Origin of the sequence: Gordonia sp. PP30, assembly GCF_023100845.1 — a bacterium.
GTDB lineage: Bacteria > Actinomycetota > Actinomycetes > Mycobacteriales > Mycobacteriaceae > Gordonia.
In genome coordinates this window covers 4,400,022-4,456,490 of sequence record NZ_CP095864.1, presented here as the reverse complement: position 1 = coordinate 4,456,490, position 56,469 = coordinate 4,400,022, and the positions used below count along the sequence as shown (strand labels likewise).

The window sequence follows — 56,469 nt, the reverse complement described above, 5'->3', positions numbered from 1 at the left end:
CGCTGACCGCGCGCAGCGCATCCTCGCCGAGCGGTGCGAGGTAGGCCTGGGGGGTCGTCACCGTGTCGCGCGAGCCGACCAGAGACGCCTGAAGCTGCGAGGAGAGTTCCAGATTCGCGCGGACCTGGCCGGCGTCGGCGGCCGAGATCGGGAAGCCCTGCGCGACGACGGGGTCCACATCACCCGGGGTGACGAGCGGGGCGCGCCCTGTGGCGTCCGGGAGCTGTCCGACCACATCGCGCAACGACTCCTCGTGGGCGGTGCCGGAGGCGAGGAGCAGCTCGACGGCGTCGACCAGGGCCGTCGCGTCATCCGCGGTCGGCGACCAGTAGGTCGGCGGCATGATGAACGCGCTGCGCCCGGTGACCGGCGCCGACTCGCCCGCTTCGGTGTGCGGGACGGTCAGCATCGGGAAGGCCAGCGCGGCGACGGCGGTCTGCCGGCGGCTGACCGGCGATTCGTGACTCAGATCCGGCTGCTGCCAGCCCGGCATGATCGACGGCACCACCGTGGTGTCTCCGGCGGCGCCCAGCGCCGCGGTGATCGGCGCGTCGTAGGTCTGCAGGGCGACCGCCCCCGAGCGGTAGCGGCCCGACGGCGCCGGGACCTGCGGTTCCACCGACGACGACGCGATCGCCGCGGTGTGGATGCCGTTGTCGTCGAGCAGTGCCCGGCCGGAATCGGTCAGGGTGCCCGTCGCGGGCAGGGTCACTCCGCGCAGCGACGTGACCCCGAGGATGCTGTCGACGACGTCCGACGCGCTGGTGAGCGCGGTCGAGGTGAGTCCGGCGTCGTCGATGGTGTGCAGCGAATCCAGTCCGGCCTGCGCGAACGGCAGCGCGGTGACGCACAGATGCTGGGCGACAGCACTCAGCCGGGACAGCCAGGCGCGGGCGGCGGCCCGGCCGGTGCCACGGGTGACGGCACCGCGCGGATCGTCCGGATCCTTGGTGACGTCGTACCCGAGGGTCATGGCGTGCACGGTGACCAGCAGATCGGGATCGACCGCCACGCACAGGCTGGTGCGGACCCGGTCGTCGCCGTCGCCGTCGGAGGCGAGTCGTTCCAGGGCAGCGAGCTGGACGTCGAGCCGCCCGTTCGGCGCGAGCGAGCCGGCGAGCCGGTCGCTGAGCAGCCGGACGGGTTCGGTCTTGCCGCCCAGGATGCCGGGGGCGAGCTGCGGGGTGTCGGCGAGAGGCCAGATCATGGTCAGCGCGGCCGGCGACGAGTCGTCCGGGGCGAGGGAGCCGTCCTGGCCGAGGCGGGTATCGGTGCCGGTGTAGCCCGGATCGAGGTAGCCGGCCGCGCGTTCGGCATCGGCGGGCAGGGACAGCACCGGCAGCAGGGTGCGGGAGACGGCGACCTGGACCGCACCGCCGGACTCGGGGACGCCGACGGCGTCGATCTGCAGCGGGAACACACCGGTGGTGTCGATGTGCAGGCCGTTCTCGCCGCTGAGCGGGACCTCGAGGTCGAAGTCGGCGGTGCGGCCGGGATCGAGCCGCTCGCTGACCCGGTGCGGCGGCGTCGTGACGGGGAACGGCGTGTCGCCCATCAGGGAGGTGCGCAGCGCGACCGCGGTCTTCACCTGTCCGCCGACCCGCAACCGGATGCGCAGGTCGCTGAGCGGCCGGTCGAAGGTGTTGGTGAGGTGGCCGCGCACGTGCACCACCGAGCCGCTGGAACTGGTCACGGTCGACGGGGTCAGTTCGGTGAGCGCCAGCTCCGCGTATTCGGGCTCGACGGCGCGGGCCGGCCCGGTGGCCGACGGCACCGCTGTCACCAGGGCGATCAGCAGCACGGTCCCGACGAGCGCGGCGAGCACGAGGAGTGGCCGCCGCATCAGGTCAGCTCGCACCGTCGGTACGACTGCCCGCTCCCGATCGCCGCGGTCGGCGACGTCGCCGTCGCGGCTTCGCCTGCGGCGGCTCGTTGCGGCGCTGGTTGCGGGCGGCGGCGGCCTTCTCATAGTCGTTCGGTTCGGTCCGGTTGGCCTCGGCCTCGGACTGGGCGAGTCGGGCGGGATCGCTGCACAGTTCGGCGATCACACCTTCGGCGGCCCGGGCGAGTCGTCGCTCGTCAGAGTACGTGAGACGACGTGGCAATTCGGTCAACGGCACCCACGCCACGGCACTGACTTCGTAGTCCGCATCGGAGAGCTCTCCCCCGGTGTACCGCAGCAGGAAGTGGTGCACCGTCTTGTGGATGCGACGGCCCTCGCTGACGAACCAGTAGTCGATCTTCCCGAGCGGGGCCACCACGGCGCCGGTCACGCCGGTCTCCTCGGCGATCTCGCGGATCGCGGTCTGCTCGGCGGTCTCCCCGGTCTCGATATGCCCCTTGGGCAGCGACCACATCATCCGGCCGCGCCGGTCGATGCGCCCGATGAGCACGGCTTTGAGCTGCTCGAAGGGCTCGTCGAGGTTGGTCAGGACCAGACCGCCCGCGGACGTCTCCCGCACGGTGCGCAGGCGCGCGCCCGCCGCGTCGTTCTTGCCGCCGTCCTGGTTCTTCCCGTGCGGACGACGCTGGGTGCGCGGCATGGCGGCCGGCGTGCCGGCCTCGTCGCGGGCGTGTCGCCGGGGGGCGAGGTCGGACGGTTTGGGGCAGGTGTCGGCTGTGGCCGCCGCGCCGCTGCGGTGCGCACCGGGCGGGCCGGGTTTTGGCCGCGGAGCCGCCTGCTCCGCCGGGGCGGCCGCGGCGGAAGCGCCGGCGGCCGTGTTCTGCTGCTGGCCGCCCTTGCCGCGACGACGTCCGCGGCGGCGGCCACGACGATTGCGGCGTGGCCGGGGGGTTTGCGGGTCACCAGCGGCCGGACCGTCGTTCACGACGTCCGGTCGGCTCACCGGGGACTCAGCTGACACACCACGACTCTATCCGTTCGTTACCCGCCGTTAGCTCAGGCGCATGGCCTGACGCGGCGACCGGTCATCGAGCGTCGGTAGGCTGGCATGTCATGACACAGAGTGAATCCACTTCGCGCGCCGTGCCCGGCGCGCCGGTGGATGCGGCCCGCGAGGAACGACGAGCCCGTCTGCTCGCGGCGGCGGCGATCACGCTTCGCGACCTGGGCGACGTCCTCACCCCGCTCGCGCGGCGATTCGCCGACCGCGGCCATCAGCTGTACCTGGTGGGCGGCAGCGTGCGCGACGCGGTGCTCGGCCGGCTGGCCGGCGACCTCGACTTCACCACCGACGCCCGGCCGGAGGTGATCGCCGAGATCCTCGCCGACTGGGCGGACACGGTATGGGACACCGGGATCGCCTTCGGCACGGTCAGCGGTGCCCGGCACGGGCACACCGTGGAGATCACCACCTTCCGCGCCGACGTGTACGACCGGATCGGCCGCAATCCGACGGTCACCTTCGGCGACACCCTGGAAGGTGACCTGATCCGCCGCGACTTCCGGGTCAACGCGATGGCGGTGAAGCTGGCGGCCGACGGCGGACAGGAGTTCGTCGACCCGCTCGGCGGCATGGACGACCTGCTGGCCGGCGTCATCGACACCCCGGCGGCGCCGGAGGACTCGTTCAACGACGACCCGCTGCGCATGCTGCGCGGGATCCGATTCGTCTCTCAACTGGGCTTCTCGCTGTCGGAGCGGACACTCGCGGCGACGACGGCGATGGCCGGCGAGATCGAGCGCATCACCGCCGAGCGCATCCAGGTGGAGCTGGACAAGCTGATCTGCGGCGAGTACCCGATCGAGGCCATCGACCTGCTCGTGGAGACCGGCCTCGCCGACCGGATCCTCCCCGAGGTGCCCGGCATGAAGCTCACCATCGATGAGCACCACCAGCACAAGGACGTCTACCAGCATTCGCTCACCGTGCTGAAGCAGGCGATCGACCTGGAGACCGGCGACCCGGACCCGGTGCTGCGCTGGGCGGCGCTGCTGCACGACATCGGCAAGCCGGCCACCCGGCGGCACGAGGACAACGGCGGCGTCAGCTTCCACCACCACGAGGTGGTCGGCGCCAAGATGGTCCGCAAACGGATGCGGGCGCTCAAGTACTCCAAGGCCATGGTCGACGACGTCTCCCAGCTGGTGTTCCTCCACCTGCGGTTCCACGGCTACGGTGAGGGCAAATGGACCGATTCGGCGGTCCGGCGCTACGTGACCGACGCCGGTCCGCTGCTCGACCGCCTGCACAAACTGGTCCGGGCGGACTGCACCACCCGCAACCGCCGTCGTGCGCAGCGGTTGCAGGAGACCTACGACCACCTCGAGCAGCGGATCGCCGAGCTGCAGGCGGCCGAGGACCTGAACCGGGTGCGCCCCGACCTCGACGGCAACGCGATCATGCAGTTGCTCGGTCTGGAACCCGGACCGCTGGTCGGCGAGGCGTGGAAGTACCTGAAGGAGCTGCGGCTCGATTCCGGTCCGCTGTCCCGCGAGGAGGCCGAGGCGGCCCTACTGCAGTGGTGGGCTCAGCGGTAGATTGAGCAGTATGTACTGCAGCGACCTGGGGGAACAGTGGCATGCGGCGCGGATCGAGCCCACGATCACGCACCTGGACTCCGCGTCGGCGGGTCGTGCCTCGCGCGCGGCGATCGAGACCATCACCGCACATCTGTGGCGGGAGGCGGAGCGCGGGTCGTATGTCGCGGCCGAGGAGCAGGCGTCGGCGCGGGCCCGTGGCCGCCGGGCGCTGGCCTCGCTGGTCGGGCACACGCCGGACGAGCTGAGCTACCGGGACAGTGCGCGCGCCTGCCTGCGCGCGCTGCTGAACAGCTGGAACCTGCCGATCGCGTCGACCGTCTGGGTGGCCACCAACGAATTCGGGCCGAATCTCGATGAGTTCGAGCGCCGCGGCATCGCGGTGCGGACCATGCCGTCGGCCGACGTCTACGGCCGGGTCGACGTCGATGCGCTGGAGAACATGCTGCAGTTCGAGCAGCCCGACTTCATCCACGTCTGCATGATCGGTTCGGCGAGCGGCGTGGTGCAGCCGGTGCTGGAGATCGTGGAGGTGGCTCACCACGCCGGGGTCCCGGTGGTGGTCGACATGGCGCAGGCCGTCGGTCATGTGCCGACCGTGACCGGCGCCGACATCGTCTACGGGACCGCCCGCAAGTGGCTGACCGGACCGCGCGGCGTCGGTTTCCTCGCGGTGCGTGCCGACGCGTTGCGCGCGGTGGAGGTGGATTCCTCCGAGGCCTACGTCGCCGGCGCTCTCGGGCTGGGGCAGGCCGTCGCCGAACTGCAGGAGATCGGGCAGCAGCGGGTCTTCCGCGAACTCGCCGAGATCGGCCAGATCACCCGGGAGCGGCTCAACGGGATCGGGTCGTGGGAGGTCCTCGAACCGGTCGACGAGCCGTCCGCCCTGGTCACCCTGGCTCCCCCGCCCGGCTGGCAGCCGAGTGACGTGCTCACCGCCAAGCGTGCCCTGCAGGAGACCGGAATCCTGGTGACCTGCGCCGATTCCTGGCGTGCACCCCTGGCGAACGACCAGTCGGTGCTGCGCGTCTCCCCGCACCTGGACGTGCGGCGGTCCCAGCTCGACGCCCTCGCCGCCGCCATCCGCACCATGGGTTACTGACGCCCGGCGTGTCGGGGAACCCGGCGGGCCGGGTGTGCGTCCAATACTCATGGACTCCCTCGAGTACTTCTTCGGCACCGGTGACGGCGAGCTGTCCACCTGGCATTCCCCGGCCGACCTCGACCTGAACCACGACGGCGTGCTGGACGCGGTGGCGCTCGACTTCGACGGTGACGGTCTCGCCGACGACGCGATGTGGGACGCCGACGGCGATGGGATCGCCGACCACGTGGTGCTCGACCTGGATGACGACGGCACCGGAGAGACGGCGTTCACCGACGGCGGCCGCGGGTTGTGGGAACGCCCCGCGGACGCACCCGCGCCGGGCTCCGGCCCCAAGCCGCCTCCCCCGCCGGCGCCGGGCCCGCGTCGGCTGGAGATCGACCTGGACGGCGACGGCGTCGCGGATCAGATTCTGGAGGACACCGACGGCGACGGCTACGCGGATCGTCTCGCGAGATAGTGGTCCGCAGAACACCGGCCGTTTCAGAGGCTGCGAGGGCGCATTGCCGCCGGCGGCGCTGAGACGGCCGATGTTCTGCGGTCACGCGGGTGGCGCAGCCAGACACCGACCGCGGCGAAGAAGTACAGCCCGCCGCACAGCAGCACCAGCGTGGGCGCGATGCCGTCGAGCGGCAGGATCGACGCGCCGAGGAACATGGCGACCACGAACGCGGTGTTGAAGAGCGCGTCCTGCACCGCGAACACCTGTCCGCGGTAGGTGTCGGAGATGTCGGCCTGCATGGCGAGGTCGCCGCACAGCTTGATGGTCTGACCGGCCAGCCCGAGGGCGACCGCGCTCACGCAGATCGTGGTCCAGCTGATGTGCACCAGGCTGAGCTCGGCGGCGGTCGCGACGGCCAGACCGGTGACGATGGTCCAGCGCCGGCCGATCCGGTGCACCAGAAGCGGAGTGGTGAACGCGGCGACCAGAGCCCCGATCGCCACCCCGCCGCCGATCACCGCGAGGGCACCGACGTCGTGCCCGCGGATCGGACCCAGGTTCACCGAGCGCACGATGAGCAGCAGCATCAGGGTGTTGATGCCGAAGACGAAGCGGTGCACGCCGATCGCCGACAGGACCACGGCGACGGTCCGGGTGGAGGCGGCCGCGCGTAATCCGTGCCGCAGCCCGTGGGCGACGGCGTAGAGCGCGCTGTGCCCGCGGTCGTCCGGGGTGTCCGGTCCCAGGAATCGTCGGTCGAAACCGGCGGCGATGCCCGCCGAGATCAGGGCGATGGCCGCGCCCGCCAGCAGGGTGGCCGCCGAGCCGTTGTCGCCCGAACCGAACACGGCCCGCAGCCCGGCCGAGATACCGGCGCCGAGACCCAGCACCGCCGCGCCGAGCGTCGTGAAGAAGGCGTTCATCTCGATCAGGACCTCGCGCGACGCGACATGCGGCAGGGAGGCGGACAGACCCGAGGCCACGAACCGGCTGCAGCCGGTCACCACCAGCGCGGCCACCAGCACCACCCCGGCCGGGGCGCTCGACGCCATCGCGAGGGCGACGAGAGCGACGGCGGCGGCCCGTAAGACGTTGACCCACACCAGTACCCGTCGCCGGTCCCAGTGGTCGAGCAGCGCCCCGGCGAACGGTCCGATCAGCGAATACGGCAGCAGCAGGACCGCGAATCCGGCGGCGACCGCCATCGGATCGGTGTGCCGATCCGGGTTGAACAGGATGGAGAAAGCGAGCGCGGCCTGGAAGGCGCCGTCGCTCAGTTGGCTGGTCAGCCGGACCAGGAGCAGGCGCCAGAGACCGGGCGAATGCCCGAGCGACCGGATGAACCCCACTGATCGAGAATACCGGGCGGATACTGAGAGGTTCTTCGAGTGAAACGAAGGATGCGGTGTGTGCCATGATTGATTGGTGGCTGGCGATGACCTTCGCGGACCGGTGCAGGTGAAACCCGGTTCCCTGCTGATCGCGTCGACCCTGCTGACCGCTCCGACCTTCGCTCGCACCGTCATCTACGTCATCGAGCACGACGAGAACGGCACCCTCGGCGTGGTGCTGAACCGGATGAGTCAGGCGGCGGTGTTCAACATCCTTCCCCAGTGGTCGGAGCTGGCGGCGTCCCCGCGCGCGGTCTTCATCGGCGGGCCGGTCCAGGCCGAGTCGGCGGTGTGCCTGGGAGTGGCCAAATCGGGGGTCGACCTGGACACGCAGCCGCGTCTGCATCGGGTGCGGGGACCGGTGTGCATGGTCGACCTCGACGCCGACCCCGACGAACTCGAGCCGATCCTCACCGGGGTGCGGATCTTCGCCGGTTACGCGGGCTGGAGTGCCGGCCAGCTCGGTGAGGAACTGGACGAGGGCAGCTGGATCGTCGCGACCGGGCTGCCGGCCGATCTGCTCGCCCCGGCGACCGTCGATGTCTGGCACGCGGTGCTGCGGCGCCAGGAATGGCCGCTCCCCCTGCTCGCGACCTACCCGGCGGACCCGCTGACCAACTGACATGCACGAGATCACCGAATGGTTGACCAATGTCGTCGACATGGCGCCCGCATGGGCCGTGTACCTGGTGGTCGTCGGTGTGCTCTACTCCGAGACGGCGGTGCTGATCTGCGGGCTCATCATGCCGAGCGAAGCCGTCCTGATCGCGGCGGGCGTCGCGGCAGCGGTCGGCCAGCCGAACATCTACATCCTGATCCTCTGCGCGGTCGCCGCGGCACTGTGCGGCGACCTGACCGGCTACGCCCTCGGCCGGCATTCCGGTCCGCGCATCATGGATTCGTGGGCCGGCCGCAAGTTCGGTGAACAGCAGTGGGAGCGCGCCCAGCAACGGGTGCGCTACAACAGCTATGTCACGGTGCCGATCGGGCGCTGGATCGGCTACGTCCGCACCCTGGTGCCGATCGCCGCGGGGATGTCGCGTGTGCCGGTGAGCAGGTATGCGCTGGCCACCTTCCTCGGCGGCTCCACCTGGGCGTCGACCGTGCTGCTGCTGGCCTACCTGCTCGGCGCGGCCGCGGGCGTCCGGCTGATGGGCATGATGGTGATCTGCCTGGTCAGCGCGGCGGTGCTGATGGTGCTGATCCGGTGGCTGTTCCATCGGGTCAAGGTGCGCCGCGAGGCGGAAGCCGGCCGCGAGTCGGCGTCGGTTTAGGCTATGTCTCCCGAGTCTCTTTCCGGTCCTCGGCGGTCGGCTGAACGCCTGGCGGCGTTGTCGTCGGTCGCCCAGCGGATCCACCGATGCCCCGGAGAAGACTCAGGAGACACGGCCTAACGCCGTTCCGCGAGGTCCTTCAGGGCGGCGAGGCCGCGATCGAAGTCCTTGGCGATGGCGCGATCGAAGAAGAGCGGGCCCATCACCGCGAACAGCAGGTTGCGTTCCCCGCGCATGGTCCACGAGACGCGGGTCCCCGAGCCCGCGGATTCGAGCGCGAAGGTGGCCTTGTTGGACGCCTTGAACGGTGCGACGAACTCCAGATCGAGGTCGATCCGATCCGGGGTCGACGCCGTGATCTCCATCGATCCGCTGCCCGCCTTCCGGTTCCCGGACCACTCGTAGCGCGCTCCGACCCCGGCGTCCGGGCCGGAATACGACCGCTTCAACTCGGGATCGAGCCCCTCCCACGGCGACCATTCGACCCACCGGTGGAAATCGTCGATGAGCGGGCGGATCGCCGAAGGGTCGGCATCGACGACGATGCTGCGTGTCTGCGAGAACGAGGGCATGCCCGCGACCCTAGCCCAGAGCATCCTTCTCGTAGCCGCTTCGATCGGCCTTCGCCGCGGCGGCGACCTGATCGGGCACCGCGCGGCGCAGCAGAACGTCCCGAATCCCCTGCGGGAGCAGGCCGGACACCGCGACCAGCGGGCCGACGTACGACGGGATGGTGGTGATGAAACGCGGTGCGGAGATCACCCGGAGCACGGCGGCGGCGACGTCGTCCGGGGACAGCAGCTTCGCCGCACCGGTGTCGGTGCCCGCCGCGAGGGCGGTGTCGACCACGCCGGGCAGGATCGCCGAGATATGGACTCCGCTCCCCCGCAACTCCTCGCGGACGCCGGTGAGATAGCCGAGGACCGCGTGCTTGCTGGCGGCGTAGCTGGCCTCGCCGGGCGGTGCGAGCTTGGAGGCCGCGGACGCGATGGTGACGACGTGGCCGCCGCCACGCTCGCGCATGCGGGGCGCGGCGAGCCGGATGCCGCGGATCACGCCGAGCACGTTCACCGCGAACATGGCCTCGGTGGCGGTCTCCGGTTCGGCGTCGAACGGGCCCACCCACATGACCCCGGCGTTGTTGACCAGGACGTCGAGCGGGCCGAGATCCCGTTCGACGTCATCCAGGAAGGTCGTGAACGACGCTTCGTCGGTGACGTCGAGCGGGTAGCTGCGCATCCCGGCGCCGAGTTCGCTCGCCGTCGCGGCCGCGGCCTCGGCATTGCGGTCGCCGATAGCGACGCGGGCGCCCGCCCATGCCGCCTGTTCGGCGATCTGCCGTCCGATGCCCGCGGCGCCGCCGGTCACCGCGATCACGAGCCCGTCGAGCTGTCTCTTCCCCATGGGTCCAGCGTGGCACAGTGCCGAAGGAGCCGAAAGGGCCGAAAGTGCTCTACGCGGCGACCGTCTCCTCGGCGGCGCGTCCGTACCGGGTCGCCAGCCAGGAGCACAGGATCAGCTGCACCTGATGGAAGATCATCAGCGGTAGCACGATCAGGCCGACCGACGAGCCGGCGAACAGCACCGTCGCCATCGGCAGACCGGTGGCGAGAGACTTCTTGGTGCCGCAGAACTGGATGGCGATGGTGTCCTCGCGGTCGAACCCCATCCGTTTCGGCAACCAGCCGGAGGCGATCAGCATCACGACCACCAGGGCGGTCGCGATGAGCACCATCAGGATCACCTGCCAGGCGCTGACCAGCGACCACAGTCCTTCGCGCACACCCTCGCTGAACGCGACGTAGACCACCAGCACGATGGATCCGCGGTCGACGTACTTGGTCGGCTCGGCGTAGCGCCGCAGCCGCGGAGCCACCCACGGCCGCAGCACCTGGCCGACGACGAAGGGCAGCAGGATCTCCAGCAGCAGCTTGGTGATCGATGCGCCGGAGAACTGCACGCCCGAGTCGGTGCTCATCAGCCAGACCACCAGGATCGGGGTGAGGAACACCCCGAGCAGGTTGGAGACGGACGCGCTCACGATGGCGCCCGGCACGTTGCCGCGGGCGATCGAGGTGAACGCGATCGACGACTGCACCGTCGACGGCACCAGGGTCAGGTAGAGCATGCCGGACGAGAGATCGGTGCCGATCACGTGGACGAGCAGCGGATGCAGCAGGTATCCGATGATCGGGAAGAGCACGAAGGTGAAGCCGAGGATGGTCAGGTGCAGGCGCCAGTGGGTCAGACCCTCGAGCGCCTCACGCGGATGCAGCCGGGTGCCGTACAGGAAGAAGAGCAGGGCGATCGCGGCCACGACGACGTCGTCGAGCACGGAGGCGAAGGTTCCGCGCGCCGGGAGGACGGCGGCGACGACGACCGCGAGCAGGATCGACAGCACGAAGCCGTCGACCGGCGAGCGCGCCAGCAGTCTGCCGAGCATCAGCGGGCCTGGCCGCTCTCGGCCTGGGTCTCCGGCAGGCACATGCCGCTGAGCGCGCACGACCCGCAACTCGACTCGCCGCATTCCGCCGCCGGATCGCCGGCCTCGGCGGCGCAGCTCTGTTCCGATGGCGTGCCGGCCGTGTCACTGGAACAGCAGTCGCTGGAGCAGCCGCCGGTGGCGTCGTCCGGCGCCGGAACGGTCTGGGCGGCGCGGATCGCGACGCCGCTGACCACCGACACCGCCAGCAGACCGAGGACCAGCCCGCCCAGCGCGTAGAACACGCCGCCGGCCGCGAACAGCGACAGCAGCCCGCCGAGGATCAGGGCCAGCGCTCCGCCCAGGAAGCCGGGCGCGGCCACCCGGTGGGCCAGCGTCCAGGCGTCTTTCGACGCGATCGTCTCCTTGGTCCGCACACCCACCCAGCGGTTGCCGGGGAGGGTGCCGGTCAGGCCTGCCACGCCCACGAACAGCCAGACGGCGGCGAGGACGAAGACCAGAACTGCGGCGATCACGGACACGGCGTACACGGCCCTCATGGTATCGCCGAGCCGGTCTCACCCCGGCATCGGTGACGATTTACCCTGGTCGGGTGAGCAATGCCGAAGCCGCCCCGGGGCACCGTTACACCGCACAGACCGCCGGTGACATCGAAAGCCGCTGGCAGGAGTACTGGACCGCCCAGCAGACCTTCGCCGCGCCGAACCCCGTCGGACCACTCGCCGGGGACTTCTCCGCGTTCTCCGGCTCCGGCCCGGATGCGCCGGACAAGCTCTTCGTGCAGGACATGTTCCCCTACCCCTCCGGCGCCGGCCTGCATGTCGGGCACCCGCTGGGCTTCATCGCGTCCGACGTCTACGCGCGCTTCCAGCGCATGGCCGGCCGCAACGTGCTGCACACCATGGGCTTCGACTCGTTCGGCCTGCCCGCCGAGCAGTACGCGGTGCAGACCGGCACGCACCCGCGGACCACCACCGAGGCGAACATCGAGCGCTACCTGCAGCAGATCCGTCGTCTCGGCCTCGGCCACGACGAACGACGCCGCGTGGCCACCACCGACGTCGACTTCTACCGCTGGACGCAGTGGATCTTCCTGCAGATCTACAACGCCTGGTTCGATGCCGAGGCGAACAAGGCTCGTCCGATCTCCGAGCTGATCGCCGAATTCGATTCCGGCGCAAGGACTCTCGGCGACGGCCGGGTGTGGTCCGAGCTGGACGACGCCGCGCGCAGCGAGGTACTCGACTCGTACCGGCTCGTCTACCTGAGCGATTCGCTGGTCAACTGGTGCCCCGGCCTGGGCACCGTGCTGGCCAACGAGGAGGTGACCGCCGACGGCAAGAGCGAGCGCGGCAACTTCCCGGTCTTCCGGAAGAACCTGCGCCAGTGGATGATGCGGATCACCGCGTACTCCGACCGCCTGCTCGACGACCTCGATCTGCTGGACTGGCCGGAGAAGGTCAAGACCATGCAGCGCAACTGGATCGGCCGTTCGCGCGGTGCGCGGGTCAAATTCCCCCTTCGACCGCGTGTCGTCGCAGGCTCCGCCACGCATGCTCAGGGCCAGGCCGTTCCCGCGATCCCTCCGCTCGTTGAGCCGGGACGCGACGAAGGAGCGGCCCGTGTCGAAACGTCCATCGAGGTGTTCACGACCCGCCCGGACACGCTGTTCGGCGCGTCGTACATGGTGCTGGCGCCCGAGCACGAGCTGGTCGATCAGATCGTCGCCGACGCGTGGCCCGACGACCCTTCGACGGGTTCGGGGATCGATGCGCGCTGGACCGGCGGGGCGGCCGATCCGAAGGCCGCGATCGCGTCGTACCGGGCGTCGATCGCCGCCAAGAGCGACCTGGAGCGGCAGGAGAACAAGGAGAAGACCGGCGTCTTCACCGGTGCCTATGCCACCAATCCGGTCAACGGTGAGCCGCTGCCCGTCTTCATCGCAGACTACGTGCTGCTCGGCTACGGCACCGGCGCCATCATGGCGGTGCCCGCGCACGACGAGCGCGACTACGAGTTCGCGACCGCCTTCGGGCTGCCGATCCGCGAGGTGATCGGTAGTGACGAGGGCGTCGCCGACAAGGCCTTCACTGGTGACGGCCCGCTGGTCAACAGTGGTTTCCTCGATGGATTGCGGGTCGACGAGGCCAAGGCCGCGATCGTCGAGCACCTGGAATCGGAGGGCACGGGAGTGGGCACCGTGCAGTTCAAACTGCGCGACTGGCTCTTTGCGCGGCAGCGCTACTGGGGCGAGCCCTTCCCCATCGTGTACGACGAGCACGGTGCGCCGGTCGCGTTGCCGGAGACCATGCTCCCCATCGAGTTGCCGGAGGTGGCCGACTACGCGCCGGTCGCCTTCGATCCGGACGACGCCGACAGCCGTCCGTCTCCCCCGCTGGCCAAGGCCACCGAGTGGGTCACCGTCGATCTGGACCTGGGCGACGGCCTGCAGCGCTACACCCGCGACACCAACGTGATGCCGCAGTGGGCCGGCAGCTCCTGGTACCAGCTGCGCTACATCGACCCGACCAACGAAGAAACGTTGTGCGCCAAGGAGAACGAGGCGTACTGGATGGGTCCGCGGCCGGCGCTGCACGGCGCGAACGATCCGGGTGGCCTGGACCTGTACATCGGCGGCGTGGAGCACGCGGTGCTGCACCTGCTGTACTCGCGCTTCTGGCACAAGGTGCTCTTCGACCTGGGGTATGTGACCAGCCGTGAGCCGTACCGCCGGCTGTTCAATCAGGGCATGATCCAGGCGTACGCCTACACCGACGCGCGCGGCGTGTACGTGCCGGCCGAGGAGGTCGTCGAGCGCGGCGGCAAGTACTTCTACGGCGATGAGGAGGTGTCGCAGGAGTACGGGAAGATGGGCAAGTCGCTGAAGAATTCCGTTGCGCCAGATGACATCTGCCGCGACTACGGCGCCGATACCCTCCGCGTCTACGAGATGTCGATGGGTCCGCTGGACCAGTCACGGCCGTGGGCTACGAAGGATGTCGTCGGCGCCCAGCGGTTCCTGCAGCGCGTGTGGCGCCTGGTGGTCGACGAGGAGACCGGCGACGTGCGGGTGTCCGACTCGGAGCCGACCGGCGACGACCTCAAGGCGCTGCATCGGACGATCGCCGGGGTCCGCGACGACTACGACGGCCTCCGGATGAACACCGCGGGCGCCAAGCTGATCGAGCTGACCAACCATCTGACCAAGAGCTACCCGGGTGGTGCCCCGCGCGCGGTGGTGGAACCGCTGGTCCTGATGCTCGCTCCGCTGGCCCCGCATCTCGCCGAGGAACTCTGGAATCGACTGGGTCACAAGGGTTCTCTCGCGCACGGCCCGTTCCCGGAGGTCGATGAGAGCTACCTGGTGGAGGACACCGTCGAGGTGCCGGTCCAGGTGAAGGGCAAGGTGCGCAGCCGGATCCAGGTGGCCGCCGACGCCGCCGAGGCCACCGTGGTCGCCGCTGCGCTGGCCGACGAGAAGATCGCCGCCCTCCTCGACGGCGAGCCTCGCAAGGTGATCTACGTCCCCGGTCGGATGGTCAACATCGTGCCGTAGCGGCGCGCGGTTCTCTGGGGTCACAGGTGTAAGGGCGGTCGCAAGGGAGACCGGGGATGGGAACTGCAATATGACGGCGAGCGCACCATGACGGAGAACGGTTCGGGCGGGTCGGCGACGGCGCTCGCCCCAGCGAAGACGGCCGCTAAGCATAAGAGCAAGCCTCCGGTCGGTAAAGCGGTTCGGGCGGCGATCGTCGTGACCGCGGCCGCGGTGGTGATGAATCTGCTCCTCGACGTCGGTACCAGCGGTTTCTAAGCCACCTTCGGCGTCTTCATCCCGCTGGTGCTCTCGGATTCTCAGGGCCCGCTGCGCACCCGGTTCTGGGCGTACATCCTCACCGGCGCCGCCGGTCTGGCACTGATTTCGATCGGTGCGCCGGTGCAGCCCTATCTGATCGCGAAGCTCGTGGTGACCCTGCTGGTGGTGTTCATCCTGGCCTATCTGACGTTGCTCCGCGGCTACGTTCGGTCCGCCTATCTCTCGCTGCTGCTGCCGTTCATCGTGGCCGTCACCACCGAGGCGCCACTCAAGGATCTCCCGACCGGTCTGGCCTGCTACGCCGCGGGCGCCGTCGTGGCCGCGATCACCGCGGTGGTGCTCTGGCCGAGCAGGGAGACCACCGCGATCCGGGACGCCGTTGCGCGAGTGCTGACCGCCTCGGCGAAGATGATCGCGGGCTCGCCACCGATGAGCCCGGACGCGACGCCGGAGCAGGTCGCCGTGCTGATGGCCGAGGTCACGGCGGCCGACGAGGCGCTCGCCAAGGTCTTTCGCGGGAAGCTCGCTCGCCCGGGCAATCTCACCGCCCAGGAGCGCTGCACCTGAAGACCGGCTTCTGGGTGATCCTCGGTATCGCGGCATCGTTGCAGCTCAACGCGGTGGGATCACGAAAGTCGGTGCTGTCTGTGGCGATCGGCACGGTTCTCGGTTTCGGCGTCTGCATGGGCCTCGTCGCGCTGATCGGCAGTAAGCTGATCGCGCTCATCTGCCTGCTGCCGTTTCGTCTCGTTCCTCATTGTCTGGGGCCCATCCGGCAAATACGCGGTGATCGCGAAGCAGGCAGGTTTCACGATCTGGTTCGTCATGCTGGTTTCGCTGGGCGGGCACAAGATGTCCGTCGAGGTGGGGGACCGCCGGCTGATCGACGTCGGCGTGGGCCTCGCGGTGAGCTTGGTGATCACCGCGATTCTGTGGCCGCACGGCGTCGCCGATCGCGTGCGGGAGGTGCTCGACAGGTCGGTCCGCAGCACGGCCGACTACGTCACCGCGGCGTTCACATTCGTCACCTCGGCGATGACGCACGACGACATCGCCGCCGTGAAACGGGCGGCGCAGACCGCGGTCGTGGCCCGCGACCGGGGTTCGGATGCGTTCGACGTCGCGCTTAGCGAGGGCGGTGCGGACGGCGACGATGCGGCCGCCGGGGAGACCGTATTCAACGCCGTCGACCACGCCTTCTTCGCCGCGACCATGGTGCGTGAACTGCAGAGTTACGGTCTCGCACCACTACCCGATGCCACCGTCGGCGCCGGGATGCGGACTGCGGCGGCCGCCGTCGCCGGGCAGTTCGAGGCTGCGGTCGACACCGCCCACGACCGCCTGTTACACACCGGCGGACCGGTGACCACCGCCGCGCCGATCGACGCCGCCTCGGCGCAGACCGCGCTGGTCGAGCGGACCATCAAGGGCTGGGACGGCCGCAGCGGCACCCTCGACTACGCGATCGGCGACACGCCGTTCACCATCTCGTACGGCCGGGTCGCCATCTCGCTCCTCTGGGCCCAGGACTGGCTCCTGTACTTCCAGTGGATGGCGGTGCATTCGAATGCCGAACCGCTCAGAGCGTGATGCGTTTCTGTTCGCCGACGCCGAACATGCCGTCGATGTTCATGGTTGCGCCGTCGGCGTGGATCGCGCCCTCGTACCAGCCGTACGGTGCGTAGTACTCGGCCAGTGACTTGCGGGGGCCGACGTGCATGGTGGAGCGGACTGTCGGCGTGAAGGCGACGTCGACGGCGCCGGCGGCGTCGCGGATCAGCCACTTGCCCCACGGACCCTGTGGACGTTCGACGGTCACCGGGGGCAGGCGCCAGAGGCGGTTGCCGATCCAGATGGCGTTCTCGTTGAATTCGGCGCGATCAGTATGTCCGATATGTGTTCACCGCGATGCGGACGAGGCGATGGGCGCCGCAGGGGCGCTGGCCGTCGAAAAGGCCGCCCGTGCTCCTCGGCGGGGCCTCACCGGGTGATCTACGGTCCGGGACGGATGGTAAGCGTCGCCGCGCTGCCCATCGCAGAGGATTGCGGGCGCGTCTGCCGAGATCGCCTTTTTGGATGAATTTGGCGGTTCGGGCGTTCGTATGTCGCATGTCCGATATGCGGGTACTGTACTTTCTGCCGCATGGCACCAACTGTCAAGCGTTGTCTGGCCCTCGCCGTCGTTGCCGTACTCCCGCTGGCGGGTTGTTCCGACTCCGGGGCCCCTTCACGCGGTGAACATCGGCACAATACGTCGACCCCGCAGGCACCGTCCACTGCTTTGCCGGTCTCCAGCACCTCAAGTGCGACGAGTTCCGGTTCCCGGGGGCCCGGGCAGGTCATCATCGCCGAGCAGTGGAAGGATCCGGACGGATACGAGTTCCGCGCCGGCATCTACCGCCCGAAGACACAGGTGACATTCGATACGGCGAATGCGAAGCCGGGGAGAGCGAATATGACGATCGAAGTGGTCCTCACTGGCGAAGTCGAGAACCTGACCCCGAAGCGGAATGCGCCGTATCCGGCGAAGAGTTGGACCAGCGATGCTCGCTCGACCGCAGCGCTGGGGGTCGGGTGGCCGTTGGATTCGACGGTCTGCCGTCTGGACGGAGTCCATCCGCGAGAGGGAGCCGTTCCCGCGGGATACGACATGTTGGTGACCTGGCCGAAAAAGGTGCCCGCTTCCGCTACGTGCTACTTCCCGATGGACAGTCAGCTGGTCGCCCTCCAGCCGACGGTCACAGATCCGAAGGCCAGCGCCCCAAGAACGATCGCCCAGGGTGCGAGCCTCCCCTTCGAGAACACGAAGACCTTCCGGCTCGAGATCGACGAGCCGGACGACCCGGAATCGCTACGGAGCGCGGTCATCGACGACGTGATCGTGCTGTTCGGCATTTCCGGAGCCGAGTAGCACGTCGCTGGGGCGCAGGCGGCCCGGTGTGACGGAGACTCCCGCGCTCAGAGCGTGATGCGTTTCTGTTCGCCGACGCCGAACATGCCGTCGATGTTCATGGTCGCGCCGTCGGCGTGGATCGCGCCCTCGTACCAGCCGTACGGTGCGTAGTACTCGGCCAGTGACTTGCGGGGGCCGACGTGCATGGTGGAGCGGACCGTCGGCGTGAAGGCGACGTCGACGGCGCCGACGGCGTCGCGGATCAGCCACTTGCCCCACGGACCCTGTGGACGTTCGACGGTCACCGGGGGCAGGCGCCAGAGGCGGTTGCCGATCCAGATGGCGTTCTCGTTGAATTCGGCCGGGTCGAGGACCTGGTTGTCGGTGAGGTTGAACCCCTCGACGATGCCCTCGTCGGTGGTGCGGATGCCCGTGACCCAGTCGTAGCGCATCGGACGCGGGTAGTCGCCGTGGTGGTCGTCGAGGATCAGGTGACCGCGGCCGGTGCCGAAACCGACCTGCTCGCCGCCGATCACCAGGGTGCCGTCCATCGGCATCATCGTCTTGTGCGAGTACAGGGCCCGATCGGCGCTGAACGGGTGCACCACCACCAGGTGAGCGGCCTCGTCGGGTCCGCAGGAGCCGGTGACGTGCAGGCCCATCGCGGGGAGGTCGCCGCGGCCGGGGTGGTGGGCGTCGACCGTGATGCGGCCGCGCTCGAGGTGATTGCCGATCTCCACGCGGAAGTCGGCCACCCGCCCGCGTGACGACGAGCCGAGCAGTCCGCGCGCCACCGACAGCGTCGGCGCGGGCATCTTGGTCTCCCAGCGGGTGATGGTGGCGTCGTGTTTGTTGACCGCGAGCACCTGAATCAGGCCCACGGTCTTGGCGTTGTAGACCGCGCCGAGGACGAACCAGTCGTCGTCGCCGAGCTGGAACGCCTCCCATTCCTTGAGCCGAAGATTCCGGTTGGCCCGGCGGACGCCGTCGAAGCGCTTGCGGCGGGTGCCGTCGAAGGCGTGGCGGGTGCCGGCGTCGAGCGGATTGATCACGCCGATCGGGCCGTCGTAGGTACCGAATCGGTATTGCCCGTCCTCGACGAGCGCGGGCGGTGGGCTGACGGGAGCCGGGGGATATGCGGGAGGGGTCATCGGTCCACGATTTTATCGCGTGACGATCCGTGGTCGCGGTGCCGGTATGTCCAGAGGGCCAGCGGACTGAACGAACGCCGCGCGCGCGTCACTCTGAGCAGTGCCCAGTTCATCTGCGCGAGGGCCCGGAATGCCTCCACCTGCGGCGAATCGCCGTCGAACGGCACCTTCTCGAGAAGATCGAGGATCGTAGAGTCATCGAGATCCACGGCCGGTGCGGTCCGGGTGTCCAGGGAGTGCTGGGCGAGGCCGGCGTTCTTCCGGACATGATCGACGGCGCGGTCGAGGGCGTCGCCGGCCGCGTCGCGCAGCAGGCCGGTGGAGTCGCCGGAGGTCACGGCCACCGCGGCCCGTGCCAGTTCGCCGGCCGCCCGGTTGGTGATGTACATGAGGTGCACCGCCATCGTAGAGAGGGCGGAACGACCGTCATAGAAGGCGACGTTCATTCCGGACACGAAGGAGTCGATGTCCGCGCGGACCGCGTCGAACCGGCGGGTCGTATCGAGGACTTCCCTGGCCCGGCCGTTCTCGGTGAGGGCGGTGCTGCAGACCTCGAGGACGTGGTCCAGGGCGGCGAAGAAGCGGGAGACCTCGTCGCCCAGCTTGTCGCGCGAACTGGTGGAGACGATCAGGTAAGCGCAGAGCACGCCGACGAACGCGCCTCCGACCGTTTCGGCGATACGGACCTCCAGTACGCGGCTGGTCAAGATGCCGAGCAGGCCGTACATGCCGACCAAGAACACGGTGATGAAGAACGACGAATACAGGTATTGCAGCGGCCCGAAGTAGAGCATGCCGAAGACACAGGCGACGCAGATCGCGATGAGGGCGGCCTGACTGCTGCCGGCGGCCACGGCGAGGCCGATTCCGACGGCGATGCCGAGGACCGTCCCGACTACGCGCCGGGACGCCTTCGTCAGGATCGCACCCCTGGTACTGCCCCCGACGAAGACCAGGAAAGCGGTGAGCACTGCCCAATACCAGCGAGAGCCGGAGATCGCCTCGCCCACGTAGGTCGCGATCACGGCGGCCGCCGTCGCCTGGATCGTCATCCGGGTGTTCGGCGACCAGCGGTCCCACGGCCACCGCCGGGGGGCCGGTCCGTCGTGGGTGGCGACGTCGCGGGAACCGGTCGGGGATCCGGTGGCCGGCGGCGCTGCGGGGACCGGGGCGTGTGACGGTGAGGAGGTACGGCGCGCCGGTGTCGTGTCGAGACCGTGGGTGAGCACGACGTTCCGGAGTTCCTGCTGCGAGATCGTCGCGCGGGCCAGGAATCTGCGGAGCAGCTCCAGATCGTCGGCGCAGTCGCCGCTCCCGAGTCGGTCACGGGCACGGGTCGCGGCCGATCTGCGGGCGTCAGGCAGCGAATGCTCGTCGAGGACGGTGAACAGATCGTCGACCGGCCGGCCCAGCTGAGCGATTGTCTTTGCCGGGTCGTCGACGCTCCCGAGCAGCGCGGTGAGCTTGGAGCAGACGTGCTCGGTGTCGAAGCGGGCGTCGAAGACGAGGGCGGTGAAGTCGGTGGCGGCACAGTCGATGTATCGCGCGGTGTCGAACCGTGACTGCCACGTGGTGATGGCCAATCCCACCTGGTCGATTCGGGCCAGGCGATTACGGAGCCATTGCGGGTGCTTGGCCTGCACGTCGGGACGGAGCGCCAGTGTGAGAGCCGCCGTCGAGCCGACCCGGAGTTCGTACAGCAACAGGTCGATCTGACGTTGCGGCCGCTGAACCAGCAGTACCGCCCGCACCAGGGTCGCGGCAGCGCTGACACAGGCGCCGGCGAGCAGGAACACCGGAAGCTGATCCATCTTCGGCTGCAGAACCAGAACGAAGAAGTAGGAGAAGAACGCGAGTGTTCCGATCGCCGACCATCGGGGCCCGAAGCGGCGCACCCATGTCGCGATGCCGACCAGCGCGATGAACACGATGATCTCGACCTGTCGTCGCTGGGACAGCAGGGTGGCCGCCGACAGGCCGCCGATGACCGGAACGGCCAGGATCGCGGTGGTGACCAGCCGTCCGCGCGCGGTCGGGTCTTTGACGTTGACACCGAACTGGAGGGCGATGATCGCCGCGAATGCCAGAAGCCCTTGGTCGGCATGGAAGAAGTGCACCAGCAGCCACACCGAGATGGTGCTGAGCGCCATGATCGTCGTCGACGCTGTGGCGCTGGCGAGGCGCAGGTGTCCGGGGTCGGCAGCGGCCGGCCACAGGCGGAACGTGCGGGTTGCTGGTGAGCGACCGGTCCTGCCGGTCCGCTGATCCTGACTCTCAGGCACCCTCACTCCGAATCCGGTTCGTCGGCCCCAGCGCCCAGTCGACTCGGGAGGGCATCAGGAGCGAGGTGAGCGGCGATACAGGCATTCGGGATCTGCTTGGAGTCGGTGGAGAACACCAGATAGGCGCAAGTCACGCCAATTAGTATCCCGGCCGCCGTCTCTACTGGCGAAAGCGCCATCATATGGCGGCGGTTCAGGACGCCGAGCAGGACGTACCGGGGAGAAGGAGTACGGGTGAGGGAAGACGCGGAGCTGACCTGGCTGATCGGCCCGGGAAAGGGCACGCCGATCATCCGACGATGCCGATGACCGGGTACCGGCACGACGGCCCGGCGAGCGTGATCGCGACGACTACCTCGGAAGCAGTCCTTGGCAACTATCTTACTCAATAGTAAGGTTGCGGCCATGGCGATCAACCTTGAGCTCCCGGAGAAGCTGAACTCCACGGTCGAGCGTGCTCATCTCGCAGCCGAGCACATCTTCCGGCCGATCACTCGCAAGTACGACCTGGCCGAGCACGAATATCCCGTCGAACTCGACGAGCTCGGCAAACTCGCGAAGCAGGCCCGGGCCGCCGAGCGCTCCGGCGAGGCCGAGTCCGGTGCCTCGTCCGAGGACACCGTGAACGGCGCCAACCTGCGGTCGGTGCTCAACGCCCGCGAGTTGAGCTGGGGTGACGTCGGCCTGATGCTGTCGATCCCGGGCCAGGGTCTGGGCAACGCGGCGATCGCCGCCGTCGCCGACGACGAGCAGCTGGAGCGCTTCGGCGACGTGTGGGCCGCGATGGCGATCACCGAGCCGGGCTTCGGCAGCGACTCGGCCGCCGTCTCGACGACCGCCGTCGCCGATGGTGACGACTACGTGATCAACGGCGAGAAGATCTTCGTGACGGCCGGCTCGCGCGCCGACCACGTGGTGGTCTGGGCGACGCTGGACGCCTCGCTCGGGCGCGCCGCCATCAAGAGCTTCGTCGTGCCGATGGACACCGAAGGTGTCACCGTGGTGCGGCTGGAGAACAAGCTGGGGATCCGGTCGTCGGACACCGCCGTCGTGCGGTTCGACGACGTCCGCGTCCCGGCCGGCAACCTGCTCGGCAGCCCGGAGATCGACGTCAAGAAGGCCTTCGGCGGGGTCATGCAGACCTTCGACAACACCCGCCCCGTCGTCGCCGCCATGGCCGTCGGCCTCGGTCGTGCCGCGCTCGAAGAACTGCGCCGGATCCTGGAGGAGGCCGGACACCCCGTCGACTACGACCGTCCCGCCGCCGCCCAGCACGCCGCGGTCGCCGAGTTCATCCGGCTCGAGTCGGACTGGGAGGCCTCCTGGCTGCTCACCCTGCGCGCGGCGTGGATGGCGGACAACAAGGAGCCCAACTCGCTCGAGGCGTCGATGAGCAAGGCCAAGGCCGGCCGCACCGTCACCGAGCTGACCAACAAGGCCGTCGAGATCGGCGCCACCGCCGCCTACAGCGAGACCGAACTCCTGGAGAAGTGGGCGCGCGACTCGAAGATCCTGGACATCTTCGAGGGCACCCAGCAGATCCAGCAGCTGATCATCGCCCGCCGGGTGCTCGGCAAGTCGTCCGCCGACCTGAAGTAGCCGCACCCCGCGCTCCGCGCGACGCATCCCGTCAGAAGGTCCGGGGCTGGTGCCCACCATGTGGTCACCGGCCCCGGACCTTGTGTCTTGCAGGGGGGAGAGGTGGGGAGGGGGAAGGTGGGGAGGGGGAAGGTGGCTGGGGCGGGGTGGTAACGTCGCCGCGGGGGCGGTGCAGAAATGGAAAGACGCAGGTCGTGAAGACGTTTCAGCTGCGGAACCGCCGCTACCTGGGCTCGAAGCGCGCGGTGTTGCCGGTGCTCGACGACGTGCTCGCGGCGCTGCCCACACCGCCGGGGACCGCCGCGGATCTGTTCGCCGGCACCGGGGTGGTCGGGGAGTCGCTGGCACGAGCCGGACTCGCCGTCACCTTCAACGACCTGCTCTCCTCGAACACCACGATCTATCGCGCGTTCTTCGGAAGCGGAACCGTGCGCGACGAGCTGCTGTGTGAACTGGTCGGGGGGATCAACGACGTCCGCGCGCCGGCCCCGAACTACTTCTCCACGACCTTCGCCGGCACGTACTTCAGCGACGACAACGCGCGGCTGATCGGGCACTTCCGCTCGCGCATCGAGGACTGGACGGACGCCGGGCGGATCACCGAGCGCGAACGCGCCGTCTTGATCAGCAGCCTGCTGTACGGGATGGACAAGCAGGCGGCCACCGTCGGGCACTACGACGCGTTCCGCGCCGGTGCGGCCGCCGAGCAACCCCGCCTGGTGTTCGGTCTCCCCGAACTGGAGGAGTTCTCCAGGCCGCATGCCGTCACCCGGCGCGACGCGAATCAACTTGTCCGCGAACAGCATTGGGATCTGGTCTACATCGACCCGCCCTACAATTCGCGGCAATACGGCGACCTCTACCACGTGCTCGACAACGTGACCGACTGGCAGCAGGGGCCGGTGCGCTTCAAGGCGCGGAAGATGGACCGCCGCCACCTCAAGAGCGACTACTGCACCACCGCGGCGCTGCCCGCGTTCAGCGACCTGATCGATGCGCTCGACACGTCGACCATCGTCATGAGCTACAACGACACCGGCGAGCGCGGCAACGCCCGCTCGGCCGCCCGCCTGACCGACGACGACATCCTCTCGGTGATGGGCCGCCGCGGCCGGGTGGAGGTGATCGACGTCCCGCACCGCGAGTTCACCACCGGCCGATCGGGGATCGGCGACATCGTCGAGCGCCTCTTCGTCTGCCGGGTGGCGGCCCGCCGGCCGCGGGCTGCCTCACCGAGCCGCTCGAGCGGAGTCGCGACCGTGGCGGACCGGTCGGAGGATGCCCCGGCATGCGGATCGAGTGAAGCCCCGACCGCGGCGGCTCGGTCGGGGGCGGCCCCGGCACGCCGGTCGGGCGGAGTCGAGAGGTCGACCGACATCTCCGTCGAGACCACCTCGGTGATCCGCAGTCCGCTCAACTACACCGGGAACAAGAAGCGCCTGGTCCGCGAGATCATCCCGCTGCTGCCCGCTCCGAGCGAGTCGCACCGGCGCTTCGTCGACGTCTTCGGCGGTTCGATGACCGTCGGCATGAACGCCGGATACCCGCGGGTCGTCCTCAACGACGTGCAGGGCGACGTGATCGCCCTCGCGCGGCTCTTCGCCTCGACGTCGTACGGCGAGATCGTCGCGGAGGTCGAGCGGCTCATCGCCGAGTACGGACTCACCGACAGCCAGCGATACGGCTATCAGGCCTACGGAGCCAACTCGTCGAACGGGCTGGGCCGGGTCAACAAGGACGCTTACCTGCGGCTGCGCGCAGACTTCAACGCGATGGACCCGGCGGATCGCCGTCGGCCGTTCGCCTTCTTCACGCTGGTGGTGTTCGGCTTCAACAACCAGATCCGCTACAACGGCCGCGGTCGGTTCAACATGCCGGTCGGCAAGCGGGACTTCAACTCCCGGGTGCGCAAGAACCTCTTCGACACGGTCACCCGAATGCACCGGCTCGCGCCCGAGCTGTGGACCCGAGACTTCCGCGAGGTCTTCGGCGAGGTCGAGAGCACCGACGTGGTCTACTGCGATCCGCCGTATCTCCTCGGCACCGCGCCGTACAACGAGCAGAACGCCTGGACCGTGGACGACGAGACCGCGCTGCTCGACGAGCTGTCCCGCTTCGCGGCGCGTGGCGGTGTCTTCGGACTCTCGAATGTGCTGTCGCACAAAGGAACCGAGCATTCGCAGCTGGCCGATTGGGCCTGCCGTCACGACTTCGTGGTGCACACGCTGGAACACAGCTACGCCAATTCGTCGTATCACCGAAAGGACCGCAACGGCTCCCGCGAGGTTCTGATCACCAACCATCGGTGACCGGGCCGAGGGCCTGCTATCGTCCGAGTGACTAGAACACGTTCTATTTCTGTGGAGGGTGCATGAGCGCGGACAAGCGGGCGGTGGTCGACGCCTACGTCGAGTTGCTGTCGAACGGAACGGCCGAACAACTCGCCGATCTCTACGCGGACGGGGCGACGGTGGAGGATCCGATCGGTGCGCCGATCCGCCGGACCCGGCAGGAACTGATCGAGTTCTACTTGATCATCACCGGCCTCGATTCACGCGAGGCGACACTCAAGTGGGCCAAGATCGCGGGCGACACCGCGGTCTTCGAGTTCACCCTCGTCACCGGGACCGCGGGGATGTCGTTCGAGATCACCCCGGTCGACATCATGGTGTTCGACGACGCCGGAAAGATCGTGTCGATGCGGGCGGTCTGGGAGCAGTCGGACCTGAAGCAGTTGTAGGCCACGGCCTGGGCCGCAGAACATCGGCCGCTGGGGCGCCGCCGGGGGAATATCGCCGCCCGCGGCGCCGAGACGGCCGGTCTTCTGCGAACGCGGCCGGGTGGGGCGCGCGTGCGTGCCTATCGGCCGCGGGGGCGCAGGGTCAGGTCTGTCGGATTCGCGTCCGGCGGAGCGGCGATCGTCTGGGCGACGGCCAGGGCCACCGTCTCCGGACTGAGGAACTGCGAGGCGTCGTAGGGCCGGCCCTCCAGGGCGACGATGCCGCGCTGCATGTCGGTATCGATCCGCCCGGGGTAGATCGACGTGACGCGCAGGCCCGGCTCCTCGGCGCGGATCCCGTCGGCGAGTGCGCGAAGGGCGAACTTGCTGGCGGCGTAGGGAGTCCAGTCGGCGCGCACGTTCTGGCCCGCACCCGAATTGAGGAAGACGAGGTGGCCGCGCCGGGCCCGCAGGCCGGGCAGCAGAAGCCGGGTGAGCTCGGCGGCGGCGATGACGTTGATCTCCATCAGGTCGCGCCATTCGCTCGCTCGAGTGTCGCCGACCGGCCGCAGCGTGCTCGCGATTCCGGCGGAGTGCACCAGTGCGTCGAGTTCGTCGATCGGGGCGACGGCGCGCGCGAGGGCGTCGTGGTCGGTGAGGTCCACCCGCAGGACCGCGGCGGCCCCGACGTCGGCGGCGACGGAGTCGAGCGCGGCACCGTCGCGGCCGACGAGGATCAGCTCGTGCGTGTCGGCGAGGACCCGGGCGATCGCGGCGCCGACACCGCGGCTGGCTCCGGTGACGAGGGCGGTCGGCATGGACGCGACTCTACCGGCGGCTCAAGCGGTGGGCCTGCGACGTGTGTCGCGGGTCCAGCTCCGCGTCGCGGCCCATGCGGGACCCGCGGCACCGTGGAGGGCCCGCGACACGGGGTGGGGAGAACCGGGCCTCACTCGCCGGAATCGCGACCGGGGCACCGCTCCAGGGCTGCTTGCAGTGCGGTGAGGGCGGGAAGGGCGTCGATCAGCGCGGCACGGTGTTCCGGCGGGAGCGATTCGACGGCGGCCGCGAGCACCTCGTCGCGGTGCGTGCGGAGTTCGGCGACGGCTTCGCGGCCTTGGTCGGTCAGTTCGACGAGCACGGCGCGCCGGTCGTCCGGGTCCGGCCGGCGCTGCACCATCTCCTTGCGGGCCAGGGTGTCGATGAGTGTGGTCGCCGAGGGCATCCGGATCGATTCGCGCTGGGCGAAGTCGCCCATCCGCATCGGTCCGTGATCGGTGAGCGTCGCGATCGCCGAGGCGTGTGCCGCGGTCAGCTCGGTGCTGGGCGAGTTGCGGCGCAGCGAGAGATACAGGCGGGTCACGGCGGCGCGCAGGCGTCCGATCGCGGCGGGGTCGGCTTCGGTCACGACTCCAGTCTAATACTTAGGTTAGCTAAGTAAAAGTAGTCCTCGGGTCCGCTTGCACCGGACCCGTCAGTGACGGCCCCCGGTGGCGATCCGCCCGGACGTCTCGGTCCCGCCGAAGGAGCCCGGGGTACGACCACCGATGGTGAAACCGCCCCGGCCGATCTCCGTCGGCGCGGACTGCGGGCCGGTCGAGACCACCGCGTCGACCAGCACCCCCGTCAGCACCGGGCCGCCGTCGTCGGACGACACCCGCCACGCCTCGACGTCCCGCCCGCTGAGGGACAGCGCCTCCAGTGCATGGGCGAGTGCCGCCGCAGTCGAGGCGGCCGCCTCCTCCGGACCGTCGGTCCGCTCGGCCGCGTCGAGCAGCCGTTCGGCCTCGGAGAGCCGGATGCGCGCCTGTGTGCCGACGGCACCGCGCCGGGTGTCGATGAAGCTCTCGGCGGCGCTCACCGTGGCGGTGGCGACCGGGGAGCCCTCCGTCGCCTCGCCGACCAGAGCGAGGTTAAGTTCGGCGTCGGCGAGGGCATCGAGGAGCTTGCCCGCGGTGTCCAGCGCGCACTCGGCCGAGCGGATCGCGGCCACCGTCGACGGACCGCCCGCCTCGGTGCCGGCCTCGCGGCCCTGCCCGATGCTGTCGTCGGCGAAATGCACCAGCTCGCGGGCCAGCGCGACGTTCCCGGCGACCGACTGGGCCACGGCCCGGCCGGACGACCCGGTGACCGCGGCCTCGTGCTCGGCGGCATCGTCGAGCCGGTCGGCCAGCCGTGCCGAGCGGTCGGCCAGCGCGTCGAGCCGGTCGCCGGCATCGGTCACCAGATCGCGCAGGCGGTCGAAGGCCGGGACCTGCTCGTCGAGGGCCGCGTCGGCGTCCGAGCACATGCTGATGATCTCGACCAGGAGGCGGTGCCGTTCGGCGGTGCCGAGGCCGGCGTCCACGTCGTACGAGCGGCGCAGGCGGAACGACGCGGCGAGCGCGCTCTCCGCGGTGGTCAGGGCGGCGCGGAACGGCGCGACGGCGTCGTCGCCGGACTCTTCGACCGCCAGGGCCAGCTCGTCCGCGCTGACCGAGACGGCGTTGTCGGTACTGGTCAGGACCTCCGCGGACCACGGATCGAGCACCTCGATCGGCTGCGAGGTCAGTTCGTCGACGGTGAGCACGGCGTCGGAGGCGATGGCGGCCTCGGCGTCGTCGTCGGCTTGCCGCCGCTTGCTGCGGCGGTACAGCGCGGCCACGATGCCGGCCAGGATCGCGAGGACGACGAGAACGGCGATGAGCAGGTAGATCCACCGGTGCGAGCTGGTGCGATCGAGGTCGTGGGCGGTGTCGAGTGCCGCCTTCTCCCATCTGCCGTCGCGGACGGCCGGTGCGATCGCCGAATCGGCGATCGAGCGCAGGTCGGAGGCGGGGAAGTCGTCGATGGCGTCGGCGCTGCCGAAGTAGAACTTGTGGTCGTCGACGGAGACCGCGAGGAGGATGTCGCGGTAGCTCATCTCGCTCAGATCCTGCGTCTGCTGTGCCCAGGCGGCGGGTGATTTGCCGTCGAAATTGCGCACGTAGACCACGTACAACTGCACGTTCTCGTCGGCCGACAGCTTGGTCACCGCCTGCTTGACCTGGTTCTCCTGGTCGACAGTCAGGGCGTCCGCGGAATCGACCACCTGCTCCCCGGCGGGCAACTGGAGCGGGGCGTCGCCGCGTGCGGGGGCGGCACCGAGCGCACCGAAGAACAGCGCCAGGACGAGACTCAGGGCGGGCAGCGCGACCGGGCGCCGTCGAGCGGGAGGCATGGCATCAATCTAATCGGTCGGGCCGGGCGACGCCGCCGGGAGACGGGCGCCGTGTGGAAGCCTGGGTCCTATGGACTACGACGACGTGGTGGTCGGCGCCGGACCGAACGGCCTCACCGCGGCGGCCGTGCTGGCGCGCGCGGGTCACCGGGTACTGGTGTGCGAGGCCGCCGAGACGATCGGGGGCGGTGCGCGCACCGATGAGGCGTTCGGCGCCGGGATCCGCCGGGACGCCTGCTCGGCGGTTCACCCGACCGGCTTCGTCTCACCCGCGTTCGAGCGACTCGCGCTCGCCGACCACGGGCTGCGCTGGCTGGTCCCGGACCTGTCCGTGGTCCACGGATTCGGGCCGGGCCACGCGATCGGGCTCGCGCGGGATCGTGAACGACGCGCGGCCGGACTCGGCCGGGATGCGCGGCGGTGGGCGGCGGCCGTCGGGTGGGCCGGGGAATCACCCGGCCTGGTCGACGACGTCCTCGGACTGCCCGCGCCACCGCGGCATCCGTTGGCGCTCGGCCGGTTCGGTGCGGCGGCCGCGCTGTCGGTGAGCGCGTTCACGCGCGGCGCCTTCCGCGACGACGCGACGCGCGCCCTGTTCGCCGGCATCGCCGCCCACGGAGCCCGTCCGCTGTCGTCCGCGGGGTCGACGGCCGCGGGACTGCTGCTGGCGACGCTCGCCGGCTCCGGGTGGCCGGTGGCGCGCGGGGGTTCGCAGGCGATCTCCGACGCGCTGGCCTCGGTGGTCACCGCCGCCGGCGGCACGATCGAGACCGGTCGCCGGATCACCGGTCTCGCCGAACTGCCGCGGGCGGACCGGCTGTTCTTCGACACCTCGCCGCGTGCCTTCGCGGCGATCGTGGGGGAGCGGCTGCCGGCCCGGTACCGCCGCGCGCTCGGCCGCTTCCGCTACGGGCCGGGCACATGCAAGGTGGATTTCCTGCTGCGCGAACCGATTCCGTGGCGTGACGAACGCTTCTCCCGAACGGCGACCTTTCATCTGGCCGCCGATGTCGGACAGATCGCCGAGTCCGAGCGCGCGGTGGCCGCGGGCCGGATCCCGTCCGTCCCCTGGGTGCTCGGTGGCGAACCGACGCGGATCGATCCCACGCGTGCGCCCGCGGGCACGCATCTGGCGTGGGCGTACTGCCATGTCCCGGCGGGGAGCGATGCGGATTGCTCGGACGCGATCGTCGAGCAGATCGAGCGGTGCGCCCCGGGCTTCCGCGACGTGGTGAGCGGCACCATCGTGACCACGGCCGCCGGTCTCGAGCGGTACAACGCCAACAACGTCGGCGGCGACATCGGTTGCGGCGCAACGTCGTTGCGTCAGCTGCTGGCGAGGCCAGTGGTCCGGCCGACGCCCCAGGCGACACCGGTGCCGGGGGTGTACCTGTGTTCGGCGGCCACCGCGCCCGGCGGCGGCGTGCACGGCATGAGCGGGTATCGCGCGGCCCGGCACGCGCTGGCGCAGGAGTGAGCGTGATCCTGCCGTCCGTCCGCGATCCGGCGATGATCACCATCCGTCGCGGCGGCACGCTCACCGACGACGACCACCATCTGCTCGCACTCTGGGCGGCCACCTGCGCCGAGCGCGTTCTCGGCTTGTTCGAGGCGACGTGTCCCGGGGACGCCCGCCCGCGCGCGGCGATCGAGGCGGCCCGGGCCTGGGCCGCTGGAGACCTGGCGATGATGGCGGCTCGGGCACTCGGCGGCCATGCGATGGGAGCGGCCCGGCCGCTGACCGGCGCCGCACGCTTCGCCGCCCACGCGGCCGGACAGGCGGCGTGCGTCGGTCACGTCGCCGAGCACGATCTCGGGGCCGCCGCCTACGCCATCAAGGCCGCGATGGCCGCCGCCCCGGCCGGTGAACGCGACGAGGTCAGGCTCGCCGAGCGTGACCGGCAGCGCGCGCTGTTGCCTCCCGCCGTGCGCCAGCTGGTGCTCGCCGATCAGGCGCAGCGGAACGGTCTCTGCTGGGGCGTGTTCGGTGACGGCTGACCGGTCGTGGTCGGGGGAGCTCGGATGGAACTCCACCTGGCGCGTCCACTACCGGTTCCGGTCGCGCCAGTCGCAGAGGAGTTTGGCGGCGGTCAGGTCGTAGTCGGGGCCGCCGGTGGCGACGGTGAACAGCGAGACGCCCTCGGCACTGATCGCGTCGGCGAAGCTCAGGGTCGCGCCGGCGTCGCCCCGGTAGCGGATCTCGGCGGAGCGCTCGATGTCGCCCGGATCGCGCCCGAGATCGGCGCAGTAGCCGGCGAGCAGGGCGCTCTTCTCGCGGTAGGTCTCGACGTTGACGAACGAATGCCAGATGTCGGCATATCGCGCGACCAGCGGCAGGGTCTTGCGCGGTCCGCCGCCGCCGATCATCACCGGAATGTCGCGCACCGGTGGGGGATTGAGCTTGCCGAGGCGATCGGTGATTCGCGGAAGCGACTCGGCGAGGGCGTCGAGCCTGCTGCCCTTGGTGCCGAAGTCGTAGCCGTACTCGGTGTAGTCGCGCTCGAACCAGCCGCTGCCGATGCCGAGGATCAGCCGGCCGCCGGAGATGTGATCGACGGTGCGCGCCATGTCGGCGAGCAGATCCGGGTTGCGGTAGCTGTTGCAGGTCACCAGCGCGCCGAACTCCACGCGTTCGGTCTCCTCGGCCCAGGCGCCGAGCATGGTCCAGCATTCGAAGTGGGCGCCGTCGGGGTCCCCGTAGAGGGGATAGAAGTGATCCCAGTTGAAGATGACGTCGACGCCGAGGTCCTCGGCGCGCAACACTGCGTCGCGGATCAGGCCGTAGTCGGGGGCGTGCTGGGGCTGGAGCTGGACACCGATGCGTGGGGAGCGGGACATGGGTTCCAGTGTGCGCGCACGCCCCGGCGGCGCGCACGGATCGGGTTTGCCGGATACCGTGGAGGGTATGAGTCACGAGCACGGGCACGACGGCAATCCGCACAGCGCGGCCGAATGGGATGAGCGCTATTCCGGCGCGGACCGGCTGTGGACGGCACAGGCGAACCCGGCCCTGATCCGCGAAGCCGCGGACCTGGCGCCGGGCCGGGCGCTGGACGTCGGGAGCGGCGAGGGAGCGGACGCGCGATGGCTCGCGGATCGGGGCTGGACGGTGGTCGCCGTGGACATCTCGCAGGTCGCGCTCGATCGGGCCGCCGCGATTGATTCACGTGAAACCATCGTGTGGCGGCAGGCGGATCTCACGGTCGATCCGGTCCCCTCGACAAGCTCGGGGAGCGGAACGACAAGCTCGGGGAGCGTGACGACGAGCGCGGGGAGCGGGGATGCCGGGTTCGATCTTGTTGCGCTGCACTACTTCCCGGTCGACATCGCGCGGATGGACGTGATCGAGAAGCTGGTCGACGCGCTGGTGCCGGGCGGCACGTTGCTCGTCGTCGCGCACGACGCCGAGGGCATCCGCGCGCACGGCCACGACCCCGACGCCTACGTCCAGCCCGGTGACATCGCCGCCCGCTTCGCCGACCTGCTCGACGTGCAGATCCTCGATACCGTGCCGCGCGGCCGCCCGGCGGGTGGAGTCAGCGACCAGCGCCACATGGACGACGTGGTGTTGAAGGCCCGCCGGAAGTAGCCGAGAGCGTCGTCCGCGGAGAGCCCGCCGAATTCGTCGGACGGGCGAGCGGCTCCGCGGAACCGCCTCACCCCGGTGCGTCGTCGTGGGCCGGCTTCGGTGTGGTCTCGTTCCTCGGCCTGCTCAGCCGGCAAGGTCTCCCGGCCCGAGCTCTCTGTCGGAGGGCGGTGGGACCATCCGGGAGTGAGGATCGAGCGGGCCGGACGGAGCGAGGCGTCGATCCTCCATGCCGATCTGGATTCGTTCTACGCGTCGGTGGAGCAGCGGGACGACCCGGGATTGCGCGGGCGGCCGGTTCTGGTCGGTGGCGGGGTGGTGCTGGCGGCGAGCTACGAGGCCAAGGCGTGCGGGGTGCGGACGCCGATGCCGGGCCGGGAGGCGCGCGCACTCTGCCGGGGCCGGGCGGTGACCGTCGCGCCGCGCTTCGCCGCCTACGTCGAGGCCAGTCGTGCGGTGTTCGACGTCTTCGGCGACACCACGCCGATCGTCGAGGGGATCTCGGTCGATGAGGCGTTCCTGGACGTCGGTGGTCTGCGGAAGATCAGCGGCAGCCCGCGGGAGATCGCCACGCGGCTCCGCGAACGGGTCCGCGGCGAGGTGGGGCTGCCGATCACCGTCGGCATCGCACGGACCAAGTTTCTGGCGAAGGTCGCCAGCGGGGCGGGTAAGCCCGACGGATTGCTCGAGGTACCGCCCGACGGTGAACTGGCCTTCCTGCACCCGCTGCCGGTGCGCAGCCTGTGGGGTGTGGGTCGCAAGACCGAGGAGCGGCTCACCGCGGCCGGAATCCGTACCGTCGGCGACATGGCCGCGTTCGGCGAGTCGGGCCTGGCGGCGCTTCTCGGTCAGAACATCGGCCGCCACCTCTACGCGCTGGCGATGGCGCGCGATCCGCGCCGCGTCGAGACGGGGCGGCGCCGCAAGTCCATCGGTGCGCAACGGGCGCTGGGGCGCCGGATCAAGTCCGAACGCGACATCGAGGCGACACTGCTCGCCATCGTCGATGGACTGGGCAAGCGGCTGCGTGGCGCGCGGCGGGTGTGCCGGACCGTCGTCCTGCGATTGCGGTTCGACGACTACTCGAGGGTGACGCGGTCGCGGTCGCTCGGTGAGCCCACCGATTCGACCGCGGTCCTCCTCGCGCTCGCGCGAGGCCTGTTCGACGATGCGCTGCCGCTGATCCGCGACCGCGGGTGCACGCTCATCGGGCTCTCGCTGACCAACTTGTCGTCGTACGACGCGGTGCAGCTGGCCCTGCCGTTCGACGGCCGGACCGGCGCGGTGGACGACGACCACGCGGCGGAGCTGGACGTGGCGATCGACGAGTTGAAGGCCCGGTTCGGTCGTGACGCGGTGACGCGTGGGCGGCTGGTGGGGCGACAGCACGGCGACGACGCCCCGATGCTTCCGGATTGATCGGTTGCTGGACCTGGCTCCTGACCGGAGTCGAAGGGCGCAGTCAACGAATGGACGGAGTTCAGTGTTCGGACAGGGCGCGCTTGCGGACGATGCTGGAGATCAGCGCGGCGCCGATCAGCACCACGCCGATCAGGCCGGTGACGAGCTCGGGCACCTCGGTGCCGATCGAGTAGAAGAGGATCAGTGCCAATGCGCCGATCGCCCAGTGGGCGCCGTGTTCCAGGTAGACGTACTCCGACAGCGTGCCCTGGCGGACGAGGTAGACGGTGAGCGAGCGGACGAACATGGCGCCGACCAGACCCAGGCCCAGCGCGATGATGATCGGGTCGGCGGTGATGGCGAACGCGCCGATGACGCCGTCGAACGAGAACGACGCGTCGAGCACCTCGAGATAGAGGAACAGGAAGAACGCCGCTTTGCCGGTCGCCCTGGCGAGGTCCGACGGCCCCGAGCGGCGCGGGGCGTCGTCGAGGCTTTCCTCGATGCCCTCCTCGTCGACGTGGAAGAAGTCACCCAGGCCGTTGACCAGGATGTAGGTGACCATGCCGAGGACTCCGGCGACCATCACCGTGCCGGTGGTGCCGTCCGGGGCGATCACGGTGCCGGTGACCAGCAACAGGGTCGACGCGACGACGACCGACAGCTGGTCGAGTCTGCCGATGCGGATCAGCGGCCGCTCGATCCACGACAGCCAGGTGATCTCCTTGTCCGCGAAGAGGAAATCGAGGAAGAGCAGCAACAGGAACATGCCGCCGAAGGCGGCGATCTGCGGGTGCGCGTCGGTGAGCATGGTCTGGTAGCTCGGCGAACCGTCGGGGAAGTGCGAGGCCCCGCCGGCGGGCGGGTGCAGTGCCAGGTCGAGCGCATCCCACGGGTTCTTACCCGACGCGATCCACACGATGACGAGCGGGAACACCAGACGCATACCGAAGACGGCGATCACCACGCCGACGGTCAGGAAGATCTTCTGCCAGAACTCGCTCAGCCGCTGCAGCACGGTCGCGTTGATGACGGCGTTGTCGAACGACAGCGTCACTTCCATGATGCCCAGGATCAGGGTCAGCAGGACGGCGGTGGTGCCGCCGTAGAAGAACGCCGCGACCAGTGCGGCGAGGGAGACCAGGAAGGACAGGCCGAAGATTCGGACGAGATGCATCGGTGCGGGTCGCCTTTCGGGTGTGCCAGGCGGGCGCTTCACTGTATCCCGGCGGGGCGGACGGACCCGCCCGCGCCCGCGGGAGCTCAGGGGAGCAGGACCACCTTGCCGTGTGCGTGACCGGAGGCGACCAGTTCCAGTGCGGCGCGGGCCTCCGACAGGCCGAAGGTGCGGGCGATCGGGACCGTCAGCTCACCGGTACCGAGCAGAGAGACCAGTTGCGCGCGTACGGAATCGCGGTAGGCGGCGCTGTCCGGGGCGGTGCCGGCGAGCGCGGTGAACCCGTATTCGCGGGCGGCCGCGGGGGCCGCGACGGTGAGGATCCGGGAACGGTCCGGCACCAGATCGAGGCTCGCGGCCACCGCCTCGGGGGTGCCCGCGCAGTCGAGCGCGGCGATGATCGGTCCGGGAGGGGCGGCCCGGATCCGGGCGGCGAGCGAAGTCCCTTCGACGGGGCTCAGGGGGCGTGGAACGGGGCTCGGGGTGCGGGGGACGGGGATGCCGCCGAAGCGTCGTACGTCGGCCTCCCGGTCGGGGCCGCAGGTGCCGACCACCGTGATCCCGGCGCGGCGGGCCAGCTGCAGAACGACGGTGCCGACCGCACCGGAAGCACCGTGCACGACGACGGTGTCGCCGCGCCGCGCGCCGCTGCGATGCAGCAGTTCGGCGGCGGTGCATCCGGCGAGCAGCAGACCGGCGGCCGCGCGATGGTCGACGTGCGCGTCGAGCGCGAAGGCATCGGTCGCCGGAACGGTCAGCGCCTCGGCGTAGCCGCCGTGCACCCGGAAGGCGGCGACCCGGTCGCCGATCGCCGCCGGGGCGCCCGAGCCGAGGACCGCACCCGGACCGGTGGCGGACACGGTGCCGGCGATCTCGTACCCGATCGGCATCGGAAGCAGCGCCGGGTCGCTCGCGCGCCGGACGTGCTTCAGGTCGGCCGGATTCACCCCGGCGGCGGTGACCGACACGGTGATCTCGCCGGGTCCGGGCGCGGGCACCTCGCGCGGGCCGAAGACGAAGCTGTCGAGGCCGGAGAAGCCGTGCGCGGTCCATGCGTTCGCAGTGCTCATACGTCCCAGTGTCCGGCATATGCCACCTGTGTGACCGATCACAGGGACCACTACAGTGACGGGCATGACGACTTCCGAGTTCCGTCCCGCCGTGGACACCTCCCATTCCGACATGGTCACCGTCGAGGTGCCCACCCACTGGTACAACCTGGCGGCCGAGCTCGATACGCCGATCCCGCCGCATCTGCACCCGGGCACCAAGGAGCCGGTCGGGCCCGACGACCTCGCCGCGCTGTTCCCGGCCGGGCTGATCGCGCAGGAGGTGACCGGCGAGGTCTACGTCGAGATCCCCGAGGCGGTGCGCGAGATCTACAAGATGTGGCGGCCGTCGCCGCTGTTCCGCGCCCGCAACTTCGAGAAGGCGCTGAACACCAAGGCGCGCATCTACGTGAAGTACGAGGGCGTGAGCCCGGTCGGCAGCCACAAGACGAATTCCGCGGTGGCGCAGGCGTATTACAACAGCGTCGACGGCGTCAAGAAGCTCACTACGGAGACCGGCGCCGGTCAGTGGGGCAGCGCCCTGGCGTTCGCCGGCGCGCAGTTCGGGATCGACGTCGAGGTGTGGCAGGTGCGAGCGTCGTACGACTCCAAGCCCTACCGCGGCTACCTGATCCGCACCTACGGCGGCACGCTGCACCCGAGCCCGTCGGATCTCACCGAGTCCGGCCGGGCCATGCTGGCGAAGGACCCGAACACCACCGGCAGCCTCGGCATGGCCGTCAGCGAGGCGGTGGAGGTGGCGGCGCAGAACGACGACACGCGCTACGCCCTCGGCAGTGTGCTCAACCACGTGGTGCTGCACCAGAGCGTGATCGGCCAGGAGGCCGTCGAGCAGCTGTACGCGGTGGAGCCCGGCGGTGCGGACGTCGTCTTCGGTTGTGCCGGAGGCGGATCCAACCTCGCCGGCCTCTCGTTCCCGTTCCTGCGGGAGAAGATCCACGGCCGCAGCAACCCGCGCATCGTGGCCGCCGAGCCGGCCGCCTGCCCGTCGATCACCCAGGGCGAGTACCGGTACGACCACGGTGACGTGGCCGGCCTGACCCCGCTGCTGAAGATGCACACCCTCGGCATGGACTTCGTGCCCGACCCGATCCACGCGGGCGGCCTCCGCTACCACGGCATGGCACCGGCGCTGAGCCACACGGTGGAGCTGGGTCTGGTCGAGGGCACCGCGATCAGCCAGCACGACGCGTTCAGCGCGGGCGTGCAGTTCGCGCGGACCCAGGGCATCGTGCCGGCGCCGGAATCCACGCACGCCATCGCCGCCTGCGCGGCGCACGTGGCGAACAGCGACACCGAAGAGGTGGTGGTGATCGGACTGTCCGGACACGGTCAGCTCGATCTGCCCGCTTACGCCGCGTTCCTCGACGAGGAGTTCTGACGGGCACAGCAGTCTCGTGTCGTGTGGCTCACCTCGGCGTTATCTGTTTCCCATAAAGCGCAGTAACTTTTGAAATGAGGGCCGCACGGCGCAGGTCGGACCGAGTTGGGAGGACTCGCGCCGCAAGATCCGCGCGACATCGCGTGCGGTCTGCGGTTCCGGGCCGAGTTCGGCCAAGGCCCTCATGTACGCGGTCTGGAGCGGAGTCGCGCGATCGAGCCGAACGCGGAAGTAAGGAGGAGCCGAGTTTGGCCTCGTAGGCTTCGCTGGATGAGCGCTTCCAGCTGGTTCTTCTTCAGAAACATGACCTGGTAAATCTGGTACCGGGAACAGACCGCAGCGTCGCCCGAGCAGGGTGATTCGCCGCCCCGGAGGGTCGACATTTATGCTGGTCGCATGTCGAAAGTCCTGAGCTCGCTGCCCATTGGTGAGCGTGTCGGTATCGCCTTCTCCGGCGGCCTTGACACCTCCGTCGCCGTCGCCTGGATGCGGGAGAAGGGGGCCGTTCCCTGCACCTACACCGCCAATCTCGGTCAGTACGACGAGCCGGACATCGACTCGGTTCCCGGTCGCGCGCTGCAGTACGGCGCCGAGCTGTCCCGGCTGGTCGATTGCCGGGAGGCGCTGGTCGAGGAGGGTATCGCCGCGTTGCAGTGCGGTGCGTTCCACATCCGCACCGCGGGCAAGGTGTACTTCAACACCACGCCGCTCGGGCGCGTCGTGACCGGCATGCTGCTGGTCCGCGCCATGAAAGAGGACGGCGTCAACATCTGGGGCGACGGCTCCACCTACAAGGGCAACGACATCGAGCGGTTCTACCGCTACGGGCTGATGGCCAACCCGGGCCTGCAGATCTACAAGCCGTGGCTCGACACCGACTTCGTCGAAGAGCTCGGTGGCCGCACCGAGATGAGCGAATGGCTGCTTGCGCGGGACCTGCCGTACCGTGACTCCACCGAGAAGGCCTACTCGACCGACGCGAACATCCTGGGCGCCACCCACGAGGCGAAGGTGCTCGAGCACCTCAACCAGGGCCTGGACATCGTCGACCCGATCATGGGCGTGGCCGCCTGGCGCGACGACGTCGAGGTGCCCACCGAAGAGGTGACGCTGGAATTCGAGCAGGGCCGGCCGGTCGCCATCAACGGGGAGCGCTTCGACTCGATCGTCGACCTGATGATGAAGACCAACGAGATCGGCGGCCGTCACGGGCTCGGCGTCTCGGACCAGATCGAGAACCGCATCATCGAGGCCAAGTCGCGCGGCATCTACGAAGCCCCCGGCATGGCGCTGCTGCACATCGGCTACGAGCGCCTGGTGAACGCGATCCACAACGAGGACACCGTCGCCAACTACCACAACGAGGGCCGCCGCCTGGGCCGCCTGATGTACGAGGGCCGCTGGATGGACAGCCAGGCCCTGATGCTGCGCGAGGCGCTGGTCCGCTGGGTCGCCTCCGCCATCACCGGCGAGGTGACCGTCCGGCTCCGCCGCGGCGACGACTACCAGTTCCTGAACACCACCGGCCCGGCGCTCAGCTACCACCCGGACAAGCTGTCGATGGAGCGCGTCGGCGACTCCGCCTTCGGGCCGTCGGACCGTATCGGTCAGCTCACCATGCGGAACCTGGACATCGCCGATTCGCGGGCCCGCCTGGAGCAGTACGCGCAGCTCGGCATCGTGGGCGGCTCGACGGCCGAGCTGGTCGGCGAACTGACCGAGGGCGGTGCCGCCGCGATCGCCGGCGGCGAGGGCCCGGAGGATCCGGCGGAGGTCGCGCTCGACCGCGCCGCGATGGAGTTCGGCGTCGACTAGCTGCTTGCTGCGTCCTCGTCGTCGTGCCGTGTCGTCGTGCGGCGGCGTGAGGCGCCTCGCACCCCGAGTCGGAGGGTCGTTTCGACTCGGCCGGGCCCTTGGGGCCCGTCCGGCTCAACGGGCTGTGTGGCCCCTGTCTGCGTGTCGCGGGTCCTTCTGCGTGTCGCCGGTCCCCCGCGGCCCGCGACACGGAAATGGACCCGCGACACGGCGCATCTACGGATGGGTGGAACACCGGGTCTGGGCCGGTTGATGTCATCCGAAAGGAGGACAGAACTCGCTGGTAGTGCGAGTCTTTGCACGGTCGCGTGTTGAACTGGATGGCATGGCGGACAAGAGGATCGGCGTCGTCGAAGACCACGAATCGATGGTGCTCGGGGTGCGGGCCATGCTCGACGGGTATCCGGGCCTGACCCTGGCGTCGTCGTCGGACACCGTGCCGGGGCTCCTGGACCAGCGGCCCGAACTGGACCTGGTGCTGCTGGATCTGCGGCTCGCGGACGGGTCGTCGCCGACGGCCAACATCGACGCGCTGCACGCCGCCGGGCTGCCGGTGCTGGTCTACACCGGAGCCGAGAACCCCTACCTGGTACGACTCGCCGCTAAGGCGGGGGTGCTGGGCATCGTGCGCAAGTCGGCGCCGGTGGACGCGGTGGTCGAGGCGATCGCCGCGGCGGCCGACGGGCATCCGGTGATCACCACCGAGTGGGCCGCCGCGATCGACGGCGACCCGGACCTGGACGCCGTCGACCTGAGCCCGCGCCAGCAGGAGGTGCTGTCGCTGTACGCCTCGGGCGAGAAGGCGGACCGGGTGGCGCGGCTGACCGGGCTCACCACCGAGACGGTGAACGACTACGTCGGGCGCATCCGCGCCAAGTATGCGGCGGCGGGCCGTCCGGCTGGCACCAAGATCGATCTCTACCGGCGGGCCGTCGAAGACGGGCTGCTGCCGATGCCGGAGCGGGACCGGTGAGGACGGAGGTCCGGCCCGCGGGCCCGGTCGAGGCCGCGCCCAGCGGCATGGCGCGGGTGGTGCCCGGTGCGAACAACGCCGAGCGGATCACCCGGCTGTTCGGACTGTGCATCGGGTTCGGCTACCTGGGCTATCTGCTGTTGCTGTCGCCGAGCATCGCCGCGCTCATGCCGTACGTGGCGTCCTGGTGGACCCCGGTGACGAGCGTGGTGGTCTTCGGGCCGGGGGCCGTGCTGGCGGTGGTCGCCCGGCGGGGCAGCCTGGCGACGACGCGGCGGGTCGCCGCCGTCGCGGCGCTGAGCTTCTTCGTCGGGGTGATCACCTTTCCGCTCGCCTGGAACGGTGTGGCCCTGCCGAGCGACGTCGGCATGTGGCTCGCCGCGTTCCCCGGACTGGCCAGCATGGCGGCGGTGGTCGCCTGGCCGGGTGTGGCGGCGTTCGTGCAGATGGTGGTCGCCTGCGTGAGTGTCCAGGTGCTCGAATTCGCCGCGCACGACGGCCAGCGAGCGACCGCCCTCCTGCCGAACATCTGCTTCGCGGTGATGTTCTGCAGTCTCTTCGTCTTCGCCGTGATGATGTCGATCCGGACCGGCCGGATCCTGGATGAGACCACCGACGAGACGCATGCGACGGCCGCCGCGGCGGCGGCGGTCGACGCGCGGAGTGTGGAGCGTGAGCGATTCGACGCGCTGATCCACGACAGCGTGATGTCGACGCTGCTCGCGGCGTCCCGGCCGGGCACGACCGATGTGCCCACCCTCGCGACCGGCACCCTCGCCGAACTCGACGAGATCCGCGCGGGCGTCGAGACCGACCGGCCGTTCTCGCTGTCGCGTGCCGTGGTGCATCTCCGCGCGACGGCGGCCGCCGCCGATGCCGGCGCTCGCTTCGCCGTGGCCGTCGACGAGAGAAGTGCGGGGGAGAGCGACGATCCGATTCCCGCGGAGGCGGTGCGCGCGGTCGGCGCCGCGGTCGCCGAAGCGCTCCGCAACAGTCTGCGGCACGCGGGCAAGGACGCGCATCGCGCGGTCGAAGGCACGGTGGGGCCGTCGTCGATCGAGGTGGCGGTGACCGATGACGGAGCCGGATTCGATCCGTCCTCGGTGTCCGCCCGCCGACTCGGCATCGCGGTGAGTATCCGGGGCCGGATGGACCGGCTCCCAGGCGGAAGCGCGCGGATCGAGTCCGTTCCGGGCGCCGGGACCACGGTGCGGCTGGGCTGGGAGCGTCCGTGAGCGCCCGGCACGAGGACGACGTCAGCGAACTGGCCGGTCTGCGGACGACGGCCGCGGCCTTGCTGGTCGGGGTGTTCGTCGGCACGTACGCGTTGATCGTGTTCACCACCGCGGCGCCGAGCCAGTGGCCCACGCAGATTCCAGCGTGGTTGCTTGCCAGCGGGGCGGCGATCGCGCTGATCCGCGCCCCCGGTGACCCGGCACCGCTGGGCTGGACCCTCTTCATCGCCTCCGCCGGCCCGGTCGCCGCGATCCTGGTGTTCGCCGCGGTGGACGTGCCGCTGCGCAATCATCTGGAGATCTGGCCGCTCTCGGCGACGACCGCCCTGGGCGTGTACCTGTGCGTGCGCGGCCGGACGATCGCCGCGTGGATCTCGATCATGAGTGCGATCCTGGCGGCCGGAGTCTGGGCGGATCTCACCGGACAGGGCTTTGGATACGGCATATCCATCAGCCTGATCAACCTGGCGCCGATGGTGGTGGCGACGTTCTTCGTGTTCACCATCCGGCCCGCGGCGCGGGACATCTTCGCGCTGCGGCGAGCCGGTACTGCGGCGGCCGCGGCCGAAGCCGCCGACAACGCGGCGCTCGACGAGCGTGACCGTCAGCTCCAGCGGCTCGACAGCGAAGCGCGGCCGCTCCTGGAACGACTCGCCGGCCCGCGACCCCTCACCGATGCCGACCGACGGTCGTGCGCGCTGGTGGAGGCCCGGCTCCGGGACTCCCTGCGCGCCCCGGCCCTGGATGCCCCGGAACTGATCGATGCGGTGTGGCAGGCCCGCACGCGCGGCGTCGAGGTGGTCCTGCTGGACGATCACGGTCTCGACGGTGCGCCGGACGCGGTCCGGGAGCGGCTGGTGGGGGCCATGGTTCCCGCGCTGGCCGGTGCTGCCGACGGCACCGTCACGATCCGCATCCTGCCGCCGGGCCGGCGCGTGTTGGCGACCGTCCTGCGGGCGTCCGGCGACGACATCGACCGCGCCGAGTACGACGCCGCCGGCGCACTCATCGCCGCGAGCTGACCCCGATTCCGCCGCCGGCGGGCCCGTTCGGGCGCCCCAAGAACTGGTGTCCGGTTTTCGGATGACGGAGCAATTGGGGTCTTCTCCCGCTTCGTCCCCGTCGATACCGTTCCGGTGAACGGTGTCGGGGATGGTGAGGCGACGGAGAGAGTAGGGGCGATGACTGGCGCAGGCACGCGGCGAGCCGTGGGGGTGTGGTCGGCCAACGGCTGGGAACGAGAGGCGATCGCCGCGTGGATCGAGGGGCTCGGCTATTCGACGGAGATCGTCGAACCGGGGACGGCGTCGGCCGACCTGCCGGAGGTCGTGGTGCTCAGCGGGCGTGACCGGTCGCTGGCGCAGCGGATCGCCTGGATTCCGGTCGCCCGGACGGTCGTCCTCGGCGGCGTCTTCGACGCGACCGTGATGCGGACCGCGCACCACGTGCCCGACGGCCCGGATGTCGCGGACCGGTTGCGCGCACTGCTGTGCGAACTGCTCGGCACCGGTGGCACCCGCATTCAGCTGTCGGCCCGCGAACGGGAGATCCTCACCACCTACGTGCTGGGCGCGACCGTCGAGGAGGCCGCGGCGGAGCACTTCGTCGCCACCAGCACCGTGCGGACGCACTATCGGCGCGTCACCGCCCGGTACGTCGCCGCCGGACGGCCCGTCGCGAACAAGGCGCAGCTGCTGCTGCGGCTGATCGCCGACGGCTGGATCCGGCTGAACGACGTCGTGCCGCCGGCCGGGCCGGCAGTCGTGCCGGTGGAGCCCGCGCCCGATGCGGGCGCCGCTTGAGCCCGGCTCAGAGCACGTCGGAGTGACCGTGCCGGCGGCACCAGCTGCTCAGATACCGGGCGTGCAGGCCGCACCAGCGGTAGATCGATCCCTGGGTGAGAGACAGCGCCTCGTCGTGTTCACCGCGAGCCAGCATCATCGGCCCGAGATAGTGGCTGGTCACCTTGTTCGCGGTCGATGGCGACACCTTCGCGACCGCGGCGAGCGAAGCGTTGTCCGACGCTCGCCCGGCCGCGATGGCACCGGCCAGACGTCCCGCGGTCTGGCCGCGCCGGTCGGCCAGCAACTCGTAGAGCGGCGGTCGGCTCGGCTGCTCGGGGGCCGGCAGTGCCAGGCGTTTGCCGAGCGCCACCGTGCGCAGCGCATCCATGATGGCGTGCAGGCCGTCGGCCTTGGGGATCACCCCGAAGACCTCCGGTCGCAGTCGCGCCTCATCGAGGTGGTCGCGTTCCATGCTGTGGCCCTGGGTGGCGAGCAGCACCGGCGCGGGACGTTCCACCTGGCGGAGACGGTCGATCACGTCGAGCCCGTCGAACGTCCACTCCATCTCGGGGCGGTTCCAGATCAGGTCGGCGGCCACCACGTCGTACCGGACGGAACCGGAGATGAGACTCGTCAGCTCGACGTCGGAGGTGGCGACGGACACGGTGACGTTGTCGAAGGCGTTCTCCAGCGGTGCCGAGATCACCCGCCCGAGAGGCGAGGCGATGAGGATACGCAGACCGGATGCCACGTGGCGAGAGTATCGCCGTGATCACCGGAATGTGTAATCGCGCATGACGCTCGCCGGTTCATGACGATTGTCGCCCGAACCCGGGCGAATCCTGACAGAAAGCATGCTGACCGCGGGATTTTTATCGCACAAACTGAGGTAGTTCGAAGCGGGTCGCCCGGCGGCGAGGGGTACGCCGGGTGCGGGTGAAGGGGTGCCGAACATGGGCGATGTCCGGGAGGTGGGCGTAGTCGCCGAGCATGATCTGGTGGACCTCGCGCTCGTGGAATTGGTGCGGCGCTGTGGCTATCGCGCGGTGATTCTCGACTGTGAACAGGACGCGGCCGACGACCTGCCGGTGACGCCGGTGGTGCTGGCACGCACCGGTATCCGGGTGGCACAGGTGAGTGCCAATCCCGCTTTCGCCGGGGCCGCGATCGCCGTGATGGAGACCGCCGGCATGGTGGTGCCGCAGGTGCGGGGTATCACGGTGATCCCGTCGAACGACGACGCCGTGAAGCATCTGCGCGCGTTCCTGGAAGGCGTGCTCGGGGCACCGGGCGACCGCGGCGCGGTGCCGCTGAGTCCGCGGGAGCGGGAGATCCTGGGCACGTACGTGCTCGGCGCGACCGTCGAGCAGACCGCCGCCGAACACTACGTGGCGGGCAGCACCGTCCGGACGCACTATCGCCGGGTGACCGCGCGCTACGCGGTCGCCGGGCGGCCGGTGACCAACAAAGTGCAGCTGCTGCTGCACATGGTGGCCGACGGGTGGATCGACCTGCCCGAGCCGTCGTGACGGCTCACGGCGCCGCGGCCGCCGGCGGAGTCTCGGCGCGGGACCGGACCAAGCCGGCGAGCGCCGGGAAGATGAGCACCGACAGCATGCCTCCACCGACCAGAACCGCCGCGACCGTGCCGGAGAGGTAGCCCTGCTCCGTGCCGGCCGATGTCGCGATGATGATGATGGGCAGGCCGGTGGCGCCCATCAGGGCGACGGCCACCCGAGTGCGGGCGGTCGCCCCGTCCGGCGCGGCCAGGGTCGACGGCAGGCCGCGGACCAGCAGCAGGACGACGGCGACCACCGGGACCAGGGCCAGCGTCCAGGGGGCGTCGAGCAAGGCGTGCAGGTCGAAGTCGATGCCGGTCGTGATGAAGAACATCGGGATCAGGAAGCCGAAGGCGAGGCCCTCGACCTTGCTCTCCACCGCCTCCTGCGTCTCCGGGGACGCATCGCGGATCAGCGCCTGCCAGATGAGGCCGGCGGTGAAGGCGCCGAGCAGCATGTCGACGCCGAGGGCCAGGCTGAGCGCCGTCAGCGAGGCGATGATCAGCACCACCAGGCGGATCGCGAACTGACCGGAGGTGTGCAGGGTCGACTCGACGAAGCGGTGCAGACTTCCGCGACCCCGCTCGAAGCGGTGTGCCTGCCAGATGGTCAGGCCCCCGATCACGGCGAAGGCGACCAGGACACCGATCGCGGCGCCCGTGCCGCGGTTGGACAGCACCACCGAGATCGCGATGATCGGACCGAACTCGCCGACGGCGCCGATCGCGCCGATGGAGTTCCCGAACGGGGTGCCGAAGTCGCGGTTGTCGCGCAGCACCGGGACCAGGGTGCCCAGCGCCGTCGACGACAACGCGATGCCGATCACCACCGCGCCGAGTCCGGGCGCGACGACCCAGCCGATCGCGACGCCCAGGCCGAGGCTGATGAACCAGCCGAGCCACGCCCCGCGGCCGACCCGGCCGCGCAGGGCCCGGCCGTTGATCTCGGTTCCGGCCATGAAGAAGAGCATCGCCACACCGAAGTCGGCGAGGACGCTCAGCGCCTCGGTCGGTTCCACCACGCCGAGGACCGCCGGGCCGACGAGGATGCCCAGCAGCAACTCGAAGACGATGACCGGCAGCCGGACCCAGTATCCGATGAACCGGGTGATCACCGGGGCGAGCGCGGCGAGCAGCGGCACGATCACCAGGGAGGCGGTCAGGGAGGTCACCGGGTGAGTCTATGCGGCACCGGGTGCGCGGCCGCCGGGGCGGCGGTCAGCCGCCGAGAGCGAGTCGCTGCGCACGACGGCGGATGCCGCGCAGCATCGTGCGTTCCATCACCAGCGATCCCGGGATCATCAGCTCCATCATCGCGACTTCCACGGCGCCGCCGGCGAAGCGGTACCGGTTGCGGCTGATCAGGCGGGTCCGCTCGCCGTCGGGCACCAGCGTGAACGACCACACCCAGTTCCCGTCGTCGGCGGCGATCACGAAGGCGCGGTCGGTGTCGGCGCGGGCGATGACCATGGTCTGCGGCCCGAAGTCGATCTCGGTGCCGACGCGCGGATCCTGGAAGCGGTCCAGGATCACGTCGGTGCTGTGGAAGTCCAGGCCGAGCAGGTTCTCGATCCAGTCGTACGTGTAGGCGCCGCCGCGCGGCAACGGCCCCATCTGCACGAGCCACGGGTAGATCGCCGCCAGGGGGGCGGCGATGGTGATCGCCCGGGTGGAGACGCCGTCGGCGTCGGGCAGCAGCTCGTCGCCCGGCAGCTCGGCGCGCACCTCGTCATCGGTCGCGCCCCAGTACAGGATCCGCGGCCGCAGCCCGAACCGGTATCCGGCGCCCGCGGCGCCGATCCCCAGCGCCGCGGCGCCGAGCCGGCAGGCGAGCCGTCGTGACCGGGGGTGCATGAATCCAGCCTGCGCGGAGGGCGGGCGTGGTGCCAGAGCCGGAAGGCCCGTCGGCGTCAGCGTCCGCCGGTTCCGGGATCGCCGACGGTGATGACCAGGCTGCCGCGGGATCGTTCGGAGCGGAGGTCGTCCAGGGCGGCACCGACGTCGTCGAACGCGTAGCGGGTCACCTCGGGGGTGATCGCCAGGTGGTGGGCCAGGCGCAGGAACTCGTCGCCGTCGGCGCGGGTGTTGGCGGTGACGCTGCGCAGGTCGCGCTCGCCGAACAGCAGGTCGTCGTAGCTGAACTCGGGGATCGGCGACATGTGGATGCCCGCGCTCACCACGGTGCCGCCGCGGACGGTGTGGGCCAGGGCGGTGGTCATGATCGCGCCGACCGGGGCGAACACGATCGCGGAGTCGAGCTCGGCCGGCGGGACGTCCCCGGTGTCACCGACGAAGGGCAGGCCGAGTTCGCGGGCGAGAGCCCGGTTCCGTTCGCCGCGGGTCATCGCGTAGACGACGGCGCCCGACTCGGCGGCGAGCTGCGCGGCGAGATGGGCACTGGAACCGAAGCCGTAGATGCCGAGGGTGCCGCCGGGCGGCAGGTTCGCGCGCGACAGCGCCCGGTAGCCGATGATCCCGGCGCAGAGCAGCGGTGCGGTGGCGACCGGGTCGGTCCCGGGCGGCAGGCGGTAGGCGAACGCGGCGCCGACCACCGCGTACTCGGCGTAGCCGCCGTCGGCGTCGTACCCGGTGAACTCGGCGTTCGCACAGAGGTTCTCCCGGCCGCTACGGCAGAACCGGCATCCGCCGCACGTGCGGCGGAGCCACGCGATGCCCGCCAGGTCGCCGGTCGTCCAGCCGGTGACTCCGGCGCCGACGGCCGCGACCTCGCCGACCACCTGGTGTCCGGGGACCACCCGGTCGCGATGCGCGGGGATGTCCTCGTCGATCACGTGCAGGTCGGTCCGGCACACCCCGCAGGCGAGCACCCGGACCAGCAGCTCGCCGGGTCCGGGGACGGGGACCGGAACCTCCCGCGCCGTGATGTCCGGCGATCCCCGGTCGGTGGTCCAGGCCCGCATCGTGGTGGTCATGGTTCTCAGTGTGCGACGGGCGGTGGCGGACATGCCAGGACCGAAGGGCACCGATGCACGACGCCCGCCCCGGGAAGAGTCCGGGGCGGGCGTTCGTGGGGGTTTCGACCCTTCGACGAGCTCAGGGATCGGTGAACCAGTCTTACTCGGCGCCGATGATGAAGGCCTCGAGCTGGGCGCGGGCCTTGTCGTCGGCGATCTGGACCGGCGGCGACTTCATCAGGTAGGCCGAGGCCGGGAGGATCGGGCCACCGAGGCCGCGGTCCTTGGCGATCTTCGCGGCGCGCACGGCGTCGATGATGATGCCGGCCGAGTTCGGGGAGTCCCACACCTCGAGCTTGTACTCCAGGTTCAGCGGGACGTCACCGAAGGCGCGACCCTCCAGGCGGACGTACGCCCACTTGCGGTCGTCGAGCCACTGGACGTAGTCCGACGGGCCGATGTGCACGTTCTTGTCGTAGACCTTGCCGGCCAGCGGGCCGTCCAGGATCGAGGTGACGGCCTGGGTCTTGGAGACCTTCTTGGACTCCAGGCGCTCGCGCTCGAGCATGTTCTTGAAGTCCATGTTGCCGCCGACGTTCAGCTGGTAGGTGCGGTCCAGCTCCACGCCGCGATCCTCGAACAGCTTCGCCATGACGCGGTGGGTGATGGTGGCGCCCACCTGGCTCTTGATGTCGTCGCCGACGATCGGGACGCCCGCGGCGCGGAACTTCTCGGCCCACTCGGGGTCGGAGGCGATGAACACCGGGAGGGCGTTCACGAAGGCGACGCCGGCGTCGATGGCGCACTGCGCGTAGAACTTGTCGGCCTGCTCGGAGCCCACCGGGAGGTAGCTCACCAGGACGTCGACGTTCGCGTCCTTGAGGGTCTGGACGATGTCCACGCCGTCGCCGTCGGCCTCGGTGATGGTCTCGCGGTAGTACTTGCCGAGACCGTCGAGGGTGTGGCCGCGCTGCACGGTCACGTTCAGCGGCGGGACGTCAGCGATCTTGATGGTGTTGTTCTCGCTGTTGCCGATCGCCTCGGACAGGTCGAAGCCGACCTTCTTGGCGTCCACGTCGAACGCGGCGACGAACTCGACGTCGCTCACGTGGTACGGACCGAACTTGACGTGCATCAGGCCGGGAACGGACGCGTTCTCGTCGGCATCCTTGTAGTACTCAACGCCCTGGACCAGGGAAGAGGCGCAGTTGCCCACGCCGACAATGGCCACGCGCACTTTATTGGTGTCACCCATGGTCGGGTTCTCCTTCTTCTTGCGGCGGAACGGCGGATTGCGGTGCCGCCGAATTCTTTCTTTCTGCACCGGAGCTGGACTGCCCTGCTCCGGGGAGTTCTGTGGTGGATCCTGATGCCTCGTCGGCGATCAGCTTGTTGAGCCACTGCACCTCGCGCTCGGAGGTCTCCAAGCTGAGCTCGTGCATCTGGCGGGTGTAGTGATCCGAACCGAGACCGGCGCGGCCGAGCAATTCGCGCAGCGACTCGCGGCGCTCTTCGACCTGGCGCCGGCGGCCCTCGAGGATCCGCATGCGCGCCATCGCGGGGGTGCGGCTGAAGAAGGCGAGGTGAACGCCGAAGCCGTCGTCGGTGTAGTTCTGCGGCCCGGTGTCGGCGACGAGTTCGGCGAACCGGGTCTCACCCAGCGGGGTGAGCCGGTAGACGCGGCGGCCGCGGCGCACCTTGGTACCCGACGGGCCGGGGGTGTCGTCCTCGACGATCAGGCCGTCGGCCTGCATACGGCGGAGCGTCGGATACAGCGACCCGTACGAGAAGGCGCGGAAGGCGCCGAGCAGACCCGTCAGCCGCTTGCGGAGCTCGTAGCCGTGCATCGGGGATTCGAGGAGGAGACCCAGGATCGCCAGTTCGAGCAACGGTCCACCCTCCTTCATTGACTCGGCGCGTTACTTCGTCGTGATGTAGCAACAAATGTATCGTATCGATATAACTTCCACCCAACCGTCGGGTAGCTTCGGGTGTTGATCTGCATCACATGCGTCCGGGTGGGGGCCCGCGACTACGCTGGTACTCGTGCATCGAAGGGTCGTGGAGTACGCGCTGGCCAAGCGCGCGAAGCTGGCCGACGTACGCGCCGGGAAGACCGGCGTCGATGAAGTCTGCGATGCCGACCCGTATCTGCTCCGGGCCGCTCAGTTCCACGGCGTCGCCTCCGATCAGAGCTGCCCGATCTGCCGGAAAGAGCAGGTCACCCAGGTTTCCTGGGTATTCGGGAACTCCCTCGGCCGGGCCGCCGGATCGGCGCGCACCCCGGACGAGATCGCCCGGCTGGATGCGCGGACCCCGGAGTTCTCGGTCCACGTCGTCGAGGTCTGCCGGACATGTCACTGGAACCATTTGATCCGCTCGTACGTTGCCGGGATGGCTCCGGCACGCACCACGCGTCGCCGGGCTGCGAAGTAGATCGGCGGCGATGGCCCCCGAGGGAGTTGTCACGGTGACTGGTGTGCCGTCACAGTGGTGGAGAGCAGCTTGGCACAGCAAGCGCGCGACGAAGTGAGTTGAGTGAATGAGTAGCGAGAAGAAGACCGCCGCGGCCCCGGCGGATTCCCCGCGTTCGGGCCGCCTGCGGATCGTCGCGTGGGTACTCGGCCTGGGTGCGGCCGTGGTTCCGGTCGTCGCCATCATCGGCGTCGTCGCCTTCCTCTTCACCTACGCGGTGGTCGACGTCCCCGCGCCGGGTGACATCAAGCAGAACCAGGTCGCCACCATCGTCGACAGCAAGGGCGGCACCATCGCCAAGATCGTCCCGCCGGACGGCAACCGCACCGACGTCAAGTACGACCAGATCCCGCCGACCGTGATCGAGGCGGTCAAGGCCGCCGAGGACCGCGACTTCGACTCCAACTCCGGCTTCTCCATCCGCGGCTTCTCGCGCGCCGCGCTCGGCAAGCTGACCGGCAACTCCGGAGCGGGCGGCGGATCGACCATCACGCAGCAGTACGTCAAGAACGCGATGGTGGGCGACGAGGCCACCGGCATCGCGGGCTACAAGCGCAAGTTCAAGGAACTGGCCATCTCCACCAAGATGTCGCGCAAGTGGTCCAAGGAGGACATCATGTCCGCCTACCTCAACACCATCTACTACGGCCGCGGGGCGTACGGCATCGCGGCCGCCGCGAAGGCCTACTACGGCAAGGACATCACCAAGGTGACGCCGGCCGAGTGCGCGCAGACCAAGCTGAGCAAGGCCAAGCGGGCCAACTGTCTCACCCTGTCGGAATCGGCCCTGCTGGCCGGCGTGATCCGCGGCCCGTCGATCTACGATCCGGCCGTCGACAGCCAGGCCGCCCGGAAGCGCTGGGACTACGTGCTCGACGGCATGGTGAAGACCGGCGCGATCACCGAGGCCGAGCGCTCGGAGCAGACCTTCCCGAAGACGATCGAGCCGAAGAGCACCAACGACGACAGCACGTCGGGCCCGAACGGCCTGATCAAGCGCCAGGTGCTGGCCGAACTGGAGAAGCTCGGCATCAGTGAGCAGGACGTGCGCACCGAGGGCCTGAAGATCACCACGGTGATCGATCCCAAGGTGCAGTCGGCCCTGGAGGACGCGTCCAAGTCGGTGATGTCCGGCGAGCCGTCGGACCTGCGCACGGCCTCGGTATCGGTGGATCCGACGACCGGCGGCATCCAGGGCTACTTCGGCGGCTGGGACGGCTCCGGCTTCGACTACGCCTCGGCCGGCCTGCAGACCGGTTCGGTGTTCAAGGTGTTCGCCCTGGTCGCGGCGCTGGAACAGGACATTCCGCTGTCCAAGCGGTACGACTCGTCGCCGTACACCACCTCGACCGGGCTCACGGTGGAGAACTCCGACGGTGAGTCGTGCGGTACCTGCAACCTGGCGACGGCCATGAAGATGTCGCTCAACACCGTCTACTACCGCCTGATGATGGACCTCAAGAACGGCGCCGACGACGTCGCCGACGCCGCCCACCGCGCGGGCATCTCCAAGACCCTCGACGGCAAGCCGACCCTGGCGAACGCCAACGGCCAGACCGAGGGCGGCGTGGTCCTGGGCCAGTACGACTCGACGGTGCTCGACATGGCCTCGGCCTACGCGACGCTGGCGGCGTCGGGCATCTACCGTCAGCCGTTCTTCGTCAAGAAGGTGGAGACCTCGACCGGGTCGGTGCTGTTCGACCGGCAGAAGGATCCGGGCAAGCGGGTCTTCGCGGCCAAGGTCGCCGACAACGTGACCGCTGCGCTGACCCCGATCGCCGCGTACTCCAACGGCAACGCGCTGTACGACTCCGAGCAGGGCTCGCGGCCGTCGGCCGCCAAGACCGGTACCGCGCAGCTCGGCGACACCGGCAACAACCGGTACGCCTGGATGGTGGGCTACACCCCGCAGCTGTCGACCGCGACCTGGGTGGGCACCAAGAACGGCGACAAGCCGCTGCGCAATTCGTACGGCGGCATGGTCTACGGCAGCGGTCTGCCCGCGCAGATCTGGAAGTCCGCGATGGACCAGGCGCTGGCCGGCCAGCCGATCGAGAGCTTCCCGGACCCGGAGCCGGTCGGTGGACAGGCGGGTATCCCCTACGAGCCGCCGCCGACCACCTACACCCCGACCCCGACCGACACCGAGACCCGGAGGTCCCGCCCCCGGCTGCCCGGTGAAGGTGACGACGGCAACTACACGATCGCGCCGGGTGTGACGATCACCCCGCCGGGCGGCGGCAACACCAGGCCGCGCCGCGGTGGCGGCGGTACCGGTGGTGGCGGCACGGGCGGCGGCGGTACCGGCGGCGACGGCGGCCAGGGCGGTGCCACGGCGGAGACCGAGGACGCCACGCCGACGGGCCAGCCGGAGCCGGTCCCGACGGCCTGACGCGCGTGAACCCAGAATCCGGACCGGACACGGCGGAGCGGACGCCGTCGTCGTCGATGGACGACGACGCGTTCGACTCGCCCGCCCCGCTCGCGGACGACCGACGGCTGAACACCGAGCGGGTGCTGCCCAGCCGCAGCAACGCCCAGATCGCCGTCGCCAGCGAGGCTATCGGCGGGCCGGTCGGTCTGCATGCGGCGGTCGGGCGCAGCAGGCACTGGACACCGCTGCGGGTGGTGTTCCTGCTGGCACTGATCGCCCTCGGCCTCTCGTGGTACGGCAAGGCGGGTTGTCTGCAACAGAAGCCCGCGCACCCGGCCGACCAGAGCGCGAGCGCGGGTCAGGACGCCGGCAATCAGCTGAACTGGAACAACCAGCGGCAGTACTACGGGCTCTGCTACAGCGATGTGATCGCCTTCTACGACTCCCAGCGGCTGACCATCGCCGACCTGCGGAACGGCACCATGCCGTACCGGACGTACTGGTTCGCCCAGAACGCGGCGGGTGAGCAGGTGGGTCCGCGGCAGTATGTGAGCCAGCCGGTGCTGGTCGGGGCGTTCATGTACGTCGCGGCCAAGGCCACGCAGGGCTGGCAGGCTCTGGTCGACGGGACACCGATCCCGAAGCAACTCGACGTGGTGACCTTCTTCAACATCTCCGCGCTGCTGCTCGCGCTGCTCTGGCTGCTCGCGGTGTGGGCGACGATGATGACCGACCGGCGCCGGATCTGGATCGGCGCGCTGATGGCCTGCTCGCCGCTGCTGCTGATTCACGCGTTCACCGCCTACGAGGTGATCCCGGTGGCCATGCTCGCCCTCGCGATGATGTGCTGGGCGCATCGGAGGGAGGTGCTCGCCGGACTGTTCCTGGGGCTGGCGGCCTCCGCGGCGCTGTATCCGCTGCTGCTGATCCCGGTGCTGGCGGTGGTCTGTCTCCGCAACCGGCGGATGCACGACTTCTGGGCGGCGATCGCGTGCGCCGTGATCGCCTGGCTGGCGGTGAACCTGCCGCTGCTGATCAGCTATCCGCAGGGCACCACGGCCTTCTATCGCGACTGGTGGCAGCGGGTTCCGCAGCCGGACAGCCTCTACAACCTGGTGATCAAGGCGACCGGGTGGGCGCCGTCGACGTCGCTCGTGAACGCGCTCGCGCTGATCCTGCTGGTCGCGGTGATCTGCGGCGTGGTGTACCTGGCCGCGCGCGTACCCGCCCCGATGCCCGGCCGGATCGATCCGGTGGCCCCGGCCCAGCTGATGTTCCTGCTGGTCGCCGGGTATCTGCTGGTCGGCAAGGAGTGGAACCCGCAGTCGTCGCTGTGGCTGGTGCCGCTGGCCGTGCTGGCGATCCCGCATGCGCGCCTGCTGCTGGCGTGGATGGTGATCGACGCCCTGGTGTGGGTGCCGCGGATGACCCTGTTCCTCGATCCCGGCCGCAAGTGGCTGCCGGAGGAGTGGTTCCTGGTGGCCGTGGCGGTGCGGGCGATCTTCGTGCTGGTGCTGTGCGGTGTGGTGATCCGCGACCTGCTCACCGAGCGCGCCCCGGCGGCGGTGACCGGTCCGGTCTACGCCGGCGCGACGGGCTGAGCCACCCGGTCCGCCAGGGCCGCGCGGGCGTGGTCCCAAGCGTCGTCGGTCATCGCGTACTGCGCGGTCGTCCGCCAGCCGCCGGCGAAGCGGCGGTGCTTGCGGAGCAGGCCCTCGAAGGTGGCGCCGAGCTTGGCGATCGCCGCCCGGGAATGCGCGTTGTTCTCGTGCGTATGCCAGACCACGCGGACCGCACCGGCCTCGGTGAAGGCGTAGTCGAGCAGCATCAGTTTGGCGGCCGGATTGACGACGGTGCCGTGCACCGAACGCGCGTAGAAGGTGTACCCGATCGCGACCGTCAGATTCGTGTGGTCGACGTCGTAGTAGCTGGTGGTGCCGACGAGTGCGCCGGTCGCGTCGTCGATGACGGCGAACGCGATGCGATGCGGGTCGTCGTGGGCGGCGGTGATGTAGTCGATCGCCGCGGCGGTGTCGGTGGGGATGGACGTCCAGGGTCCGAGCTCCGGATCGGATGCGCCGATGGCGCCGAGCGCCGCGGCGTCGGTGATCCGCAGCGGTCGCAGCGTGACCCCGGCGCGGGTCAGGATCGGGGCACCGAGCCAGCGGCCGGCGGCGCCGTCATCGGCGATGGCGAGCCGGGTCAGCGGCGGGAGCGGCGGGAGCTGGCTGCGGACGAGCGAGGCCAGCGGCTCGCGCAGCGGGGTGCTCACCGCGGTGACCAGGAAGTACGCGAGCAGCACCACGTGCACCCAGACGCCGAGGTTCACGCCGCCGATCACCCACCACTTCATCGGTGAGCCGGAGTTGATGATGCCGAACAGCCGGAAGATCGTGACGTCCAGAATGAAGTCGGTGACCAGGTAGATCGCGATCACCCACCACCGCACGCGCAGCAGCACGAAGAACGGCAGCAGCCACAGCGTGTACTGCGGCGAGTGGACCTTGTGGAAGAGCATGAACGCGGCCAGCAGTGCGAAGCTGGCGCCGATCCACGGGAACACCGCGGTCTCGCGGTAGCGCCGCCAGGCCAGGTACAGCCCGGCCGCGACGCCGACGACGATCAGCACCGGCGACAGCGTGCGGACGGCGGAGTCGTAGGCGTCGACGTCGTCGTGCGACAGCCAGTACCAGCCCCAGTACCAGAAGGTGTTGGTGTCGATCGACGCCGTGCGGTTGCTCTGGAAGGTCAGTGCGGCCTTCCAGCCGTCGTACCCGGCGATCATGAACGGGACCTGCACGACGAGCGTGGTGATCACCGCGGCCAGGATCACCCAGGCCGCCCCGACCCAGTCGTAGGCGCGTCTGGCCGTCGCGGCCGGATCGGGACAGCCGCGGGTGAGCACGTACAGGGCCAGGGGCAGCACGAACAGCCCGGGATAGATCTTCAGCGAGAAACCCAGCGCCAGCAGGATCGAGGCCAGGATCGACGACGTCCGCAGGCTCAGTCGCGGCCGGCCGGTCGTGGTGCCGACGCTCGCGCCCCACGCCATCACCGCGACGGCGGCGACCGAGGTGAAGACCACCGGAAGCTCCCAGTTGTGGAAGGCGTACAGCACCAGCGGCGGGGTCGCCGCCCACACCAGCACCCACCAGCGGCTCATCCACGCGAGCAGGAGAGTCGTGACCAGGGCGAACGGCGCGAGGATCAGCGCCGACTGCTGGAAGAAGGCCAGATCGCTGTGCCGGCCGATCGCGCCGAGCCACATCAGCAGCCCGGACAGCACCGGGTATTCGACGACGCCGCCGTACAGGTGTCCCTGGTCGGTGATGCCGCCGTGGACGTACGGGAACACGTGGTTGTTGATGTCCCGCCCGATCCACAGGAACATCAGGTCCGAGTAGCAGGGCACGATGGCGTGCGGGTCGCCGACCGGGAAGCGCAGGCTGCGGCCGTCCGGGTAGAACGGCGCACCGCCGCACAGCGACTTGATGCGATAGCTCCAGGTCAGCGCTGCGCCCGTCAGGAGCGTCGCGATCACCGCGAGCGCCGACGCCTCGCCGCGGTGAAGGAGCGGCCGGCGCTCGATGAGGGCGGAACCAGAAGGCATGACGATGACTCTAACCGGCGCGGCGGCGACCGCGGGCACGGGGATGATTGCCTGATTTCCCTGGTCACGGACGTTCATGTATCTTGGACGGGTTGCCGACGCAGGCGACCCTCCTGCCGTGGAACGTCCACGGCCGATTAGCCCATAGGAGGTGATGTGGTCTTATGCGTCACTACGAACTGATGGTCATCCTCGATCCGAGTCTGGACGAGCGCACCGTCGCCCCATCCCTGGAAACCTTCCTCAATGTTGTGCGTTCGGGCGGCGGCTCCGTCGACAACGTCGACATCTGGGGCAAGCGCCGTCTCGCGTACGAGATCGAGAAGAACAACGAGGGCATCTACGCCGTCATCGAGCTC

53 protein-coding genes (2 of these 53 running past the window's edge) are annotated in these 56,469 nt (G+C 69.8%); 28 read left to right on the top strand and 25 right to left on the bottom strand.

Going from position 1 to position 56,469, the window contains the following annotated elements; genetic code table 11:
• Both MYK68_RS20610 and MYK68_RS20605 read right to left on the bottom strand, forming a co-directional pair.
• Window positions 1-1,843 carry the 5' portion of a DUF6049 family protein gene (locus MYK68_RS20610; protein WP_247865584.1) on the bottom strand. 623 nt of this gene lie to the left of the window's left edge, so the window shows 1,843 of its 2,466 coding nt (coding positions 1-1,843); its start codon is at window positions 1,841-1,843; its stop codon lies off the left edge, out of view.
• Window positions 1,844-1,847: 4 nt separating this feature from the next.
• Window positions 1,848-2,864, bottom strand: coding sequence for an NUDIX hydrolase (locus MYK68_RS20605; RefSeq protein WP_247865583.1), 1,017 nt, complete (start codon window positions 2,862-2,864; stop codon window positions 1,848-1,850).
• 92 nt (window positions 2,865-2,956) lie between these two features.
• On the opposite strand from MYK68_RS20605, the gene MYK68_RS20600 reads away from it, so the two are divergent.
• From MYK68_RS20600 to MYK68_RS20590, 3 genes are read left to right on the top strand one after another with little or no spacing between them, the layout of a single operon-like run.
• Window positions 2,957-4,441: a CCA tRNA nucleotidyltransferase gene (locus tag MYK68_RS20600; protein ID WP_247865582.1), complete on the top strand. Its 1,485-nt coding sequence runs from the start codon at window positions 2,957-2,959 to the stop codon at window positions 4,439-4,441.
• 10 nt (window positions 4,442-4,451) lie between these two features.
• A complete protein-coding gene (locus MYK68_RS20595) occupies window positions 4,452-5,543 on the top strand; it encodes an aminotransferase class V-fold PLP-dependent enzyme (protein ID WP_247865581.1) in 1,092 nt (363 codons plus the stop codon).
• Window positions 5,544-5,592: 49 nt separating this feature from the next.
• The gene (locus MYK68_RS20590) at window positions 5,593-6,006 is read left to right on the top strand and encodes a hypothetical protein (protein ID WP_247865580.1); all 414 of its coding nucleotides are present in this window, start codon (window positions 5,593-5,595) and stop codon (window positions 6,004-6,006) included.
• 23 nt (window positions 6,007-6,029) lie between these two features.
• Here MYK68_RS20590 and MYK68_RS20585 read toward each other — a convergent pair whose 3' ends face one another.
• On the bottom strand, window positions 6,030-7,337 hold the full coding sequence (locus tag MYK68_RS20585; RefSeq protein ID WP_247865579.1) for an MFS transporter: 1,308 nt from the start codon (window positions 7,335-7,337) through the stop codon (window positions 6,030-6,032).
• 76 nt (window positions 7,338-7,413) lie between these two features.
• Here MYK68_RS20585 and MYK68_RS20580 point away from each other — a divergent pair, with 76 nt between their 5' ends.
• Both MYK68_RS20580 and MYK68_RS20575 read left to right on the top strand, forming a co-directional pair.
• Window positions 7,414-8,001 carry a YqgE/AlgH family protein gene (locus MYK68_RS20580; RefSeq protein WP_247865578.1) on the top strand — a complete coding sequence of 196 codons (588 nt, stop codon included), beginning with the start codon at window positions 7,414-7,416 and terminating at the stop codon, window positions 7,999-8,001.
• Between the two features lies 1 nt (window position 8,002).
• Window positions 8,003-8,653 carry a DedA family protein gene (locus MYK68_RS20575; protein WP_247865577.1) on the top strand — a complete coding sequence of 217 codons (651 nt, stop codon included), beginning with the start codon at window positions 8,003-8,005 and terminating at the stop codon, window positions 8,651-8,653.
• A 116-nt stretch (window positions 8,654-8,769) separates the two neighbouring features.
• On the opposite strand, the gene MYK68_RS20570 is transcribed toward MYK68_RS20575, so the two are convergent.
• The 4 genes from MYK68_RS20570 to MYK68_RS20555 are packed head-to-tail and all read right to left on the bottom strand — an operon-like array spanning window position 8,770 to window position 11,626.
• Window positions 8,770-9,225 (bottom strand): SRPBCC family protein, encoded by a 456-nt coding sequence (locus MYK68_RS20570; RefSeq protein WP_247865576.1) that lies wholly within the window; start codon window positions 9,223-9,225, stop codon window positions 8,770-8,772.
• A 10-nt stretch (window positions 9,226-9,235) separates the two neighbouring features.
• Window positions 9,236-10,057 (bottom strand): SDR family oxidoreductase, encoded by an 822-nt coding sequence (locus MYK68_RS20565; RefSeq protein WP_247865575.1) that lies wholly within the window; start codon window positions 10,055-10,057, stop codon window positions 9,236-9,238.
• 49 nt (window positions 10,058-10,106) lie between these two features.
• A complete protein-coding gene (locus MYK68_RS20560; protein ID WP_247865574.1) occupies window positions 10,107-11,096 on the bottom strand; it encodes a bile acid:sodium symporter family protein in 990 nt (329 codons plus the stop codon).
• Window positions 11,096-11,626 carry an SdpI family protein gene (locus tag MYK68_RS20555; RefSeq protein WP_247865573.1) on the bottom strand — a complete coding sequence of 177 codons (531 nt, stop codon included), beginning with the start codon at window positions 11,624-11,626 and terminating at the stop codon, window positions 11,096-11,098. The genes MYK68_RS20560 and MYK68_RS20555 overlap by 1 nt, the downstream gene beginning before the upstream one ends.
• 62 nt (window positions 11,627-11,688) lie before the next feature.
• Here MYK68_RS20555 and MYK68_RS20550 point away from each other — a divergent pair, with 62 nt between their 5' ends.
• The 3 genes from MYK68_RS20550 (at window position 11,689) to MYK68_RS20540 (ending at window position 15,480) form a co-directional block, all read left to right on the top strand.
• Complete coding sequence (locus MYK68_RS20550) at window positions 11,689-14,652, top strand: leucine--tRNA ligase (protein WP_247865572.1); 2,964 nt, start codon at window positions 11,689-11,691, stop codon at window positions 14,650-14,652.
• A gap of 87 nt (window positions 14,653-14,739) precedes the next feature.
• A complete protein-coding gene (locus MYK68_RS20545) occupies window positions 14,740-14,910 on the top strand; it encodes a hypothetical protein (RefSeq protein WP_247865571.1) in 171 nt (56 codons plus the stop codon).
• Window positions 14,911-14,937: 27 nt separating this feature from the next.
• A complete protein-coding gene (locus tag MYK68_RS20540) occupies window positions 14,938-15,480 on the top strand; it encodes a hypothetical protein (RefSeq protein ID WP_247865570.1) in 543 nt (180 codons plus the stop codon).
• 59 nt (window positions 15,481-15,539) lie between these two features.
• Here MYK68_RS20540 and MYK68_RS20535 read toward each other — a convergent pair whose 3' ends face one another.
• Window positions 15,540-15,740: a hypothetical protein gene (locus tag MYK68_RS20535; protein ID WP_247865569.1), complete on the bottom strand. Its 201-nt coding sequence runs from the start codon at window positions 15,738-15,740 to the stop codon at window positions 15,540-15,542.
• Here MYK68_RS20535 and MYK68_RS20530 point away from each other — a divergent pair.
• Window positions 15,739-16,503 (top strand): FUSC family protein, encoded by a 765-nt coding sequence (locus MYK68_RS20530; RefSeq protein WP_247865568.1) that lies wholly within the window; start codon window positions 15,739-15,741, stop codon window positions 16,501-16,503. The genes MYK68_RS20535 and MYK68_RS20530 overlap by 2 nt on opposite strands.
• Here the strand turns inward: MYK68_RS20530 and MYK68_RS20525 are convergent.
• Window positions 16,493-16,762 (bottom strand): DUF2804 family protein, encoded by a 270-nt coding sequence (locus tag MYK68_RS20525; RefSeq protein WP_502798342.1) that lies wholly within the window; start codon window positions 16,760-16,762, stop codon window positions 16,493-16,495. The genes MYK68_RS20530 and MYK68_RS20525 overlap by 11 nt on opposite strands.
• Window positions 16,763-17,056: 294 nt before the next feature.
• On the opposite strand from MYK68_RS20525, the gene MYK68_RS20520 reads away from it, so the two are divergent.
• A complete protein-coding gene (locus tag MYK68_RS20520; protein WP_247865567.1) occupies window positions 17,057-17,824 on the top strand; it encodes a hypothetical protein in 768 nt (255 codons plus the stop codon).
• Between the two features lie 47 nt (window positions 17,825-17,871).
• Here the strand turns inward: MYK68_RS20520 and MYK68_RS20515 are convergent, their stop codons facing one another.
• Both MYK68_RS20515 and MYK68_RS20510 read right to left on the bottom strand, forming a co-directional pair.
• A complete protein-coding gene (locus tag MYK68_RS20515) occupies window positions 17,872-18,957 on the bottom strand; it encodes a DUF2804 family protein (protein WP_247865566.1) in 1,086 nt (361 codons plus the stop codon).
• Window positions 18,954-21,107 (bottom strand): FUSC family protein, encoded by a 2,154-nt coding sequence (locus tag MYK68_RS20510; protein ID WP_247865565.1) that lies wholly within the window; start codon window positions 21,105-21,107, stop codon window positions 18,954-18,956. Before MYK68_RS20510 ends, MYK68_RS20515 begins: the two co-directional genes overlap by 4 nt.
• Window positions 21,108-21,644: 537 nt before the next feature.
• Between MYK68_RS20510 and MYK68_RS20505 the strand changes: the two genes are divergently transcribed.
• From MYK68_RS20505 to MYK68_RS20495, 3 genes are all read left to right on the top strand, one after another.
• Window positions 21,645-22,838: an acyl-CoA dehydrogenase family protein gene (locus tag MYK68_RS20505; protein WP_247865564.1), complete on the top strand. Its 1,194-nt coding sequence runs from the start codon at window positions 21,645-21,647 to the stop codon at window positions 22,836-22,838.
• A gap of 194 nt (window positions 22,839-23,032) precedes the next feature.
• Window positions 23,033-25,147 carry a Dam family site-specific DNA-(adenine-N6)-methyltransferase gene (locus MYK68_RS20500; protein WP_247865563.1) on the top strand — a complete coding sequence of 705 codons (2,115 nt, stop codon included), beginning with the start codon at window positions 23,033-23,035 and terminating at the stop codon, window positions 25,145-25,147.
• A gap of 62 nt (window positions 25,148-25,209) precedes the next feature.
• Window positions 25,210-25,578, top strand: a complete 369-nt coding sequence (locus tag MYK68_RS20495; RefSeq protein WP_247865562.1) for a nuclear transport factor 2 family protein — start codon at window positions 25,210-25,212, stop codon at window positions 25,576-25,578.
• A gap of 119 nt (window positions 25,579-25,697) precedes the next feature.
• Here the strand turns inward: MYK68_RS20495 and MYK68_RS20490 are convergent, their stop codons facing one another.
• The 3 genes from MYK68_RS20490 to MYK68_RS20480 all read right to left on the bottom strand — a co-directional run bounded on the left by MYK68_RS20490 (window position 25,698) and on the right by MYK68_RS20480 (window position 28,756).
• Window positions 25,698-26,375, bottom strand: coding sequence for an SDR family oxidoreductase (locus MYK68_RS20490; protein ID WP_247865561.1), 678 nt, complete (start codon window positions 26,373-26,375; stop codon window positions 25,698-25,700).
• A 131-nt stretch (window positions 26,376-26,506) separates the two neighbouring features.
• Complete coding sequence (locus MYK68_RS20485) at window positions 26,507-26,965, bottom strand: MarR family winged helix-turn-helix transcriptional regulator (protein WP_247865560.1); 459 nt, start codon at window positions 26,963-26,965, stop codon at window positions 26,507-26,509.
• A gap of 66 nt (window positions 26,966-27,031) precedes the next feature.
• Window positions 27,032-28,756, bottom strand: a complete 1,725-nt coding sequence (locus MYK68_RS20480) for a TPM domain-containing protein (RefSeq protein ID WP_247865559.1) — start codon at window positions 28,754-28,756, stop codon at window positions 27,032-27,034.
• 70 nt (window positions 28,757-28,826) lie between these two features.
• Here MYK68_RS20480 and MYK68_RS20475 point away from each other — a divergent pair, with 70 nt between their 5' ends.
• Entirely contained in the window at window positions 28,827-30,233 is a 1,407-nt protein-coding gene (locus tag MYK68_RS20475; protein ID WP_247865558.1) for a phytoene desaturase family protein, read from the top strand.
• A gap of 2 nt (window positions 30,234-30,235) precedes the next feature.
• On the top strand, window positions 30,236-30,754 hold the full coding sequence (locus MYK68_RS20470) for a putative immunity protein (RefSeq protein WP_247865557.1): 519 nt from the start codon (window positions 30,236-30,238) through the stop codon (window positions 30,752-30,754).
• Between the two features lie 48 nt (window positions 30,755-30,802).
• On the opposite strand, the gene MYK68_RS20465 is transcribed toward MYK68_RS20470, so the two are convergent.
• Window positions 30,803-31,594, bottom strand: a complete 792-nt coding sequence (locus MYK68_RS20465; protein ID WP_247865556.1) for an LLM class F420-dependent oxidoreductase — start codon at window positions 31,592-31,594, stop codon at window positions 30,803-30,805.
• A gap of 67 nt (window positions 31,595-31,661) precedes the next feature.
• Between MYK68_RS20465 and MYK68_RS20460 the strand changes: the two genes are divergently transcribed.
• Both MYK68_RS20460 and dinB read left to right on the top strand, forming a co-directional pair.
• A complete protein-coding gene (locus MYK68_RS20460) occupies window positions 31,662-32,345 on the top strand; it encodes a class I SAM-dependent methyltransferase (RefSeq protein WP_247865555.1) in 684 nt (227 codons plus the stop codon).
• Between the two features lie 183 nt (window positions 32,346-32,528).
• Window positions 32,529-33,761 (top strand): DNA polymerase IV, encoded by a 1,233-nt coding sequence (dinB, locus tag MYK68_RS20455; protein WP_247865554.1) that lies wholly within the window; start codon window positions 32,529-32,531, stop codon window positions 33,759-33,761.
• 61 nt (window positions 33,762-33,822) lie between these two features.
• On the opposite strand, the gene MYK68_RS20450 is transcribed toward dinB, so the two are convergent.
• Window positions 33,823-34,920, bottom strand: coding sequence for a DUF475 domain-containing protein (locus MYK68_RS20450; RefSeq protein ID WP_247865553.1), 1,098 nt, complete (start codon window positions 34,918-34,920; stop codon window positions 33,823-33,825).
• 86 nt (window positions 34,921-35,006) lie between these two features.
• Window positions 35,007-35,990, bottom strand: coding sequence for a quinone oxidoreductase family protein (locus MYK68_RS20445; RefSeq protein WP_247865552.1), 984 nt, complete (start codon window positions 35,988-35,990; stop codon window positions 35,007-35,009).
• 64 nt (window positions 35,991-36,054) lie between these two features.
• Here MYK68_RS20445 and MYK68_RS20440 point away from each other — a divergent pair, with 64 nt between their 5' ends.
• Window positions 36,055-37,371, top strand: coding sequence for a TrpB-like pyridoxal phosphate-dependent enzyme (locus MYK68_RS20440; protein WP_247865551.1), 1,317 nt, complete (start codon window positions 36,055-36,057; stop codon window positions 37,369-37,371).
• A 39-nt stretch (window positions 37,372-37,410) separates the two neighbouring features.
• On the opposite strand, the gene MYK68_RS20930 is transcribed toward MYK68_RS20440, so the two are convergent.
• Window positions 37,411-37,557, bottom strand: coding sequence for a hypothetical protein (locus MYK68_RS20930; protein ID WP_502798283.1), 147 nt, complete (start codon window positions 37,555-37,557; stop codon window positions 37,411-37,413).
• Window positions 37,558-37,767: 210 nt separating this feature from the next.
• Here MYK68_RS20930 and argG point away from each other — a divergent pair, with 210 nt between their 5' ends.
• The 5 genes from argG (at window position 37,768) to MYK68_RS20415 (ending at window position 43,196) form a co-directional block, all read left to right on the top strand.
• The gene (gene argG / locus MYK68_RS20435) at window positions 37,768-39,186 is read left to right on the top strand and encodes an argininosuccinate synthase (RefSeq protein WP_247865550.1); all 1,419 of its coding nucleotides are present in this window, start codon (window positions 37,768-37,770) and stop codon (window positions 39,184-39,186) included.
• A gap of 325 nt (window positions 39,187-39,511) precedes the next feature.
• On the top strand, window positions 39,512-40,159 hold the full coding sequence (locus MYK68_RS20430; protein WP_247865549.1) for a helix-turn-helix transcriptional regulator: 648 nt from the start codon (window positions 39,512-39,514) through the stop codon (window positions 40,157-40,159).
• Window positions 40,156-41,394 (top strand): ATP-binding protein, encoded by a 1,239-nt coding sequence (locus MYK68_RS20425; RefSeq protein WP_247865548.1) that lies wholly within the window; start codon window positions 40,156-40,158, stop codon window positions 41,392-41,394. The genes MYK68_RS20430 and MYK68_RS20425 overlap by 4 nt, the downstream gene beginning before the upstream one ends.
• Window positions 41,391-42,416 (top strand): DUF8320 family protein, encoded by a 1,026-nt coding sequence (locus tag MYK68_RS20420; RefSeq protein ID WP_247865547.1) that lies wholly within the window; start codon window positions 41,391-41,393, stop codon window positions 42,414-42,416. Before MYK68_RS20425 ends, MYK68_RS20420 begins: the two co-directional genes overlap by 4 nt.
• 159 nt (window positions 42,417-42,575) lie before the next feature.
• Window positions 42,576-43,196 carry a LuxR C-terminal-related transcriptional regulator gene (locus MYK68_RS20415; RefSeq protein WP_247865546.1) on the top strand — a complete coding sequence of 207 codons (621 nt, stop codon included), beginning with the start codon at window positions 42,576-42,578 and terminating at the stop codon, window positions 43,194-43,196.
• Window positions 43,197-43,203: 7 nt separating this feature from the next.
• On the opposite strand, the gene MYK68_RS20410 is transcribed toward MYK68_RS20415, so the two are convergent.
• Window positions 43,204-43,929: an MSMEG_1198 family transcriptional regulator gene (locus MYK68_RS20410; RefSeq protein ID WP_247865545.1), complete on the bottom strand. Its 726-nt coding sequence runs from the start codon at window positions 43,927-43,929 to the stop codon at window positions 43,204-43,206.
• 202 nt (window positions 43,930-44,131) lie between these two features.
• Here MYK68_RS20410 and MYK68_RS20405 point away from each other — a divergent pair, with 202 nt between their 5' ends.
• Window positions 44,132-44,707, top strand: a complete 576-nt coding sequence (locus tag MYK68_RS20405; RefSeq protein ID WP_247865544.1) for a helix-turn-helix transcriptional regulator — start codon at window positions 44,132-44,134, stop codon at window positions 44,705-44,707.
• A gap of 4 nt (window positions 44,708-44,711) precedes the next feature.
• Here the strand turns inward: MYK68_RS20405 and MYK68_RS20400 are convergent, their stop codons facing one another.
• The 5 genes from MYK68_RS20400 to MYK68_RS20380 all read right to left on the bottom strand — a co-directional run bounded on the left by MYK68_RS20400 (window position 44,712) and on the right by MYK68_RS20380 (window position 49,540).
• Window positions 44,712-45,908, bottom strand: a complete 1,197-nt coding sequence (locus MYK68_RS20400; protein ID WP_247865543.1) for a cation:proton antiporter — start codon at window positions 45,906-45,908, stop codon at window positions 44,712-44,714.
• Between the two features lie 46 nt (window positions 45,909-45,954).
• Window positions 45,955-46,590: an SRPBCC family protein gene (locus tag MYK68_RS20395; RefSeq protein WP_247865542.1), complete on the bottom strand. Its 636-nt coding sequence runs from the start codon at window positions 46,588-46,590 to the stop codon at window positions 45,955-45,957.
• Window positions 46,591-46,646: 56 nt separating this feature from the next.
• Window positions 46,647-47,657: a zinc-dependent alcohol dehydrogenase family protein gene (locus MYK68_RS20390; protein ID WP_502798341.1), complete on the bottom strand. Its 1,011-nt coding sequence runs from the start codon at window positions 47,655-47,657 to the stop codon at window positions 46,647-46,649.
• Between the two features lie 154 nt (window positions 47,658-47,811).
• On the bottom strand, window positions 47,812-48,906 hold the full coding sequence (locus tag MYK68_RS20385; protein WP_247865540.1) for an inositol-3-phosphate synthase: 1,095 nt from the start codon (window positions 48,904-48,906) through the stop codon (window positions 47,812-47,814).
• Complete coding sequence (locus MYK68_RS20380) at window positions 48,899-49,540, bottom strand: PadR family transcriptional regulator (RefSeq protein WP_247868129.1); 642 nt, start codon at window positions 49,538-49,540, stop codon at window positions 48,899-48,901. Before MYK68_RS20380 ends, MYK68_RS20385 begins: the two co-directional genes overlap by 8 nt.
• A 157-nt stretch (window positions 49,541-49,697) precedes the next feature.
• On the opposite strand from MYK68_RS20380, the gene MYK68_RS20375 reads away from it, so the two are divergent.
• The 3 genes from MYK68_RS20375 to MYK68_RS20365 all read left to right on the top strand — a co-directional run bounded on the left by MYK68_RS20375 (window position 49,698) and on the right by MYK68_RS20365 (window position 54,101).
• Complete coding sequence (locus MYK68_RS20375; protein WP_247865539.1) at window positions 49,698-50,087, top strand: DUF5318 family protein; 390 nt, start codon at window positions 49,698-49,700, stop codon at window positions 50,085-50,087.
• Between the two features lie 106 nt (window positions 50,088-50,193).
• Window positions 50,194-52,518: a transglycosylase domain-containing protein gene (locus tag MYK68_RS20370; RefSeq protein WP_247865538.1), complete on the top strand. Its 2,325-nt coding sequence runs from the start codon at window positions 50,194-50,196 to the stop codon at window positions 52,516-52,518.
• A 5-nt stretch (window positions 52,519-52,523) separates the two neighbouring features.
• A complete protein-coding gene (locus MYK68_RS20365) occupies window positions 52,524-54,101 on the top strand; it encodes a glycosyltransferase family 87 protein (protein ID WP_247865537.1) in 1,578 nt (525 codons plus the stop codon).
• Here the strand turns inward: MYK68_RS20365 and MYK68_RS20360 are convergent.
• Window positions 54,080-56,110, bottom strand: coding sequence for a GNAT family N-acetyltransferase (locus MYK68_RS20360; protein ID WP_247865536.1), 2,031 nt, complete (start codon window positions 56,108-56,110; stop codon window positions 54,080-54,082). The genes MYK68_RS20365 and MYK68_RS20360 overlap by 22 nt on opposite strands.
• Window positions 56,111-56,274: 164 nt before the next feature.
• Between MYK68_RS20360 and rpsF the strand changes: the two genes are divergently transcribed.
• Window positions 56,275-56,469: the 5' portion of a 30S ribosomal protein S6 gene (gene rpsF / locus MYK68_RS20355; protein WP_247865535.1), read on the top strand. The gene runs 87 nt beyond the window's last position; only the first 195 of its 282 coding nucleotides appear in the window; its start codon is at window positions 56,275-56,277; its stop codon lies beyond the right edge, outside the window.

Excerpts from the sequence above, each read along its gene's own strand:
- MYK68_RS20600 (WP_247865582.1), top strand. The coding sequence starts at position 2,957 with ATGACACAGAGTGAATCCACTTCGCGCGCCGTGCCCGGCGCGCCGGTG.
- MYK68_RS20595 (WP_247865581.1), top strand. The coding sequence starts at position 4,452 with ATGTACTGCAGCGACCTGGGGGAACAGTGGCATGCGGCGCGGATCGAG.
- MYK68_RS20590 (WP_247865580.1), top strand. The coding sequence starts at position 5,593 with ATGGACTCCCTCGAGTACTTCTTCGGCACCGGTGACGGCGAGCTGTCC.
- MYK68_RS20575 (WP_247865577.1), top strand. The coding sequence starts at position 8,003 with ATGCACGAGATCACCGAATGGTTGACCAATGTCGTCGACATGGCGCCC.
- MYK68_RS20570 (WP_247865576.1), bottom strand. The coding sequence starts at position 9,225 with ATGCCCTCGTTCTCGCAGACACGCAGCATCGTCGTCGATGCCGACCCT.
- MYK68_RS20565 (WP_247865575.1), bottom strand. The coding sequence starts at position 10,057 with ATGGGGAAGAGACAGCTCGACGGGCTCGTGATCGCGGTGACCGGCGGC.
- MYK68_RS20560 (WP_247865574.1), bottom strand. The coding sequence starts at position 11,096 with ATGCTCGGCAGACTGCTGGCGCGCTCGCCGGTCGACGGCTTCGTGCTG.
- MYK68_RS20545 (WP_247865571.1), top strand. The coding sequence starts at position 14,740 with ATGACGGAGAACGGTTCGGGCGGGTCGGCGACGGCGCTCGCCCCAGCG.
- MYK68_RS20530 (WP_247865568.1), top strand. The coding sequence starts at position 15,739 with ATGCTGGTTTCGCTGGGCGGGCACAAGATGTCCGTCGAGGTGGGGGAC.
- MYK68_RS20535 (WP_247865569.1), bottom strand. The coding sequence starts at position 15,740 with ATGACGAACCAGATCGTGAAACCTGCCTGCTTCGCGATCACCGCGTAT.
- MYK68_RS20520 (WP_247865567.1), top strand. The coding sequence starts at position 17,057 with ATGGCACCAACTGTCAAGCGTTGTCTGGCCCTCGCCGTCGTTGCCGTA.
- MYK68_RS20515 (WP_247865566.1), bottom strand. The coding sequence starts at position 18,957 with ATGACCCCTCCCGCATATCCCCCGGCTCCCGTCAGCCCACCGCCCGCG.
- MYK68_RS20510 (WP_247865565.1), bottom strand. The coding sequence starts at position 21,107 with ATGGCGCTCAGCACCATCTCGGTGTGGCTGCTGGTGCACTTCTTCCAT.
- MYK68_RS20505 (WP_247865564.1), top strand. The coding sequence starts at position 21,645 with ATGGCGATCAACCTTGAGCTCCCGGAGAAGCTGAACTCCACGGTCGAG.
- MYK68_RS20495 (WP_247865562.1), top strand. The coding sequence starts at position 25,210 with ATGAGCGCGGACAAGCGGGCGGTGGTCGACGCCTACGTCGAGTTGCTG.
- MYK68_RS20490 (WP_247865561.1), bottom strand. The coding sequence starts at position 26,375 with ATGCCGACCGCCCTCGTCACCGGAGCCAGCCGCGGTGTCGGCGCCGCG.
- MYK68_RS20480 (WP_247865559.1), bottom strand. The coding sequence starts at position 28,756 with ATGCCTCCCGCTCGACGGCGCCCGGTCGCGCTGCCCGCCCTGAGTCTC.
- MYK68_RS20475 (WP_247865558.1), top strand. The coding sequence starts at position 28,827 with ATGGACTACGACGACGTGGTGGTCGGCGCCGGACCGAACGGCCTCACC.
- MYK68_RS20465 (WP_247865556.1), bottom strand. The coding sequence starts at position 31,594 with ATGTCCCGCTCCCCACGCATCGGTGTCCAGCTCCAGCCCCAGCACGCC.
- MYK68_RS20460 (WP_247865555.1), top strand. The coding sequence starts at position 31,662 with ATGAGTCACGAGCACGGGCACGACGGCAATCCGCACAGCGCGGCCGAA.
- MYK68_RS20450 (WP_247865553.1), bottom strand. The coding sequence starts at position 34,920 with ATGCATCTCGTCCGAATCTTCGGCCTGTCCTTCCTGGTCTCCCTCGCC.
- MYK68_RS20445 (WP_247865552.1), bottom strand. The coding sequence starts at position 35,990 with ATGAGCACTGCGAACGCATGGACCGCGCACGGCTTCTCCGGCCTCGAC.
- MYK68_RS20440 (WP_247865551.1), top strand. The coding sequence starts at position 36,055 with ATGACGACTTCCGAGTTCCGTCCCGCCGTGGACACCTCCCATTCCGAC.
- MYK68_RS20930 (WP_502798283.1), bottom strand. The coding sequence starts at position 37,557 with ATGAGGGCCTTGGCCGAACTCGGCCCGGAACCGCAGACCGCACGCGAT.
- argG (WP_247865550.1), top strand. The coding sequence starts at position 37,768 with ATGTCGAAAGTCCTGAGCTCGCTGCCCATTGGTGAGCGTGTCGGTATC.
- MYK68_RS20430 (WP_247865549.1), top strand. The coding sequence starts at position 39,512 with ATGGCGGACAAGAGGATCGGCGTCGTCGAAGACCACGAATCGATGGTG.
- MYK68_RS20415 (WP_247865546.1), top strand. The coding sequence starts at position 42,576 with ATGACTGGCGCAGGCACGCGGCGAGCCGTGGGGGTGTGGTCGGCCAAC.
- MYK68_RS20405 (WP_247865544.1), top strand. The coding sequence starts at position 44,132 with ATGGGCGATGTCCGGGAGGTGGGCGTAGTCGCCGAGCATGATCTGGTG.
- MYK68_RS20395 (WP_247865542.1), bottom strand. The coding sequence starts at position 46,590 with ATGCACCCCCGGTCACGACGGCTCGCCTGCCGGCTCGGCGCCGCGGCG.
- MYK68_RS20390 (WP_502798341.1), bottom strand. The coding sequence starts at position 47,657 with ATGCGGGCCTGGACCACCGACCGGGGATCGCCGGACATCACGGCGCGG.
- MYK68_RS20385 (WP_247865540.1), bottom strand. The coding sequence starts at position 48,906 with ATGGGTGACACCAATAAAGTGCGCGTGGCCATTGTCGGCGTGGGCAAC.
- MYK68_RS20370 (WP_247865538.1), top strand. The coding sequence starts at position 50,194 with ATGAGTAGCGAGAAGAAGACCGCCGCGGCCCCGGCGGATTCCCCGCGT.
- MYK68_RS20360 (WP_247865536.1), bottom strand. The coding sequence starts at position 56,110 with ATGCCTTCTGGTTCCGCCCTCATCGAGCGCCGGCCGCTCCTTCACCGC.